Annotated in this window: 58 protein-coding genes and 1 tRNA gene (2 of these 59 only partly in view); 22 read left to right on the top strand and 37 right to left on the bottom strand. The window is 75.3% G+C overall.

All coding sequences use genetic code 11. The annotated features are described in order from the left end of the window. On the top strand, window positions 1-611 hold the 3' portion of the coding sequence (locus ACFQ8T_RS08060; RefSeq protein WP_430546031.1) for a serine hydrolase domain-containing protein. It extends 454 nt beyond the left edge of the window; only the last 611 of its 1,065 coding nucleotides appear in the window; its start codon lies off the left edge, out of view; its stop codon occupies window positions 609-611. Window positions 612-617: 6 nt separating this feature from the next. Here the strand turns inward: ACFQ8T_RS08060 and ACFQ8T_RS08055 are convergent, their stop codons facing one another. After that, on the bottom strand, window positions 618-1,163 hold the full coding sequence (locus tag ACFQ8T_RS08055) for a hypothetical protein (RefSeq protein WP_430546030.1): 546 nt from the start codon (window positions 1,161-1,163) through the stop codon (window positions 618-620). A 97-nt stretch (window positions 1,164-1,260) separates the two neighbouring features. On the opposite strand from ACFQ8T_RS08055, the gene ACFQ8T_RS08050 reads away from it, so the two are divergent. Next, complete coding sequence (locus ACFQ8T_RS08050; RefSeq protein ID WP_430546029.1) at window positions 1,261-1,797, top strand: toxin; 537 nt, start codon at window positions 1,261-1,263, stop codon at window positions 1,795-1,797. A 44-nt stretch (window positions 1,798-1,841) separates the two neighbouring features. Further along, on the top strand, window positions 1,842-2,441 hold the full coding sequence (locus ACFQ8T_RS08045) for a dihydrofolate reductase family protein (protein WP_430546028.1): 600 nt from the start codon (window positions 1,842-1,844) through the stop codon (window positions 2,439-2,441). Here the strand turns inward: ACFQ8T_RS08045 and ACFQ8T_RS08040 are convergent. Next, on the bottom strand, window positions 2,423-3,133 hold the full coding sequence (locus tag ACFQ8T_RS08040) for a hypothetical protein (protein ID WP_430546027.1): 711 nt from the start codon (window positions 3,131-3,133) through the stop codon (window positions 2,423-2,425). The genes ACFQ8T_RS08045 and ACFQ8T_RS08040 overlap by 19 nt on opposite strands. 138 nt (window positions 3,134-3,271) lie before the next feature. Here ACFQ8T_RS08040 and ACFQ8T_RS08035 point away from each other — a divergent pair, with 138 nt between their 5' ends. Then, on the top strand, window positions 3,272-3,895 hold the full coding sequence (locus tag ACFQ8T_RS08035) for a hypothetical protein (RefSeq protein WP_430546026.1): 624 nt from the start codon (window positions 3,272-3,274) through the stop codon (window positions 3,893-3,895). A gap of 9 nt (window positions 3,896-3,904) precedes the next feature. Here the strand turns inward: ACFQ8T_RS08035 and ACFQ8T_RS08030 are convergent, their stop codons facing one another. Both ACFQ8T_RS08030 and ACFQ8T_RS08025 read right to left on the bottom strand, forming a co-directional pair. Next, window positions 3,905-4,228: a hypothetical protein gene (locus ACFQ8T_RS08030; RefSeq protein WP_430546025.1), complete on the bottom strand. Its 324-nt coding sequence runs from the start codon at window positions 4,226-4,228 to the stop codon at window positions 3,905-3,907. Window positions 4,229-4,313: 85 nt separating this feature from the next. Then, a complete protein-coding gene (locus ACFQ8T_RS08025; protein ID WP_430546024.1) occupies window positions 4,314-4,982 on the bottom strand; it encodes a Type 1 glutamine amidotransferase-like domain-containing protein in 669 nt (222 codons plus the stop codon). A 127-nt stretch (window positions 4,983-5,109) separates the two neighbouring features. On the opposite strand from ACFQ8T_RS08025, the gene ACFQ8T_RS08020 reads away from it, so the two are divergent. Further along, a complete protein-coding gene (locus tag ACFQ8T_RS08020; protein WP_430546023.1) occupies window positions 5,110-5,955 on the top strand; it encodes a GNAT family N-acetyltransferase in 846 nt (281 codons plus the stop codon). 101 nt (window positions 5,956-6,056) lie between these two features. On the opposite strand, the gene ACFQ8T_RS08015 is transcribed toward ACFQ8T_RS08020, so the two are convergent. From ACFQ8T_RS08015 to ACFQ8T_RS07995, 5 genes are all read right to left on the bottom strand, one after another. Continuing rightward, a tRNA-Ser gene (locus ACFQ8T_RS08015) sits at window positions 6,057-6,146 on the bottom strand. A 149-nt stretch (window positions 6,147-6,295) separates the two neighbouring features. After that, complete coding sequence (locus ACFQ8T_RS08010; RefSeq protein ID WP_430546022.1) at window positions 6,296-8,104, bottom strand: glycosyl hydrolase family 18 protein; 1,809 nt, start codon at window positions 8,102-8,104, stop codon at window positions 6,296-6,298. A 129-nt stretch (window positions 8,105-8,233) separates the two neighbouring features. Then, window positions 8,234-8,680 carry a DUF6098 family protein gene (locus ACFQ8T_RS08005; protein WP_430546021.1) on the bottom strand — a complete coding sequence of 149 codons (447 nt, stop codon included), beginning with the start codon at window positions 8,678-8,680 and terminating at the stop codon, window positions 8,234-8,236. Window positions 8,681-8,714: 34 nt separating this feature from the next. Then, window positions 8,715-9,578, bottom strand: a complete 864-nt coding sequence (locus ACFQ8T_RS08000; RefSeq protein WP_430546020.1) for an SDR family oxidoreductase — start codon at window positions 9,576-9,578, stop codon at window positions 8,715-8,717. A 56-nt stretch (window positions 9,579-9,634) separates the two neighbouring features. Beyond that, window positions 9,635-10,345: a PAS and ANTAR domain-containing protein gene (locus ACFQ8T_RS07995; protein WP_430546019.1), complete on the bottom strand. Its 711-nt coding sequence runs from the start codon at window positions 10,343-10,345 to the stop codon at window positions 9,635-9,637. Window positions 10,346-10,523: 178 nt separating this feature from the next. On the opposite strand from ACFQ8T_RS07995, the gene ACFQ8T_RS07990 reads away from it, so the two are divergent. The 3 genes from ACFQ8T_RS07990 to ACFQ8T_RS07980 all read left to right on the top strand — a co-directional run bounded on the left by ACFQ8T_RS07990 (window position 10,524) and on the right by ACFQ8T_RS07980 (window position 13,808). Beyond that, the gene (locus tag ACFQ8T_RS07990; protein WP_430546018.1) at window positions 10,524-12,986 is read left to right on the top strand and encodes a molybdopterin oxidoreductase family protein; all 2,463 of its coding nucleotides are present in this window, start codon (window positions 10,524-10,526) and stop codon (window positions 12,984-12,986) included. After that, window positions 12,983-13,525: a hypothetical protein gene (locus ACFQ8T_RS07985; protein WP_430546017.1), complete on the top strand. Its 543-nt coding sequence runs from the start codon at window positions 12,983-12,985 to the stop codon at window positions 13,523-13,525. Before ACFQ8T_RS07990 ends, ACFQ8T_RS07985 begins: the two co-directional genes overlap by 4 nt. Before the next feature lie 100 nt (window positions 13,526-13,625). Beyond that, window positions 13,626-13,808 carry a hypothetical protein gene (locus tag ACFQ8T_RS07980; RefSeq protein WP_430546016.1) on the top strand — a complete coding sequence of 61 codons (183 nt, stop codon included), beginning with the start codon at window positions 13,626-13,628 and terminating at the stop codon, window positions 13,806-13,808. 80 nt (window positions 13,809-13,888) lie between these two features. On the opposite strand, the gene ACFQ8T_RS07975 is transcribed toward ACFQ8T_RS07980, so the two are convergent. The 3 genes from ACFQ8T_RS07975 to ACFQ8T_RS07965 all read right to left on the bottom strand — a co-directional run bounded on the left by ACFQ8T_RS07975 (window position 13,889) and on the right by ACFQ8T_RS07965 (window position 16,106). Beyond that, entirely contained in the window at window positions 13,889-14,062 is a 174-nt protein-coding gene (locus tag ACFQ8T_RS07975) for a hypothetical protein (RefSeq protein ID WP_430546015.1), read from the bottom strand. Window positions 14,063-14,086: 24 nt separating this feature from the next. Continuing rightward, window positions 14,087-14,695, bottom strand: coding sequence for a flavodoxin family protein (locus tag ACFQ8T_RS07970; protein ID WP_430546014.1), 609 nt, complete (start codon window positions 14,693-14,695; stop codon window positions 14,087-14,089). An 85-nt stretch (window positions 14,696-14,780) separates the two neighbouring features. Then, on the bottom strand, window positions 14,781-16,106 hold the full coding sequence (locus ACFQ8T_RS07965) for a cytochrome P450 (RefSeq protein WP_430546013.1): 1,326 nt from the start codon (window positions 16,104-16,106) through the stop codon (window positions 14,781-14,783). A gap of 199 nt (window positions 16,107-16,305) precedes the next feature. On the opposite strand from ACFQ8T_RS07965, the gene ACFQ8T_RS07960 reads away from it, so the two are divergent. Then, window positions 16,306-16,875 (top strand): DUF2231 domain-containing protein, encoded by a 570-nt coding sequence (locus tag ACFQ8T_RS07960; RefSeq protein WP_430546012.1) that lies wholly within the window; start codon window positions 16,306-16,308, stop codon window positions 16,873-16,875. A 6-nt stretch (window positions 16,876-16,881) separates the two neighbouring features. Here the strand turns inward: ACFQ8T_RS07960 and ACFQ8T_RS07955 are convergent, their stop codons facing one another. Further along, the gene (locus ACFQ8T_RS07955; RefSeq protein ID WP_430546011.1) at window positions 16,882-17,544 is read right to left on the bottom strand and encodes a PAS and ANTAR domain-containing protein; all 663 of its coding nucleotides are present in this window, start codon (window positions 17,542-17,544) and stop codon (window positions 16,882-16,884) included. Between the two features lie 386 nt (window positions 17,545-17,930). Here ACFQ8T_RS07955 and ACFQ8T_RS07950 point away from each other — a divergent pair, with 386 nt between their 5' ends. Then, complete coding sequence (locus ACFQ8T_RS07950; RefSeq protein WP_430546010.1) at window positions 17,931-19,130, top strand: alcohol dehydrogenase catalytic domain-containing protein; 1,200 nt, start codon at window positions 17,931-17,933, stop codon at window positions 19,128-19,130. Between the two features lie 18 nt (window positions 19,131-19,148). On the opposite strand, the gene ACFQ8T_RS07945 is transcribed toward ACFQ8T_RS07950, so the two are convergent. The 6 genes from ACFQ8T_RS07945 to ACFQ8T_RS07920 all read right to left on the bottom strand — a co-directional run bounded on the left by ACFQ8T_RS07945 (window position 19,149) and on the right by ACFQ8T_RS07920 (window position 24,427). Continuing rightward, entirely contained in the window at window positions 19,149-20,738 is a 1,590-nt protein-coding gene (locus ACFQ8T_RS07945; RefSeq protein WP_430546009.1) for an NAD-dependent epimerase/dehydratase family protein, read from the bottom strand. Between the two features lie 63 nt (window positions 20,739-20,801). Beyond that, window positions 20,802-21,854, bottom strand: coding sequence for an aromatic acid exporter family protein (locus tag ACFQ8T_RS07940; protein WP_430546008.1), 1,053 nt, complete (start codon window positions 21,852-21,854; stop codon window positions 20,802-20,804). 29 nt (window positions 21,855-21,883) lie between these two features. Then, window positions 21,884-22,318, bottom strand: coding sequence for a hypothetical protein (locus ACFQ8T_RS07935; protein ID WP_430546007.1), 435 nt, complete (start codon window positions 22,316-22,318; stop codon window positions 21,884-21,886). Continuing rightward, entirely contained in the window at window positions 22,315-22,704 is a 390-nt protein-coding gene (locus ACFQ8T_RS07930; protein WP_430546006.1) for a hypothetical protein, read from the bottom strand. The genes ACFQ8T_RS07935 and ACFQ8T_RS07930 overlap by 4 nt, the downstream gene beginning before the upstream one ends. After that, window positions 22,701-23,930, bottom strand: a complete 1,230-nt coding sequence (locus tag ACFQ8T_RS07925) for an NRAMP family divalent metal transporter (RefSeq protein ID WP_430546005.1) — start codon at window positions 23,928-23,930, stop codon at window positions 22,701-22,703. The genes ACFQ8T_RS07930 and ACFQ8T_RS07925 overlap by 4 nt, the downstream gene beginning before the upstream one ends. Then, window positions 23,927-24,427, bottom strand: coding sequence for a hypothetical protein (locus ACFQ8T_RS07920; RefSeq protein ID WP_430546004.1), 501 nt, complete (start codon window positions 24,425-24,427; stop codon window positions 23,927-23,929). The genes ACFQ8T_RS07925 and ACFQ8T_RS07920 overlap by 4 nt, the downstream gene beginning before the upstream one ends. 186 nt (window positions 24,428-24,613) lie before the next feature. Here ACFQ8T_RS07920 and ACFQ8T_RS07915 point away from each other — a divergent pair, with 186 nt between their 5' ends. The 4 genes from ACFQ8T_RS07915 (at window position 24,614) to ACFQ8T_RS07900 (ending at window position 28,843) form a co-directional block, all read left to right on the top strand. After that, window positions 24,614-25,219 (top strand): DUF4956 domain-containing protein, encoded by a 606-nt coding sequence (locus ACFQ8T_RS07915; protein WP_430546003.1) that lies wholly within the window; start codon window positions 24,614-24,616, stop codon window positions 25,217-25,219. Next, window positions 25,216-26,007, top strand: a complete 792-nt coding sequence (locus ACFQ8T_RS07910) for a polyphosphate polymerase domain-containing protein (protein WP_430546002.1) — start codon at window positions 25,216-25,218, stop codon at window positions 26,005-26,007. Before ACFQ8T_RS07915 ends, ACFQ8T_RS07910 begins: the two co-directional genes overlap by 4 nt. A 48-nt stretch (window positions 26,008-26,055) precedes the next feature. Next, window positions 26,056-27,858 carry a carbohydrate-binding domain-containing protein gene (locus ACFQ8T_RS07905; protein WP_430546001.1) on the top strand — a complete coding sequence of 601 codons (1,803 nt, stop codon included), beginning with the start codon at window positions 26,056-26,058 and terminating at the stop codon, window positions 27,856-27,858. Window positions 27,859-27,934: 76 nt separating this feature from the next. Beyond that, window positions 27,935-28,843 carry an NAD-dependent protein deacetylase gene (locus tag ACFQ8T_RS07900; RefSeq protein WP_430546000.1) on the top strand — a complete coding sequence of 303 codons (909 nt, stop codon included), beginning with the start codon at window positions 27,935-27,937 and terminating at the stop codon, window positions 28,841-28,843. A gap of 14 nt (window positions 28,844-28,857) precedes the next feature. On the opposite strand, the gene ACFQ8T_RS07895 is transcribed toward ACFQ8T_RS07900, so the two are convergent. The 4 genes from ACFQ8T_RS07895 to ACFQ8T_RS07880 are packed head-to-tail and all read right to left on the bottom strand — an operon-like array spanning window position 28,858 to window position 32,154. Continuing rightward, window positions 28,858-29,217: a hypothetical protein gene (locus ACFQ8T_RS07895; protein WP_430545999.1), complete on the bottom strand. Its 360-nt coding sequence runs from the start codon at window positions 29,215-29,217 to the stop codon at window positions 28,858-28,860. A gap of 44 nt (window positions 29,218-29,261) precedes the next feature. After that, window positions 29,262-30,131 (bottom strand): DUF4097 domain-containing protein, encoded by an 870-nt coding sequence (locus ACFQ8T_RS07890; protein WP_430545998.1) that lies wholly within the window; start codon window positions 30,129-30,131, stop codon window positions 29,262-29,264. Beyond that, window positions 30,128-30,790: a response regulator gene (locus ACFQ8T_RS07885; protein WP_430545997.1), complete on the bottom strand. Its 663-nt coding sequence runs from the start codon at window positions 30,788-30,790 to the stop codon at window positions 30,128-30,130. The genes ACFQ8T_RS07890 and ACFQ8T_RS07885 overlap by 4 nt, the downstream gene beginning before the upstream one ends. Next, entirely contained in the window at window positions 30,778-32,154 is a 1,377-nt protein-coding gene (locus ACFQ8T_RS07880) for a sensor histidine kinase (protein WP_430545996.1), read from the bottom strand. Before ACFQ8T_RS07880 ends, ACFQ8T_RS07885 begins: the two co-directional genes overlap by 13 nt. Window positions 32,155-32,263: 109 nt before the next feature. Here ACFQ8T_RS07880 and ACFQ8T_RS07875 point away from each other — a divergent pair, with 109 nt between their 5' ends. Continuing rightward, window positions 32,264-33,829: a phytoene desaturase family protein gene (locus ACFQ8T_RS07875; RefSeq protein WP_430545995.1), complete on the top strand. Its 1,566-nt coding sequence runs from the start codon at window positions 32,264-32,266 to the stop codon at window positions 33,827-33,829. 59 nt (window positions 33,830-33,888) lie between these two features. Here ACFQ8T_RS07875 and ACFQ8T_RS07870 read toward each other — a convergent pair whose 3' ends face one another. Then, window positions 33,889-34,920 (bottom strand): transglutaminase domain-containing protein, encoded by a 1,032-nt coding sequence (locus tag ACFQ8T_RS07870; RefSeq protein WP_430545994.1) that lies wholly within the window; start codon window positions 34,918-34,920, stop codon window positions 33,889-33,891. Between the two features lie 54 nt (window positions 34,921-34,974). Next, the gene (locus ACFQ8T_RS07865) at window positions 34,975-35,523 is read right to left on the bottom strand and encodes a nucleoside deaminase (protein WP_430545993.1); all 549 of its coding nucleotides are present in this window, start codon (window positions 35,521-35,523) and stop codon (window positions 34,975-34,977) included. 90 nt (window positions 35,524-35,613) lie between these two features. Here ACFQ8T_RS07865 and upp point away from each other — a divergent pair, with 90 nt between their 5' ends. After that, window positions 35,614-36,249: a uracil phosphoribosyltransferase gene (gene upp / locus ACFQ8T_RS07860; RefSeq protein ID WP_429766460.1), complete on the top strand. Its 636-nt coding sequence runs from the start codon at window positions 35,614-35,616 to the stop codon at window positions 36,247-36,249. Window positions 36,250-36,270: 21 nt separating this feature from the next. Here upp and ACFQ8T_RS07855 read toward each other — a convergent pair whose 3' ends face one another. Further along, window positions 36,271-40,197: a sigma-70 family RNA polymerase sigma factor gene (locus tag ACFQ8T_RS07855; protein WP_430545992.1), complete on the bottom strand. Its 3,927-nt coding sequence runs from the start codon at window positions 40,195-40,197 to the stop codon at window positions 36,271-36,273. A 219-nt stretch (window positions 40,198-40,416) separates the two neighbouring features. On the opposite strand from ACFQ8T_RS07855, the gene ACFQ8T_RS07850 reads away from it, so the two are divergent. Further along, window positions 40,417-41,223 (top strand): hypothetical protein, encoded by an 807-nt coding sequence (locus ACFQ8T_RS07850; RefSeq protein ID WP_430545991.1) that lies wholly within the window; start codon window positions 40,417-40,419, stop codon window positions 41,221-41,223. 28 nt (window positions 41,224-41,251) lie between these two features. Here the strand turns inward: ACFQ8T_RS07850 and ACFQ8T_RS07845 are convergent, their stop codons facing one another. The 6 genes from ACFQ8T_RS07845 to ACFQ8T_RS07820 all read right to left on the bottom strand — a co-directional run bounded on the left by ACFQ8T_RS07845 (window position 41,252) and on the right by ACFQ8T_RS07820 (window position 47,027). After that, window positions 41,252-41,560, bottom strand: coding sequence for a DUF1540 domain-containing protein (locus ACFQ8T_RS07845; RefSeq protein ID WP_430545990.1), 309 nt, complete (start codon window positions 41,558-41,560; stop codon window positions 41,252-41,254). Between the two features lie 166 nt (window positions 41,561-41,726). Next, complete coding sequence (locus ACFQ8T_RS07840) at window positions 41,727-42,155, bottom strand: heat shock protein transcriptional repressor HspR (RefSeq protein WP_430545989.1); 429 nt, start codon at window positions 42,153-42,155, stop codon at window positions 41,727-41,729. A gap of 70 nt (window positions 42,156-42,225) precedes the next feature. Then, window positions 42,226-43,233: a DnaJ C-terminal domain-containing protein gene (locus ACFQ8T_RS07835; RefSeq protein ID WP_430545988.1), complete on the bottom strand. Its 1,008-nt coding sequence runs from the start codon at window positions 43,231-43,233 to the stop codon at window positions 42,226-42,228. A gap of 104 nt (window positions 43,234-43,337) precedes the next feature. After that, window positions 43,338-43,973 carry a nucleotide exchange factor GrpE gene (grpE, locus tag ACFQ8T_RS07830; RefSeq protein WP_430545987.1) on the bottom strand — a complete coding sequence of 212 codons (636 nt, stop codon included), beginning with the start codon at window positions 43,971-43,973 and terminating at the stop codon, window positions 43,338-43,340. Beyond that, on the bottom strand, window positions 43,970-45,853 hold the full coding sequence (gene dnaK / locus ACFQ8T_RS07825) for a molecular chaperone DnaK (protein ID WP_430545986.1): 1,884 nt from the start codon (window positions 45,851-45,853) through the stop codon (window positions 43,970-43,972). The genes grpE and dnaK overlap by 4 nt, the downstream gene beginning before the upstream one ends. A 217-nt stretch (window positions 45,854-46,070) precedes the next feature. Continuing rightward, the gene (locus tag ACFQ8T_RS07820; RefSeq protein ID WP_430545985.1) at window positions 46,071-47,027 is read right to left on the bottom strand and encodes a cold-shock protein; all 957 of its coding nucleotides are present in this window, start codon (window positions 47,025-47,027) and stop codon (window positions 46,071-46,073) included. Between the two features lie 94 nt (window positions 47,028-47,121). On the opposite strand from ACFQ8T_RS07820, the gene ACFQ8T_RS07815 reads away from it, so the two are divergent. Beyond that, window positions 47,122-47,769 (top strand): hypothetical protein, encoded by a 648-nt coding sequence (locus ACFQ8T_RS07815; protein ID WP_430545984.1) that lies wholly within the window; start codon window positions 47,122-47,124, stop codon window positions 47,767-47,769. Window positions 47,770-47,784: 15 nt separating this feature from the next. Here the strand turns inward: ACFQ8T_RS07815 and ACFQ8T_RS07810 are convergent, their stop codons facing one another. After that, on the bottom strand, window positions 47,785-48,438 hold the full coding sequence (locus tag ACFQ8T_RS07810) for a flavin reductase family protein (RefSeq protein WP_430545983.1): 654 nt from the start codon (window positions 48,436-48,438) through the stop codon (window positions 47,785-47,787). Window positions 48,439-48,481: 43 nt separating this feature from the next. Beyond that, window positions 48,482-48,958, bottom strand: coding sequence for a GNAT family N-acetyltransferase (locus ACFQ8T_RS07805; protein ID WP_430545982.1), 477 nt, complete (start codon window positions 48,956-48,958; stop codon window positions 48,482-48,484). Window positions 48,959-49,066: 108 nt separating this feature from the next. On the opposite strand from ACFQ8T_RS07805, the gene ACFQ8T_RS07800 reads away from it, so the two are divergent. Further along, window positions 49,067-49,867, top strand: coding sequence for an AraC family transcriptional regulator (locus ACFQ8T_RS07800; RefSeq protein WP_430545981.1), 801 nt, complete (start codon window positions 49,067-49,069; stop codon window positions 49,865-49,867). A gap of 84 nt (window positions 49,868-49,951) precedes the next feature. After that, window positions 49,952-50,569, top strand: a complete 618-nt coding sequence (locus ACFQ8T_RS07795; protein ID WP_430545980.1) for a LysE family translocator — start codon at window positions 49,952-49,954, stop codon at window positions 50,567-50,569. Window positions 50,570-50,577: 8 nt separating this feature from the next. Here ACFQ8T_RS07795 and ACFQ8T_RS07790 read toward each other — a convergent pair whose 3' ends face one another. Both ACFQ8T_RS07790 and ACFQ8T_RS07785 read right to left on the bottom strand, forming a co-directional pair. Further along, entirely contained in the window at window positions 50,578-51,240 is a 663-nt protein-coding gene (locus ACFQ8T_RS07790; protein WP_430545979.1) for a histidine phosphatase family protein, read from the bottom strand. Window positions 51,241-51,274: 34 nt separating this feature from the next. Continuing rightward, on the bottom strand, window positions 51,275-51,685 hold the full coding sequence (locus ACFQ8T_RS07785; protein ID WP_430545978.1) for a RidA family protein: 411 nt from the start codon (window positions 51,683-51,685) through the stop codon (window positions 51,275-51,277). Window positions 51,686-51,764: 79 nt separating this feature from the next. Between ACFQ8T_RS07785 and ACFQ8T_RS07780 the strand changes: the two genes are divergently transcribed. Then, the gene (locus ACFQ8T_RS07780; RefSeq protein ID WP_430545977.1) at window positions 51,765-52,148 is read left to right on the top strand and encodes a winged helix-turn-helix transcriptional regulator; all 384 of its coding nucleotides are present in this window, start codon (window positions 51,765-51,767) and stop codon (window positions 52,146-52,148) included. On the opposite strand, the gene ACFQ8T_RS07775 is transcribed toward ACFQ8T_RS07780, so the two are convergent. After that, window positions 52,138-53,409 carry an MFS transporter gene (locus ACFQ8T_RS07775; RefSeq protein ID WP_430545976.1) on the bottom strand — a complete coding sequence of 424 codons (1,272 nt, stop codon included), beginning with the start codon at window positions 53,407-53,409 and terminating at the stop codon, window positions 52,138-52,140. The genes ACFQ8T_RS07780 and ACFQ8T_RS07775 overlap by 11 nt on opposite strands. Window positions 53,410-53,481: 72 nt before the next feature. On the opposite strand from ACFQ8T_RS07775, the gene ACFQ8T_RS07770 reads away from it, so the two are divergent. Next, a protein-coding gene (locus ACFQ8T_RS07770; protein WP_430545975.1) for a LysR family transcriptional regulator crosses the window boundary here: on the top strand, window positions 53,482-53,741 show its start. Its footprint extends 631 nt past the window's final position; 260 of the gene's 891 nt are visible here — the first part of the coding sequence; its start codon is at window positions 53,482-53,484; its stop codon lies beyond the right edge, outside the window.

The following is a 53,741-nucleotide window of genomic DNA, read 5'->3' as shown; positions in this document are numbered from 1 at the left end:
CCGTCGGGCGTCCGGGCGAGCGGTTCTGCTACGGCGACCCGGGCTTCGTCCTGCTCGGCCGGGTCGTGGAGGAGGTCACCGGGGGCCGGTTCAACGACGTCCTGCGCGAGCGGGTCCTCGCCGCCGCCGGGATGGAGCGCAGCTCCACCCCGTACACCGACGCCCGCACGCCCGACGACCTCGCCGACCTCGACGTCGCGCCGTTCTGGATCGGCGACCACGAGCTCAGCCGCGCCCTGAGCATGAGCCTCGACTGGGCCGGGGGCGGCATCGTCGCCCCGCCGTCGGACCTCGTCGCCTTCCAGCGCGCCCTGCACGGCGGCCGCCTCGTCTCCCCCGCGACCCTGGCCTGGATGAGCCGGCCGCGGCACCGCATGCGCCGCGGGATCCACTACGGGGCGGGCACCGTCACCGTCCGGTTCGGCGAGTTCACACCGCCGTTCCTGCGCGGGCTGCCCGAGCCCGTCGGCGGCCTCGGGCACTTCGCCACCCACCTGTTCTTCTACCCGCGCCAGGACGCACACGTGGTGCTCAATTTCCACGCCTACCGGCGCATGAACCAGTCGTTCATGACGCATGCCCGGATCGCCAGACTCCTCGCCCGTCGCTGAGCGCGGTCAGCCGCGCCGGGCACGCACCCACCTCACGACGCGCGGCACCTGCAGCGCGACCAGTGCCGCGAGCGCCCCACTGCTGACGGCGTACAGGACCGGTGGGACGGCGGAGTGGTCGCCGCCGGTGATCATGAAGGTGTCGGCGAGGTCCATGCCCATGCCGAAGCCGCCCCAGAAGTACGCCGGCGCGCCCAGCGCGAGCACGGCGAGCTGCCACGCCACCGCGGTGTCGGGAGCCACCCGCCGTCGGAGCGCGACGGCGCACCCCGCGACCGACAGCCCGACCCCGAGCGCGGCCCACGACACCAGGAACGGGACGCTGCCCGCCACCGTCCAGCCCGCCGCCGCCAGGGCCCCGAAGATCTCCGCCTGGGTCATGCCGGGCACCGCCGCCAGCGGCTCCAGCACCAGGATCGTCAGCACCATCACCGTCGCATAGCACGCCACCAGCACCGGGCCGAGCGGGAGCCACCACATGCCCCACCGTGTCCAGGCGGCGTCGTACGACCGCGGGGCGGGGACGAGGACCGGCGACGGTCGTGGGCTCATCGGTCTCCTTCGTCCATTCCGCGCCTCTCGCGTGTCCGCAGCCTAGATCCGCTGGAGGCGAGCCGGCCGCCGCTGCGGCCGGTGCTAGGTTTCCGCGGTGCGCAGGGTGTCGGTGATCGGGGCGGCCGGGTCGGGGAAGTCCACGGTCGGGCAGCGTCTGGCCGCGCGGCCCGGTGTACGGCACGTCGAGCTGGACGCCCTGTTCTGGGGTTCCGACTGGACGCCGCGTCCCCGCGACGACTTCGAGGCCGACGCACGTGCCGAGATCGCCGCGGACAGCTGGGTGATCGATGGGAACTACTCCCACCTGCAGGCTGAGGTCTGGGCGCGCGCCGACGCCGTCGTCTGGCTCGACCCGCCGCGACCGGTCGTCATGCAACAGGTGTATCGGCGCACGCTGTCGCGTGCCCTCGACCGGACGGAGCTGTGGCCGGGCACCGGCAATCGGCAGCGCTGGCGCGACGTCCTCGCGCCGTGGCGCCAGAGCTCCATCGTCCGCTGGTCGTGGGAGCAGCTGGACCGGTACCCCGAACGGTACGGCGCGGCGATGGCCGACCCTGCGCACTCGCACGTCGAGTTTCACCGGTTGCGGTCGCGCGACGAGGTCGACGCGTTCGTCGCCGCCGTCCGCTGACGTCGCGGGCGATGACTCCACGCCATCGTGACGGTCCACCACCTATGACCAGAGTGGTGGGCGACATCTCGATCTCGTTGGACGGGTTCGTCACCGGGCCGAACCCGGGACCCGAGAACGGCCTCGGCGACGGCGGCGAGGCCCTGCACACGTGGGCGTTCAGCGACGACCCGGTGGACCGGGAGCAGCTGCGCTCCGCCACGGCGAGCAGCGGCGCGGTCGTGCTGGGGCGGAACCTGTTCGACGTCGTCGACGGGCCGCAGGGCTGGGACGACGAGGTGGGCTACGGCGCCCGCGAGGTCGGCCGGCCGCCGTTCTTCGTCGTCACGAGCGACCCGCCCGTACGTACGCGGCTCGCGTTCTGGACGTTCGTCACCACCGGCCTGCGCGACGCCGTCGCGCAGGCCCGTGAGGCGGCGGAGTCCGGCGACGGGGACAGGGACGTCGTCCTCATGGGCGGCGGCGCGACCGTCGGTTCCGCGCTGGACGCCGGGTTGCTCGACGTGCTCGTCCTGCACCTCTCCCCCATCGTCCTCGGCGACGGGACGCCGCTGTTCGTGGGCGGCCACGGCCACACCCTGGTGCAGCGCAGCGCGACGCCGTCGACGACGGCGGTCCACGTGGTCTACGACGTCGTGCGCTGAGCGTCGCCCAGCACGAGCCCGTCGAGCGCGCGGCGCAGCGCGTCCGTGTCCGGGCCGGGCACGAAGGCGGGGATGCGCAGGAAGTCCTCGAGGTCGGCGCGGGAGAAGTCGGTGAGCAGGTCCGCCCGGCCGTCGCGGATCGACTCGAACACGGTGGGGCCGTGGACGAAGAGGGGGTCGGTGAGCCGGAGCCCGCCGTCCGCGGTCTGCAGGATGTTGCCGGGCCGGATGTCCGCGCCGCCCCACAGGCGGTAGCGGCGCGCGCCGTCGGCGAGGAGGTCCTCGATCCGGCGGCGCAGGTCGACGACGTCGGGGTGGTCGGCGAGGCCGGCCGTCGCGCCGGCGGGCGGCGTCGGGTCGGACGCGCTCACGATGCCGAGGGACGCGACCAGGTCCCGGGCGCGGCCCTCGTCCGCGGGGTGCAGGCGCTCCATGACGACGACGTAGCCGCGGTGGCGGAGCGGGACGACGTCGTCCACCCGCACCAGGAAGGGGTTCGGCGGCCCGGCGAGGCACGCGTCCGCGAACATCCGGAACGCGGGGTCGAACGGCGTGACGCGCGCGGCGAGCGCGCCGTCCGGGGACGCGAGCACCCACGCCCAGTCGCCGGTCCCGATCTCGCGCCAGCCCGCGGACTCGAAGGCGGCGCGTGCCTCGTCGGCGGTGGTGTCGGGGGCGAACGTCGGGAGCACGGTCCCAGCATCCGTGCTGCAGGGCGTGACGTCATGGTGTTTCTGCTGGCGAGGGCCACTTCGTGCCTCGAACTTCACCCGTCGTGGCACGGCCGGGCGCGGGGTCGTCGAGCTGTCCCCAGCCCTACGATCTCGCCCGTGGACGACCGAGTCGACAGGGCCCGCACGACGGCGCGCACCGGCCGCCCCTTTCCTCGCCACCGCCTGCCGATCGCCGTCGCGGTCGTCGTCGCCCTCGCCTGCGGGGTCGGAGGGTGGGCGCACTACCGGGCCGTCGGTTCCTCGCTGGTCTACGGCGACGAGCTCCGCACGACCGCCGGCATCGGCTGCATGCCGTGGGACGGGCCGCTGCAGGTGCTCGACGCGCCGGTGCTGTCGAACACGACCGGCGCCACCGTGCACGTGAGCAAGGTCGAGCCCGCGGCGACACCCGGCCTCCGCGTGCACGAGGTGCGCGTCGTGCCGCCCTCGCCGGACGTCGTCTTCGGCACCGAGTACGACCCGGAGGACCCTGGCTGGCAGGAGACCTCCGTGGTCGGGCCGGAGGGGATCACGCTGGAGCCCGGCGAGCGGGTGCAGCTCGCGTCCGTGCTGGAGGTCGACAGGGACGGCGGCTCGTTCCCGTACAGCACGGTCACCTACGAGGTCGGCCCGTACTCCTACCGCGCGACCTATCCCGGCGCGAACATGGTGCTCCCCACGACGACGACGGAGTGCTCCGAGGCGGCGATGAACCAGCTCGGCGCGGCGCCCATCCCCTGACCGGTCCGGTCAGCGGGGCGCGAGCACCTCGAGCAGCAGCACCCCGACGGTCGCCACCGCCGCGATCGCCACCACCAGGAGGGGCGACCGGCGGCCCCGCAGCAGACCCCTGACCTCCGCGACGACGACCCACACGAACAGCACCGCCGACAGCAGCCGGAACAGCACCGGCACGACCTCCGGCGACTCGACGAGCGTCTGCACGTGCCGCCACCACGTCGTCACGAACAGCCCGGCGAAGCCCGCCTGGATGAGCGCGACGCCGACCACCGCGGCAGCGCGGAGCGGGCTGGGGCCCTGCTCGTCGGGGTATCCGTCGTGGTGCGTCGTCATGCGGTGGTGGTCTCCTGGTGAGGGGCCGATCGGTGCGGGCCGGCCGGTACCCGGCCGCCGGAGGCCAAGGTACAGCGACCGCCGGTCAGGCCAGCTTCCGCCAGGCCCCCTCGGACACGACCTCGACGGCGCCGTCGTCGACCACGAACGCCGTCTCGTCGTCGACGGCGTAGGCGGGGCCGCCGAGTGCCGCCGCCCAGCGCTCGGCCGCGGCCTCCGTGTTGTCGGGCAGGTCGGGGTGGCCGAGGTGCGGGAACATCGAGAAGTCGACGACGCCGAGCGTGGCGGCGTCCTCGCCGTCCGGCGGCAACCAGCCGACGAACTCCTCCCCGAGGGCCGGCGTCATGACCATGCTCCCGCCGCTCATCCCGACCCACACGGCGTCGTCCAGCGTGGGCAGCAGGTCTGCCAGGCCCGAGCGGCGCATCCAGTAGGCGAGGTAGCCGGCGTCGCCGCCCGCGGCCAGCAGGACGTCGGTCTCCCGCACCAGGGGCACCCAGCGCTCCTCGGGGATGCTCGGCAGCGCGGTCAGCTCGAGCACGCCGACCGACTTCCAGCCGAGGCCGGTCATGTGGTCCGTGGTGCCGGTGATGAAGTTCCACGCGTTCCGCCCCGGGCCCACCCACGGGTGCCCGTACAGCGCGGTCGGGATGGCGAGGGCGGTGCAGTCCGCGACCGGTCGCGGGAGCAGGTCCTCCAGCGCGCCGCGGATCGTCGCGTTCCGCACGCCTGCGGACGTCAGCAGCAGCTTCATCGTGTGCCCCTCGGGTCGGCGGTCTCCCGTGCAGACGGCGCAGCCGCAGCGGACTCATCGGCTCGAGGCCGCACGGCGGGCGGGTATTTGCCGTGACCGCCGCACGGCGAACGCCCACGATGGGCGCATGCCGCTGCCCACCCCGACGCTGACCACCGACCGGCTGCGGCTGCGGCCGGTCGCCGACGACGATGCCGACGCCCTGTTCGCGATGCACAGCGACGCCCACGTGCTGCGCTACTGGGACTCCCCGCCGTGGACCGACCGGGCGCGCGCCGACCGTTTCGTCGCCGTGTCCCGCAGGCTCGAGGAGGAAGGGACCGGCGCGCGCGTCGCCATCGACCGCGCCTCCGACGGCGCCTTCGTCGGCTGGTGCGGCCTGTTCGAGTGGAACCCCGACTTCCGCTCCGCGACGTTGGGCTACTGCCTCGGCGAGCAGATGTGGGGCCACGGCTACGCGACCGAGGCAGCGCGCGCCCTGCTGGGATGGGCCTTCGACACGCTGCCTCTCAACCGCGTGCAGTCCGAGACCGACACCCGCAACGCGGCGTCCGCCCGCATCCTGGAAAAGCTGGGGTTCGTGCACGAAGGGACGTTGCGCGAGGACTGCGTCGTCAACGGCGACGTCTCCGACTCCTGGGTGTTCGGGCTGCTCCGGCGGGACTGGGACGCGCTCGACCAGGCGGAGGCACGGGTGAAGTCTTCTCCGGCGCCCCGTCCGAGGTCTGGCCGTCCCCTACGGTCGCCGGATGAGGACTCGCTCGTCGACCGTGATGCTGGTCGGCGGCACGTCGCTGGCCATGGTCGGAGCGGTGGTGTCCGTGATCTACTTCCTGCAGCCGTGGCGGACCTGCCCGGACGAGGACTCGTCGGCCGGCTGCGCGATGCTTCCCCTCGATGCGTCGATCATGAGCGCACCGATGGTCGTGACCCTGTTCGCGACGGCGGTCGCCATCACAGGAGCCGCGAGTAAGAAACGCATCATGCACTGAGTGCGAGTCCACTCCCGAGGCGCGGTGCGGGAACGACGAAGGACCCCACCGCCGCAGAATTTCGCGGGTGGGGCCCTTCGGGTGGCGGTAGCGGTGGGATTTGAACCCACGGTGGACTTTCACCCACACACGCTTTCGAGGCGTGCTCCTTAGGCCGCTCGGACACGCTACCTCGCCGGACGAACCGGCCCACCGAGGATACCCAATGGATCGGCAGACCCGAAATCCGGTGTCCGGGGCCGCCCGGTAGTGCCTCCCGTCCTCCGGTCGTGCGCGGCGCGCACTACCTGGCGACGGGAGGCACTACCTCGCGCGGAGACGTCAGACGCAGGGCGCCCCGGCGTCCCAGGAACCCTTGACGTCGCTGCCGGGCAGCTCGCCGCGGGTCCACCACTGGGCGGTGTGGTTCACGCCGGCCCGGGAGACGACGTCGCCGGTGGAGTACGTCTTGGCCGCGTCGAACGCCGGGCCGCAGTCCTCGGAGACGACGGGGTGGTCGCCGTGCTCGCCGACGACCTTCCACGGGTCCTTCGTGGCCGCCACCGACGTGGGCGCGACGCCGCGCGTCCACCACTTCGCGGCGTACTCGACGCCGTCGTGCGAGACGACGTCGCCGGTCCGGTAGACGCCCGTCGGGTACCAGGGGGCGGCGCCGTCGCTCTCGACGAGGGGGCCGGGCGTCGCGGCCTGGAAGGTGCGCACCAGCGCGGAGCTGAGGTCGCGGTCGGCGTCGCCGGCGATGTCCCACAGGTAGGCGCCGCCGAAGCCGTTCTCGGCGAGCCACTCGGCCTTGGCGGTCACGGAGCGCGGGGTGTCGAGCGTCCACCACTCGTCGCCGTTGTAGTAGTAGCTCTGCCCGGCCTGCTCGTCGAAGTGCTCGGTGAAGCCGCCCTCGGCGAACCGGTCCTGCAGCTGCGCGGAGTACGTGAACGGCAGCGAGCCGCCGCTGGCGGGCGCGCCGGGCGTCGGGTCGTCGACGCCCTTCCACCCGTACCCGTACGCGGCCAGGCCGAGCACGAGCTGGTCGCCGCGGTACCCGGCGTTCTTGTAGGCGTTCATGAGTCCGTCGGCGGCGAGGCCCCAGTTGGCCGACTGGCTCGGGTCCCCGTACGACGGGTACTCGTGCAGGTTGCCCTGGTGGCCGGTGCTGCCCGCCTGCCACGGCCCCACGTAGTCGTAGCCCTGGATGTTGAGGAAGTCGACGACGGCGGCGAGCCGCGGGTCGACCCACCCGCCCTCGGTGCGGCCCGCCCACGACGCCGGGGCGAAGCCGGTGATGAGGTAGTCCTCCCCGGTGGTGGCGGCGCGCGCGTCGAGCTCGGCGCGCAGCAGCTCCGCGAAGGCCAGGAAGTTCTCCTTGTCCGCGTCCGGGTGGTCGCTCGGGTGCTCCCCGCCGACGACCGGCCACTCCCAGTCGATGTCGAACCCGTCGAAGATGCCGGCCGCGGCGCCGTCGCCGCCCTTGACGCCGTGCTCCGGGTCGTCGACCACGGGCAGGTTCCCGTCGAGGTACAGGTCGATGCACGAGTCGACGAGCCGCTGCCGGCTCTCCGGGCTGCTCACCGCCTCCGAGAAGTTGTCCGACCAGGTCCAGCCGCCCAGGGAGATGAGCACCTTGAGGCCGGGGTTCTCCGCCTTGAGCTTCTTCAGCTGGTTGAAGTTGCCCGCCAGCGCCTGGTCCGCGCCGTCGGCCACGCCGTCCACGGCCTGGCCGGCACCCTTGAGCTGCACGTAGTCGTTCAGCGGGTCGCCCTCCATGTGCCCCTCGGGCAGCCCGGTCTCGGGGTCGATCGCCCCCTCGTCCGGGTCGACGCGGTCGGTGATGTCGCAGACCAGGTCCGTCGTGACGTTGCCGAAGGCGTAGTTGAGGTGGGTGAGGTCCTCGACCGCCCCGGAGCGCTGGAGGTCGGCGACCTCGAACCCGACGTCCTGCGGGCCCCAGCCCGGGAAGTACGCGGGGGTCTTGAAGCCGTTGACGCCGTCGTCGTCGTGCACGGACGCGGCGCCGGGCAGGGGCGGGGTCGACGGCGCGGGGGCGGCGGAGGCCTCGCCGGCGGTCAGCCCGACGACGGCGGCGGCCGCGGCGAGCGTGAGGGCGCCGTGGCGGCGCGGGGACGGTCGGTGTCTCATCGGGAGCCTCGTTGCTTCCTCCGGGCGCACCCGGATCAGGATTTGTTCGGGCTCCTGCACAATAGCGTGGACGGCGCGGGGTGACCAGGCCTCGCTCAGCTCGTCCCCAGGTCAGACCGGGTGGGCGGGTCAGGTGCCGTCGTTGCCCGGGTCGAAGACGCGCGCATAGAGCTCCGCCGCCTCGTCCACGACGGCGCGGTCGATCGACGCGACCGGCACGGCGGCGACCAGCAGCGGCTCGCAGTCCGGCCCGCGCCCGGCGACCTCGCCCGTGAGCGCCCACGGGAACCGCTGCGGCGTCATGAGGTGCGCGTACTGGCACAGCTGCCGCGCCACCCAGTGCTCCACGGGTCGGCCCCACCACGGCTCCGGGTCCAGCGGGTTCACGCTCAGGCCCGGCAGCAGGCACCCGCTCTCGTGGTCGCGGCTCTCGGTGCCTGCGTCGGCCACCGGCCCGGCGCTGAACCGGACGTACAGCGGCGTCGCGACGGCGAGCAGCTCGACGACGTCCCCCAGCGACCGCAGCCGGGGGACGTCATCGAGCGTGACCGGGCCGTCCGGCACGTGCAGCGCCACACCGCCACCTCTCCGTCAGCCCAGGTCAGAGCACTCAGAACACCGGCTTGCCGCCCGTGACGCCGACGACCGTCGCCGAGACGTAGCTCGCGTCCCTCGGGGAGGCGAGGAACACGAACGCCGGCGCCACCTCGGCCGGCTGCCCGGCGCGGCCGAGCGGTGTGTCCTGGCCGAACTTCTGCACCTTCTCCTCCGGCTGCGTGGCCGGCTGCAGCGGGGTCCAGATCGGGCCGGGGGCGACGGCGTTCACGCGGATCCCGCGCGCCCCGAGCTCGCCGGCGAGGTTCACCGTGAGGTTGTTGATCGCCGCCTTGGTCGACGCGTAGTCGAGCAGTGACGACGACGGTTCGTACGCCTGGATCGACGAGTTGTTGACGATGCTCGACCCCTCGCCCAGGTGCTTGAGCGCCGCCTGTGTGACCCACAGCAGCGCGTACAGGTTGGTCTTCATCACCCGGTCGATCTCGTCGGTGGTGATGTCCTCCACGGAGTCGCGCCGCGCCATCTGGAAGCCGGCGTTGTTCACGAGGACGTCGAGCCCGCCGAGCTCGGCGACCGCCCGGTCGGGCAGGCCGCGCGCCGTCGTCTCGTCGGTGAGGTCGCCCGGCAGCAGCGCGGCCTTCCGCCCCGCCTCGCGCACCCAGCGCGCGGTCTCCTGCGCGTCCTCTTCCTCCTCGGGCAGGTACCCGATCGCGACGTCGGCGCCCTCGCGCGCGAACGCGATCGCCACGGCGCGCCCGATCCCGGAGTCACCGCCGGTCACCAGGGCGCGCAGCCCGTCGAGCCGGCCGGAGCCGCGGTAGCTCTGCTCCCCGTGGTCGGGGGTCGGGGTCATCGCGCCGGTCAGTCCCGGCGGCTCCTGCTGCTGGGCGGGGAACGACTGCTGGTCGTCGGCCATGCTGTCCTCCTCGGGTCGTGGGTCGGCTGTGGGGTCCGTGGTCGCGCGGCCCGGCGTCACGCGGCACGACGGCGCGCGAGCTGCGCCTCGTGCACGTGCGGCCGCTTGGCGGGCTGCACGGCGGCGAGGGCCTCGCGGACGCCCTGCTTGGCGAGACGGCCGAAGCCCTCGCCCGCGGCGAGCTGCGCCATCATCTGGGTGGCCGCCTCGCGCAGCGTGGCGCCCGTGGCGCCCGCCGCCTCGGTGAGCATGCTCTCCGCCGCGTCCTCGTCCACGCCGTGCACGGCCATCAGCACGCCCTTGGCGCGCTCGATCGAGGCGGCGGAGACGAAGGCGCTGTCGAGGGCCCGACGCACGTCGCGCTGCACCGCCTCGCGCTGCACCGGCGTGACGTCGACGACGTAGCCCGCCACCTCGGGCGGGCCGTCGCCGCGGGAGCGCCGCGCCTGCGCCGTGACCAGCAGGGTCCGCGTGCGGCCGTGCGCGTCGACGACGCGCCGCGCCGTCACGACCGGCCCGCCGGAACCGAGCGCGCGGGCGGCGTCGTGCACCACGCGGTCACGGTCGTCCGGGTGCAGCTTGGCCTCGAGCGTCTCCGGTCCGGGCTCGAGCGCCCCGGGCTGGTGGCCGAGCATCGTGTCGACCTCGTCGGACCACCACCACCGCCCCGTCCCTGCCTCGGCCCGGTAGGAGCCGGTGAGCAGGTGGGTCCCGACCGCGAGCGCGGAGACGAGGTGGTCGGTGTCGGCGGGAGTTGTCGTCGTCATCGTGACCTCCGGTGAGGGGAGGATCGGTGCCGCTTCCTGACGCCGGGACCTTCACGCTAGCGCGGCCGATCCGGGTCGGCCACCGGGATGCCCGACCGGCGACGCTCGCCCTCCGGGGCTAGCGTCGAGAGGGCCGGTCAAAGCGCGGCCGGCCGTCCTCGACGCGAGAGGAGGCCCCGTGGTCTCCATCGACCGGGTGGCGGAGCCCTGGGGCGCGCGCACCCCGTACGGTCCTGGCGAGACGTGGCCCACGCGGGTCGACACGTTCCTCGCCGACGACCTCGACCCGCGCGACGTCGACCGCTGGGTCCCGTCTGCGACGGTGCTGCACTCCAACGGCGACGCGCTCGACATCGCCGTGAAGGACGGGCGGATGGTGGGCGTGCGGGGTCGCGCCGGCGACCGGGTCAACCATGGGCGGCTGGGCCCCAAGGACCTCTACGGCTGGCAGGCGAACGCCTCCCCCGACCGCCTCACCCGCCCGCTCGTGCGCCACGACGGGCGCCTCGTCGAGACCTCGTGGGACGACGCCATGGGGCGCGTCGTGGCGCGCACGCGCGAGCTGCTCGACGAGCAGGGGCCGAGCGCGCTCGGCTTCTACACGTCGGGCCAGCTCTTCCTCGAGGAGTACTACACGCTCGCGCTGGTGGCCCACGCCGGGCTGCGCACCAACCACGTGGACGGCAACACCCGGCTGTGCACGGCGACGGCCGCCGAGGCGCTCAAGGAGTCGTTCGGCTGCGACGGCCAGCCCGGCTCCTACGCCGACGTCGACCACGCCGACGCGATCGCGCTCTTCGGGCACAACGTGGCCGAGACGCAGACCGTGCTGTGGACGCGCATGCTCGACCGGCTCGCCGGGCCGCGGCCCCCGGCGCTGCTCTGCGTCGACCCGCGGGCGACACCGGTCGCGCGGGCCGCCACGGTGCACCTCGCCCCCCGCCCGGGCACCAACGTGGCGTTGCTGAACGGCCTGCTGCACGAGGTCCTGGCGCACGGCTGGGTGGACGACGAGTACGTCGAGGCGCACACGGTGGGGTTCGCGGAGCTGGAGAAGCGGGTGGCGGCGTACCCGCCAGACGTCGTCGCGCGGATCTGCGACGTGCCGGAGCCCGACCTGCGCGCTGCGGCCGAGCTGGTGGGCACGGCGGAACGCCTGCTCTCGACCGTGCTCCAGGGGTTCTACCAGTCGCACCAGGCGACGGCGGCGGCCGTGCAGGTGAACAACCTGCACCTGGTGCGCGGGATGCTCGGCCGGCCGGGCGCGGGGGTGCTGCAGATGAACGGGCAGCCCACCGCGGAGAACACGCGCGAGTGCGGCGCGGACGGAGACCTGGCGGGCTTCCGCAACTGGGCGAACGACGCGCACGTCGCCGACCTCGCGCGGGTGTGGAACGTGGACCCGGACGACATCCCGCACTACTCCCCGCCCACGCACCTCATGCAGATGCTGCGGTACGCCGAGCAGGGCTCGCTGCGGCTGCTGTGGGTGCAGGCGACCAACCCGGCGGTCTCGCTGCCCGAGCTGGCCCGGGTGCGCTCGGTGCTCTCCCAGGAGCGCCTCTTCCTGGTGGTGCAGGACATCTTCCTGTCCGAGACGGCGGAGCTGGCCGACGTCGTGCTGCCCGCCGCCGCCTGGGGCGAGAAGACGGGGACGTTCACCAACGCGGACCGCACCGTGCACCTGTCCGAGCGCGCGGTGGACCCGCCGGGGGAGGCGCGGTCGGACCTCGACATCTTCCTCGACCTGGCCCGCAGCCTGGACCTGCGGGACAAGGACGGCGGCCCGCTGGTCCACTGGACCGACCCCGAGGGTGCGTTCGAGGCGTGGAAGAAGTGCTCCCGCGGCCGGCTCTGCGACTACAGCGGCCTCGACTACGCGCAGCTCCGCGAGGGCGGCGTGCAGTGGCCCTGCACGGCGGACGCGCCGCACGGCACGGAGCGGCTGTACGCGGACGGCGCGTTCTGGGCCGCGCCGGACACGTGCGAGAGCTACGGGCGCGACCTCGTCACCGGCGCCCCCGTGGAGCCCACCGAGTACCGCGCGCTGAACCCCGACGGCAGGGCCGTCATCAAGGCGGCCGAGTACCTGCCGCCGCACGAGGGACCGAGCGCGGACTTCCCACTGCAGCTCATCACCGGCCACACGCTCTACCACTTCCACACCCGGACGAAGACCGGGCGGGTGCCCCAGCTGCGCGACGCCGCCCCCGACGTGTGGGTCGAGCTCAGCCCCGCCGACGCGGGGACGCTGGGCCTCGAGGAGGGCGACGTCGCCGCGCTCACGACGCCGCGCGGCGGGATCGAGGCGCGCGTGCGGGTCGGCGGCGTCAGGCGTGGCGTCGCCTTCGTCCCGTTCCACTACGGGTCCTGGGACACGGGCCCGCAGCCGGACGGGTCGACGGGCCGTGCCGCGAACGAGCTCACGCCCACGGACTGGGACCCCGCCTCCAAGCAGCCCCTCTTCAAGGCCGGGGTGGTCGCCGTGCGGAAGGTGCGCGACGGCGAGGGGCCCGCACCGGCGCCGACCACGACCGGCTCCGCGCCCGTGTCCGGGCGCGTCCCGCCCACCGTCGGCGGCGACCGGGCCCTGAGCGACGAGAGCCTCCCCGGCGGGACCGCGGACGGGAGCACACCATGAGGATCGGTAGCGCCCTGCGCGACCTGGAACGGTCGGAACGTGGTCTGACCCGCGGCCTGGAGCGCCTCGCGGAACGCCATCCCGCCGAGCACGAGGTGGTCCACGTCGGCCGCGACCTCGCGGCCTGGTCACGCGCCCACGCCCTCGACGTGGCGGCTGCGGCGCGACGGTACGAGGACGCTCAGGACGAGAGCGACGAGCCCGGCGCGGGCCTGGGCCGCGAGCTCGGCGCGGCGCTCGGCGGTGCGCTCGACGACCCGCTCGGCGACCCGCTCGGCGACGCGGCCGCCCGGGCCGACGTCGGCGAGCCCGAGAGCGCCGAGACGGACGGCCTGGAGCTCCTGCACGACCTGCGCCAGGTGGCGATGCACGCCTACGGCGTCTCCACCGAGTGGGAGATGGTGGCGCAGGCCGCGCAGGCGGTGCGCGACCAGGACCTGCTGGCGCTGTGCCAGCGCTGCCACCCGGGCACGCTGCGCCAGCTCCGGTGGGCGAACGCGACGATCAAGGTGCTCTCCACGCAGGCGCTGACCTCGTGACCGCGCACCTCGCGTGCGGGCGGCGCCCGCACGTGCCACGGTGCCCGGAGAGCCGCGCGGTCCAGCCCCGGCCGCCGTGCTCCGGCGACAGGAGACGACCATGACGGACCAGCCCGGCTACGACCCTGCCGAGGACCCGGACGCCGACCCCGACCAGCTCAACCCCCGGACCGGCGGGTCCGCGGGCGAGGACGCCGGCCACGAGGACCCCCGGCAGGACCCGGACGCCGACCCTGACCAGCTGAACCCCCGGACCGGCGGGCAGGCCGGCCCGGAGTCCTGACCGGGCCGGCGCCGCTCACCGGTGCCGCTGCCCACGGCCGGTCACCACGGCCGGTCACGACTGCCGGTCACGACTGCCGGTCACCCGGCGTCGAAGCGGTCCTCGCCGTCCTCGTCGGGGTCGTCCTTCGGCTTCTCGCCGGGGACGGCCCCGACGTCGGCGGCCTCGCCGTCGTGCGCCGCCCGCTCGCGCTCGGCCTGGTGTCGCGGGTCGTCCTCGTCGGCGCGGCGTCGCTCGGTGGGGTGTTCGCTCACGGTGTCTCCTCTTTCTCTCGGTTCTCAGCTCTCGGGGAACGGGCGCACGGGCAGCGACCGCAGGGCGGTGGCCACGGCGTGCAGGTTGTGGGCCATGAGCCGTCCGGTGCGGTGGGACCACTCGTGGCCGTGCTCGGTGTCGGGGTAGTCGGGCCCCGGTCCCGGGCCCTGGTTCCAGTACGTCCACGCCTGCCCGGGGATCGTGTAGCCGAGGTCGGCCAGGGCACCGCCGATCTCCGAGATCACGTGGTGCGCGCCGTCCTCGTTTCCGGTGACGACGACGCCGGCCACACGGTTGTAGGCCACCGGCGTGCCGTCGTCCGCGGTCTCGGACAGCATCGCGTCCATCCGCTCGAGCATGCGCTGCGCGACCGACGACGGCCGGCCCAGCCAGGTCGGGGTCACGACCACGAGGATCTCGGACTCCAGCAGCCGGTCGTGCACCGGGGGCCACTCGTCCCCGTCGCCGAGGTCGGTGACCACGCCGGGCGGGACGTCGAGGTCGACCAGGCGCACGTGCCCGACGTCGACGCCACGCTCCTCCAGGGCCTCGGCCACGACCCGGGCCAGCAGCTCGGTGTTCGAGGGCTCGGGGGACCGCTTGAGCGTGCAGCTGACGAACAAGGCCTTCATCGCGCTCCCCGTACCTCCCGTGGCGGCGGCCGCTCCTGGACCCCGCGCCAACGTAACGCGGGGCGCTCCTCCCCACCCGCCGGCCTCACCGCACCCCCGCGGCGGCGGGGACGACGAACCGCAGCCCGAGGTGGTCGACCGTGCACGGGAGAGGGTCGTGGGCGAGGTACCGCCCACGCTCGACGTCGAGGCCGAGGCCCGCGAGCCGCGCGAGCAGGTGCGACGCGACGAGGAGCACCACGTTGCGGCCCGGGCACGCCGCGGGGCCGCCGCTGAACGGCACGATGCCCCAGTCCGCGTCCGCCCTGCCGTCCCACCACGCCTCCGGCGCGAAGTCGTCGGCGAACGTCAGCCGGTCGGCGTCCCGGTGGAAGAACCCGCTCACGACGACGAGCCCCGTGCCTGCCGGCACGGCGGTCCCGCCCCAGTCGGTGTCCCGCACCGCGTCGCGCAGCACGGCGAACGTCGTCGGCCACAGCCGCACCGCCTCGAGCAGGCAGGCCCGGCCGTACGGCAGCAGCGCCGCCGGCTCGCCGTGGTCGGCCGCCAGCTCGTCCACCAGGCGGCCCCGGACGTCGTCGCGCGCGGAGGCGACGGCGAGCGCGCGCAGCGTGGTCGCGCCCGCGGCGTCGAAGGCGAAGAGCCAGTGCGGCACCTGCCCCGGCGCCTCGTCACGGTCGGCGTCGCGCGCCCGCCCCGCGAGGGACGACGACGGCGCCCGCGCCACGTGCTCGGCGACGCGCCGCTCCAGCTCGGACCGCAACCACGGCCGCCGCGGGCGGAACCACGACCAGTTGCCGTCGCGCCGCAGCGCGTTCAGGAGGTCCACGACCCGCAGGTCGTCCCGGGCCCGCGCCCCGAACGTCACCTCCAGGACGAGCCGCCACCACGTGTCGGCGAAGGTGTCCGCGTCGAGGGCGCCCGCGGCGTCGAGCTTCCGGCCGAGCTCCTCGGTCGCGCGTTCGACCGCCACGACGACGGCGGCACCGTCGTCGTGCACCGCGTGCGCGGCGTCGAGCGCCGCCTCGTTGAGAGGCCGTCGACGCCGGCGGTCCTCCCGCCCCGAGATCAGCAGCGCGCGCGGCTGGAAGTGCGCCAGCGCGCCCCGCTTCTCGTTCGACGCGGCCGTGAACGGGTCGGGCGTGCCCTCCAGCAGGCGCCGGACGTCGTCCGGCGCGGTGACCACGACGAGGCGGCGGGGCCCGAGCCGCAGCGCCAGGGGCGCACCGTCGTAGCGGTCGCGCAGGCCACCGAGCACCCGCCGGGCCTCGCGGTCGGTCTGCCGCCGTTCCGCCCAGGCGGTCAGCCGGGGTCGGCGCACGATCGCGCCCTGCGCGACCAGCGGCACGAGCACGGAGCGCAGCACGCGCGCCGTCTCGAGCGCGGAGAGCTCGACGGGGGCACGGGACACGACGGACCTCCAGCAGGTCGGCGGACGCCACGGCTCGACGCGTCGTCCCAGCCTCGGACGGTCCGGCGTGCCCCGCACCCGGACCTGCGACGGCGAGCACCCGGCGCCCGTCCTACGGTCGAGGGACGGCGTCGAGGAGGGGCGCCCGGCCGACGCACACGACCGACCCGGACCGCCGACGTCGTCCCGAGGAGGCACGATGCCCGCCCACCAGCCCGCGGACCCGCCCACCGACCGACCGCTGCCGCGCCTCGCCGCCGAGCTCGAGCGCGCGGAGCGCCTCGACCCTCTGGCGGGCCTGTACGACCGGATCTCGCGCACCGCCGTGCCCTCGCCGGGCCGGGTGCGCGACGAGCTCCGCGGCCGCTCCGTCGGCCATCCCGTGCACAGCGTGCTCACCGACCTGCCGATCGGGCTGTGGGCGAGCGCGGTCGCCCTCGACCTCACCCGCCCGAGCGGCCATGCGGACGCCGCCCGCCGTCTGGTCGGCCTGGGGCTGCTCGCCGCGCCGCCGACGGCCCTCACGGGGCTGGCGGACTACCGCGCGCTGAGCGTGTCCGCGCGCCGGGTCGCCGCCGTGCACGCGACGTGCAACGGCGTCGGCACCCTGCTGGCGCTCGCCTCGTGGTGTGCCCGGCGTCGCGGCCGCACCGGGCTCGGCACGCTGCTCAGCCTGGCCGGCATGGGCGCGGTCGGCGCGGGCGGGTACCTCGGGGGCCACGTCGCGCAGGCGATGCGGGAACCCCGGCACGTCCCCGGGACCCGCTGAGCGCGGCTACCGCGTGCGGCGCTCCGAGCGGTTCTGGAGCAGGTCGGCCATCGTCTCGGCGACCTGACGCATGTCGCCGTTGCCGTCGGCCGCGAGCTCGACGATCCGCGCCGAGATGTCGCGGAGCGGCAGGTTGGAATGGTTCGAGGCCTCCCGGAGCCACTCGAACGCGCCCTCGAGGTCCGTGCGGAGCGCGCACATGACGACGCCCTTGGCCTGCTCGATCGTCGCGCGGTTGGCTGCGGACGCCCGGATGCTCGCCGTCGCCCGCACGTCGGCGATGCGCGCGACCGCGGGGGTAACGTCGGTGAAGTAGCCGACCAGCTCGCAGACGGCGCCCGTGGCGTTCGTGCGCCCCACCCCCACGACGGCGAGAGTCCGCTCGTCACCGTGGGCGTCCATGATCCGGTGCACGCTGCTGAACGGCTCGCCGGTGGTGCAGGCACGTCGCAGCACCTGGCTCACGCGGTCCCGGTCGTCGGGGTGCTTGTGCGCCAGGATGAGCGAGGTGGTGGGGACGACGTCGCCCGGCTCGAAGCCGTGGATGCGGTACGTCTCGTCCGACCACCACCACCGCCCCGTGGCGAGGTCGTGCCTGTACCGGCCCACCGGATGGCTGGTGCCGAGGGCCAGGGTGCCCTCGATGTCCCATGAGGTGATGTCGGTCATGTAGATCCTCCCGTCGTGGCGGATCGCGCCGCTGGAGATCGAGCCGCCTCATGACTCCCCATGACCGTAGCCCGCTTCCGTGCGGGTGAACAGCGCGGGTGCCGCGGACGACGCCCCGCCGGGTGGCGACCATGTCCGCGGAACGTGCACCATCGACGGTGCGGGGACCGTCCGCGGTCACCGCGGGCCGGATGTCCAGCAGCGCGGCACCCGGTTCCCCTGATCACGAGCCCGCGGTCGGTGACGATCCTGCTGGGCCCGCGGTCTGGCGGCGGGGCCGAGATCATGCCGACGGGTGAGCAGCCGGCCCCGGTGGTTCACTGGGCGGGTCGGTGCAGCAGCTCGCCGGCCGAGGGGCCTGGGCCCCACGGCGGAAGGAAGCAGCGGTGCGCGCACTGACCTGGCAGGGCAAGGAGCACGTCAGCGTCGAGGACGTCCCGGACCCTCGCATCCAAGAGCCGACGGACGCCGTCGTCCGCGTGACCTCCACCGCGATCTGCGGCTCCGACCTGCACCTGTACGGCGTGCTCGGGATGTTCCTCGACGCCGGTGACGTGCTGGGGCACGAGGCGATGGGCGTCGTCGAGGAGGTCGGGGACGACGTCGGGCACCTCGCCGTCGGCGACCGTGTCGTCGTGCCGTTCGGCATCGCCTGCGGGCGCTGCTGGATGTGCGAGCGCGGCCTGCAGAGCCAGTGCGAGACGACGCAGGTCCGCGACCAGGGCAAGGGCGCGGCCCTCTTCGGGTACACGCGGCTCTACGGCCAGGTGCCGGGCGGGCAGGCGCAGTACCTGCGCGTGCCGCAGGCCCACTACGGCCCGGTCGTGGTGCCGGACGACGGCACGCCCGACGAGCGCTGGCTGTACCTGTCCGACGTCCTGCCCACCGCGTGGCAGGCGGTGGAGTACGCGGACGTGCCGGAGGGCGGCAGCGTCGTCGTGCTGGGGCTCGGGCCCATCGGCCAGATGGCGGCCCGCGTCGCCCTGCACCGCGGGGCCGGCACGGTGGTCGGCGTCGACCCGGTGCCCGCACGGCGCCTCATGGCGCAGCGGCACGGCGTCATCACGTTCGACCCGGGAGAGCGCGGCGTCCGCACGGCCGTGCGCGACCTGACCGACGGACGCGGGCCCGACGCGGTGATCGACGCCGTCGGGATGGAGGCGCACGGCTCACCGCTGGCCGAGACGACGCAGAAGCTCGTGGGCCTGCTGCCCGACGTCCTCGCCGCTCCGCTGACGGAGAAGGGCGGCGCCGACCGGCTCGCCGCGCTCCTCGCCGCGTGCGCGCTGGTGCGGCGCGGCGGCACGGTGTCGCTGTCGGGCGTCTACGGCGGCGCCAAGGACCCGCTGCCGCTGATGCAGATCTTCGACAAGCAGCTCACGATCCGTACGGGCCAGGCGAACGTGCGGCGCTGGACCGACGACCTGCTGCCCCTCGCCGCCGACCCCGCCGACCCGCTCGGCGTGCTCGACCTGCGCACGCACCGTCTCCCGCTCGAGGAGGCGCCGGAGGCGTACCGCGCCTTCCAGCGCAAGGAGGACGGCTGCATCAAGGTCGTGCTGGACCCCTGGGCCGACGCCGCGTAGGGAGGCGCCGCGAAGGGATCAGTCCGCCGGCACGTCGTCGCCCCGGAACGCACGCCGGCGCGCGTACTCGTGCAGGCGGTCGAGGGTGGCGAGCTGCCGCTGCGCGCGCTCGGCGAGCTCGCGGAACTGGGCGGGGTCGAGGCCGAGCTCTGCGGCGTGCTCCTCCAGCGTCTGCCAGCCGCCCAGCTTGCCCACGACGGCGGACCGCATGAGCTCGGCCTCCAGCACCACGGACATCGGCGACCGCTCCACCACCCGGCCGTTGAGCTTGAGCCGCCCGACCCGCTCGGCGACGCCCGCCAGGAGCTGGCGGTGGCGCCGCCGCGGGAGGCCGAGCTCCCGCAGGAGCCGCACGTACAGCTCCCGCTCTCCGCGGATCTGCTCCGCCACCTCCGTCAGCTCGGCGTGCAGCGGCAGGTCGCCGTAGTCGCCCACCATCCGCTCGATGCGCCCGAGGCCCGCCGTGGCGCCGGTGAGGTGGTCCGACAGGTACAGGCCGAGGAGCTCCCGGTCGACCTGCGGCGGCACCGCCGGGTGCGGGCCGCGCAGCGGCAGCGTGGACGCACCGGCGGGCCGGGTGGCCGACGGGCGCAGCGGCGCGGAGCCCAGCCCCCGCCCCTCGGCCATCCCCGCCACGACCTCCCGGAGCGCGTCGCCCGCCGACGTCCGCGCCCGCCAGCCGAGCTCCGTGAGCGCCCGCGTCGTGCCCATCACGGGAGCGCCCATGGCCATGTCCACCCAGCCCGGGTCGGCGGCGACGACACGCGCCGCGTAGCCGAGCGACACCGCCGCGCGCACCGCCGCGGGCGGCACCTCGACCAGGCGGCCGTGGTCCACGAGCCGCGCGACGTCGGCGCCGCGCAGCAGGTCGTCGGCGGCCACGTTGAACGCGCCGCGCGCGCGGCGCAGCAGCACGCGGAGGTAGGCGTCCGCGGCGTCGTCGGCGTGCACGGCCTGGAGCCGCAGCCCGGCGGGCAGCGGCAGCAGCGGCGGGCGGCCGAGGCGCAGCATGCCCACGGGCAGCACCTTGCCGACGAACAGCCGGGTCACCTCCGCGCCCGCGTCGCCCTGGAAGACGAGCGCGGTGCGCAGCCGCGCGACGGTGACCTCCGGGTGGTCGCGCTCGAGCTCGTCCAGCACGTCCTCCTGCGCGGCCTTGTCGACGCTGTAGTGGGACGTCGGGATACCGTCCGCGGGCCAGTCCTCGGCACGCGGCAGGTCGTCGTCGACCGGGGAGTACACGCCCACGGACGAGGCGACGACCAGGTGCGGCACGCCGGCCGCGACGACGGCGCGCCCCACCCGCCGGGTGCCCTCGACGTTGACGACCCGCAGCAGGTCCCGGTCGCGGTTCGGCTGGATCAGCCACGCGAGGTGCACGACCGCGTCGGCACCGCGGAACAGCTCGGCGAGCCGCTCGACGACGGCCTCCCCGTCGTCGCCCGCCAGGTCCAGGGCCGCCCACTCGGCGTGCTGGTACGGCTCGGCCGTCCGGTCCGGCAGCCGCCGCGCCACGCCCAGGACGGATGTCACCTCCACCTCGTCCGCCAGCGCGCGCAGCAGCGCGGTCCCGACGTTCCCCGTCTGTCCCACCACGACCACCCGCATGACCGACACCGTGGCACCGGAGCCCCGTGCCCGCAGACGGACGGCGTCGCCCCAGGTCGCGGATCAGCCCGCGAGCACGTCGTGGCCGCGGCCCAGCACGACGGCGAGCGCACCCGCCACGAAATGGTCGCCGCCCGTCCGTTCCCGCGACTCGCGCACCACGTCCCGGAGCCGGTCGAGCGACCTGGCGAACCCGGCGCAGGGGTCGTCAGCGGAGTCGCCGTCCGTGTCGTCCGTGTCGTCCACCGGGTCGCGCAGGGCGTCGGCGAAGGACCGCAGCGCCGTCGCGAGCTCGGGGCGCAGCCGCGGTCCGAGCGCGACGTCGTCGCGCCCCGTCCGTTCACCGTCCACGAGCAGACGCACCACCTCGTCGACCACCTCCGCCGCCGCACCCAGCACCGCCGACTCACGGGCCTGCGTGCGCACCCGCTCGCCGTACCGCCGGGCCCGCAGGTTGCCCCGGGACGCCTCCCCGGAGTGCGCGACCGCCGCCCGGGCGCCCTCGATCGTCGGGTAGAGGGCGTGCCGCCGCCGTTCCCACTCGTCCGGCTCGAGGGGGCCCTCGTCGTCGAGCCAGTCCGCGAGGTCGTCGAGCTGTTCGACGAGGCTCGCGCGCAGCGCCCGGAGCGCGAGGTCCGACGGCGTGATCGGCAACGGCGGCCACAGGAGGTTCACCACGATGCCGATGCCCGCTCCCACCACGACCAGCCCGGCGAAGGCGCCGATGTACTCCGCGTCCTGGCCCTGGCCGAGGACGAGGACGAAGAGGGCGGAGTTGGCCACCCAGACCCCCGTGCCACCGAGCACCCGCCACCCCGCGCACAGGAGCGCCACGCCGACGACGAGCGCTACGGCCAGCGCGCTCGGTTCCAGCACGGCGTCCGCGGCGAGGGCGATCCCGGCGCCGAGGAGCAGCGCGCCGACGGTCTGGAGGGACTCCCGCGCCGACCGCGCCAGGGTGCCCGCCGTCGCGACCACGGCGCCGAGAGGCGCGTAGTAGGGATACTCGGAGAGCGGCGCGGGTGCGAGCACCCCGACCACCCAGGCCAGCGCCGCCGCCACCGCGCCCCGCAGCGCGAGCGACCATCGCGGGTGCCGGACCCAGACCTCGCGCAAGGCCGCGGAGCCACGCCGCCACCCTCGGGTCATCCGAGTCCCGCCGGCAGCTCGGAGTACCCCGGCGCGAGGCGCAGGCGCAGCATCCCGTCGTCGGCGGAAGGGTCGCCCTCGACCGCCGCGACGTCCTCCCACCGCACGAGGAAGGTGCCGCGGTGACGGCGGCGCACGAGCTGCGGGATCGGCCACGGCGACCGCACGTCCGTGCGCTCGTACCCGTGGAACGACCCGGCCCCGCGCGGCCCGACCAGCACCCCGACCAGACGCGCGGCACCGACGGCGTCACGCCGCGCCTGCGCGCTCAGGGGCGGGTCGTGCTCGGCCTCCTCGCGGTCCTCCCCGGCCCCCGGCCGGTCCTCCGGCTCGTCCACGACCTCGAGCGCCAGGCGGACGTCGACGACCACGCCCAGGGCCGCGCCGTCCGGCCCCAGCACGCGCGCGTCGAGGAGGTCGCCGACGTTCATCCCTCGGCCTCCGGGTCGTGCCGACCGCCGGGGACGCGCGCGATCAGCCGGTCGCGCACCCAGCGCTCCACCCACACGGCGTCGAGCCGGTCCGAGGGCACGGTGAGCTCGATCGCCGTCCCGACGTGCCCGACGTCGTCCCACGCGATGCGGGGCAGCCGGCTGTCGGGCACGCGGCCGCCGAAGAGCCGCGTCGCCAGCACGGGGCCGACCAGGATCGCCTCCACGTGCGTCTCCCGGCCCGCCTCCACCTCGCCCCCGTCCGGGCCTGCGAGGGCCAGGTCGTCGACCGCGCCGGCCGGCTCGCCGTCCGCGTCCAGCACCTGCCGGCTCAGCAGGTGCAGGCGGGCGTCGACGAGGCGCACCTCTCCCCTCGGGTCCGTCATGAGCCCGCTCCCGTCGCGATCATCAGGGGGATCGCCGCGACCGCCGCGACGATCACGATCACCAGGTACACCGTGCCCAGCGCGTTGACCACCCGCCCGTTGACGTGCTCGCCCATGTACTCCGGGTCGTTGGCCACGACGAGGATCGGCACGTACGTGAGCGGCAGCGCGACGGCGGAGAACACCACCGACATCTCCGTCACCGCCACCGGGTCCACGCTCGTCATGAGGATCCCGACGGCGAGCAGCAGCGCCACGATCATCGTGAGGTGGAAGCGCGCCGCCCGCGCCGGCCGGCGGAACTTGCCCCACGACCAGCCGAGGTACTGCGCCAGCGTGTACCCGCTGGACAGGGCCGTCTCCAGGGCTGCGCCGAACGTGGCGGCCACGATCCCCAGGATCACGACGGCGAGCAGCAGCACCCCGCCCGCCTGCGCGACCGGCAGCACGATCTGCGACAGCGACGAGACCTCGATGCCCGCGGGCAGCAGCACGACGGCGGCGCACGCCGCGATGGCGAGCGACAGCAGGCCGCCCAGGGGGAAGCCGAGCAGCACGTTGAGCCGGTTGGTGCCGAGGTCCTTGGCGGTCCATCGCTCCTCGACGGCCCCCGACGAGAAGAAGAACACCTCGTACGGCGTCATCGCCGCGCCGAACAGCGCGACGGCGTAGTACCAGTACGACGCCGGGTGCTCCGTGCCCGGCGGCGACGGCGGCACGGCCTGGCGCAGCAGCTCGCCCCAGTCCGGGCCGAGCTGGAACAGCGCGATCGCGAACCCCACGAGCAGCAGCCCCATGAGGCCGGCGACGTTCTCCATGATCTGGAATTTCACGCGCCACAGCACGAGCCACACCGCGAGCGCCGCGACCGGGATCCACAGGCGCGGCTCCACGCTGCTCGCGAGGTGCAGGGCGAGCGCGATGCCCCCGACCTCCGCGGTGAGCGTGAGCAGGTTGATGGCGAACGACGCGAGGAGGTTCGCGCCCGCGGCCCGCGGCCCGAGCCGCTCGCGGATGATCTCGAAGGTGGCGCGGCCGCTCACCGCCGCGACCCGCCCGGACATGCTCGCGAACAGCACGATGCCGACCACGCCGAGCACCACCACCCAGGCGAGCGACATGCCGAACCGGGACCCGACGACGGCGTTGGTCACCAGGTCCCCGATGTCGACGAACCCGCCGATGGCGGTGAGGATGCCGAGCGCGGCGGCGAGCAGCTTCTTCACGGCCCGCCCGCCTCGGCCAGGGCGGCGTCGGTCGCGTCGACGGCGGTCGCGAGCTCGACGAGGAGGTCGTCGGACGACGGGGGCACGCCGTCGGCGCCGGCGAGGTCTCCCCCGGACCGTGCGGCCACCCACGAGCGCGCCGCGACGACGGCGTCCGAGACGTCGCCCACGGCGTCCAGCCCGGTGGTCCGGCGCGCCGCCGTCGCGGCGTCGGGCGGCACCAGGGTCGTGAGCGCCGACTCGGCGTCGTCGAGCACGCGTAGCTGGTCCAGCAGCACCGTGTCGGCGACGGGTCCGGTGACCCGGCCCTCGTCGAGCAGGCCGACGGCGATCCGCGCCGTCTCCCCCGCGGAACCGGCCTCCGCGAGCGCGTCCGCCACCGCCGCCGTCGCCTGGCCGGGCTGCTGCCTGCTCGCGACGCACCCCGTCCCGGCGAGCGTGACGACGAGCGCGAGGCCGGCGGCCGCGAGCCGGCGTCGTCCTGTCTCCTGCGTCACGCCCCGATGATCAGCACGACCGGCCGTTGCCCGCACGTCGGGCCTGCTCAGCGGCGTTCCCAGCGTCCGTCCACCCCTCGCAGCGGATTCCCAGGGCGCCCCCAGTGCCCACCTGAGCGCGAGGTGTCCACTGGGTGTCCTTCCCACCCACGGACCACGACCGGTCCCTGATCTCCCGGAGCCCGCATGCCTCCCGCAGCCCTGTACGCCGTCGACCTCGTCGCCGTGTCGATCCTGACGTTCGCCCTCTACTTCCCCCGGCACCGCCGCCGCGACCTCGTGGTCGCGTACCTCGGCGTCAACGTCGGTGTGCTGGCGGTGTCGGCCGTGCTGGCGTCGACCTCGGTCGCCGCGGGCCTCGGGCTCGGGCTCTTCGGCGTGCTGTCGATCATCCGGCTGCGGTCCGACGAGCTGTCGCAGCGCGAGGTCGCGTACTACTTCGCCGCGCTCGCGCTGGGCCTGCTGGGCGGGCTGGGCACGTCGGCCGGCTGGCTCGGCGTCGCCGGGTCCGCGCTGATCCTCGTCGTCATGGCCGTCGCGGACCACCCGCGGCTCCTGGCGCGGCACGGGTCGCAGACGATCGTCCTCGACCGCGCCGTCGTCGACCGCGCCGAGCTCACCGCCCACCTCGAGACCCTGCTGGGCGCCCGCGTGCGGTCCGTGTCCGTGCAGGAGATCGACCTCGCCGACGACACGACGCGCGTCGAGGTGCGGTACGACCTGCCGCGCGACGGCGGCCGGCCCGCCCGGCCGGTCGCCGTCCGGGACGACGCCCTGACGGTGACCCGGTGACCGCCGGGACCGTCGTCGCCCGCGGCCTGGCCGGCGCCGCGCCGGTCACCCTCGAGGAGCTCGACGCCACCGCCGCCCTCCAGACCCGCGTCGACCGCAAGTACGTGCTCACCCCCGCCGAGGTCGCGGCGCTGCTCTCCGCGCTGGCCGCGCACGGCCCGCGCGTGCTGGAGATCGACGGCGACCGGTCGTTCACGTACGCCTCGACGTACTACGACACGGCCGACCTGCTGACCTTCCGGCTGGCCGCGCGTCGCCGTCGCCGGCGGTTCAAGGTCCGCACCCGCACCTACGTCGACACGGGGAACGCCACGTTCCTCGAGGTCAAGACGCGCGCCGCCCGCGGCGTCACGGTGAAGGAGCGCCGCCCGTGGGAGCCCGCGACCCCGCTGGCCGGCGAGGGCCTCGAGTTCGTCGACGACCGCCTCGCCGCCGCCCGACTCGCCGCGCCCCCGTCGGCGCAGCTCGCCCCCGTGCTGCGCTCCGCCTACCGGCGCACCACCGTGCTGCTGCCCGACGCCCGCGTCACGCTCGACACCGGCCTGCGATGGCGGCTCGCCGGCCCCGACGGCGCCGCCCGCGGCGGCGGCACGGCCGACGTCGGCGACCTCGTCGTCGTCGAGACCAAGGCCGGCACCGCGCCGTCGTCCGCCGACCGCGCCCTCTGGCGCGCCGGCCACCGCCCCGACCGCATCTCCAAGTACGCGACCGGGCTCGCGACCCTGCGGCCCGACCTGCCCGACCACCCCTGGCGCCGCCTGCGGCGCGAGCGGCTCGGCGCCGCCTGACCCCGACCCCTGCCACCCCTCCCACCACCAGCGAAGAGGACCCGAACCATGCGCATCCCCCGACCCCAGACCCTCTGGACCCGTACCGTGGCGCTCGCCGCCGCGGGCAGCCTGACCGTCGGCGCGCTCGCCGCGTGCAGCGCCGGCTCGACGACCGCCGCCTCCGACGGCTCCGGCACCACCACCGCCCAGGTGTCCGCGACGGACAACTCGGGTCGTTCCGCTCAGGACGTCCTCGCGGAGAACCTGTCGTCCGAGGACACCGCCGCCCTGGCCGACGCGACGTGGGACACGGCCGACGAGGTCGCCGTCACGCTCGACGGCGACTCCGCCTCGGTGTCGGCGGCGGCCTCCGGCGACGGCGTCACCGTCGACGGGTCGACCGTCACCATCACCGAGCCGGGCACGTACCGCGTCTCCGGCACGCTCGACGACGGCCAGGTCGTGGTCGACTCGTCGGCCGACGGCGTCGTGCGGCTCGTGCTGGACGGCGCGGACGTCACCAGCTCCACCGGCGCCGCGATCGACGTGCGGGACGCCGACCAGGTGTCGGTCGTCCTCGCCGACGGCTCCACCAACCGGCTCGAGGACGCCGCGGAGTACGCCGACACGACGTCGGACAACGCCGCCAACGCCGCGCTGTACTCCACGGCGGACCTGGCGGTCTCCGGCGGCGGCGCGCTCGACGTGGTCGGGAACGCGAACGACGGCATCACCGGCAAGGACGGGCTCGTGATCGCGAGCGGCAGCATCACCGTCGACGCCGCCGACGACGCGATCCGCGGCAAGGACTACCTGGTCGTCTCCGGGGGCACAGTCGACGTCACCGCCGGCGGCGACGGGCTGAAGTCCGACGCCGACGACGACGTGACCGCCGGGTACGTCGCGCTCACCGGCGGCGACGTCACCGTCGAGGCCGGGTCGGACGGCGTGCAGGGCTTCACCGACGTCGCGATCACGGACGGCACGCTCACCGTGACCGGCTCCGAGGAGGGCGTCGAGGCCGCGACCATCGCCGTCTCCGGCGGCGACACCGACATCACCTCCACCGACGACGGTCTCAACGCGACCGTCAAGGAGGCGGAGGACGAGACGACCACCGAGGACGGCGCGACCGACGACACCACGGACGGCACGACCGACGACACGACGACGGAGGACCAGCAGGCGCAGCCCGAGCCCCCGGCGGACGGCGAGATGCCGACCGGCGAGCCGCCCGCCGACGGCGAGATGCCCCAGGGCGAGGCTCCCCAGGGCGGCGGCGGCGGGGGCGGCGGCATGGACGCGGTTCAGGAGGGCGCGTCGCTGACGATCACGGGCGGCACGCTGCACGTGGACGCGGAGGGCGACGGCCTGGACTCCAACGGCGTCACGGTGGTCAGCGGCGGCGACGTCGTCGTCGAGGGCCCGACGAACGGCGGCAACGGCGCGCTCGACTCCGCGGGCGGCAGCACGGTCTCCGGCGGCACGGTGCTGGCGGTCGGGTCGGCGGGCATGGCCGAGGCCTTCGACGAGGACTCGACGCAGGGCTGGGTGGCGCTGACCGCCGACGCCACGCTGGAGGCCGGCACCGAGGTGGCGGTCGTGGACGCCGACGGGACCGAGGTCGCGACGATCACGCTGTCGAAGACGGCCCAGTCGGTCGTCTACACCGGCCCGGAGATCACGGACGGCGACACGTACACGCTCATCGCCGACGGCGACGAGGTCGGCACGGCCACGGCCGGCGAGGAGCCCGCCGGAGGGATGGGTGGCCCCGGGGGAGCCGCTCCCGGCGGCTCGACCGACCAGGGCGCCCAGTCCGACCAGACCGACGAGGGCGGTCAGTCGTCGTCGACCACCACCAGCTGACGGCGAGGTGGTCCGGACCCTCGTCCTCCCCCGCAGGACCGGGTGGCGGCGGCCGCGGCGACGTACGCTCGAAGGCGTGCAACCCGTGCCCCGTCCGCTCGCCCCGACGTACCAGGACCGGCGGTGGGAGCTCCCGCCCGACGCCGTCGTGCACCACGGCACGATCGACGACGCGGTCCGCCTGCTCCAGGGCCGCACGGTCACCGCGCTCACGGGCGCGGGAGTGTCCACGGACTCGGGCATCCCGGACTACCGCAGCCCGGACTCTCCGAAGCGCGCGCCGATGACGTACCAGCAGTTCGTGGCCGACGAGGCGTTCCGCCGCCACTACTGGGCGCGCAACCACGTGGGCTGGCAGGTGGTGCACCGCACGGAACCGAACGCGGGGCACCGGGCGCTCGCTCGGCTGGAGGAGCGCGGGCTGGTGCGCGGCGTCATCACGCAGAACGTGGACCTGCTGCACGAGGACGCGGGCTCGCGCCACGTCATCGACCTGCACGGCCGGTACGACCGCGTCATCTGCCTGAGCTGCGGGCGGGTCATCAGCCGCGCGCACCTCGCGGAGCGGCTCGACGCGCTCAACCCGGGCTTCGTGGAGTCGGTGCTCGACGACGGCGCCACGGTCGCGGACATCGAGACCGCGCCCGACGCGGACGCCGTCATCGAGCAGACCAGCCACTTCGTGCCGGCGCCGTGCGAGTTCTGCGGCGGCGTGCTCAAGCCGGAGATCGTCTACTTCGGCGAGAACGTGCCGCGCGAGCGGGTGCAGCGCGCGTACGCCCTGGTGGACGACGCCGACGCGCTGCTCGTGGCGGGCACGTCGCTCACCGTGATGAGCGGCCTGCGGTTCGTGCGGCACGCGGCCAAGGCCGACAAGCCGGTGGTCATCGTCAACCGCGGCGAGACGCGCGGGGACCCGCTCGCCACGCTCAAGGTGGACGACGGCGTCACCGAGACCCTCGTCGCGCTGGCCGACCGGCTCTGACGGGCCGGACGCGGCTACGGCGCCGAGACGAGGCGGCAGCCCCGGACGCTCTCGGCGTCGATCAGGCTCCCGTCGCCGCCGGGGACGACGGGCAGCGCGCCGCGCCCCAGCCCACCGAGGTAGACGGCGGCCTCGGTGCCGGCCTCGGCGGCGTCGGCCTTGCGGCGCCGCACGTCGATCCGGGTGACGGTCACGGGGTGGTCACCCGTCGGCAGGTGCAGCACCGCGGGCTGACCGGTGCGCACCCGCCCGGACGCCACGGTGCCGGTGAACACGTGGCCCCGCGTCGGGACGGCGAAGACGGTGTCGACCAGCAGCTCGAACGGCTCGACGGGGCCGGGCGGAGCCGGCGTCCGGCGCGAGAAGATCCCCATGGCCGACGACGATATCCGCCGCGCGGAGGTGCCCGGGGCCCGCGTCAGCGCACGAGGTACGCGACGTCGCCGTTGGACGACCGGACGTCCACCGTGCGGTCCGCCTCGGGGTCGGTGGGCCCCTCGGTGGTCTGCTCCCCGTTCGACGTCTCGATCGTGAGCCGCACGGGCTCGCCGTCGCCGACGACGGTGACGTCGCCGTTGCTGGACTCGGCCCGGACGTCGCCGGTCACGCCGGAGACGTCGACCCGGCCGTTGCTGGTGTCCGCGTCGAGACTGCCCTCGACGCCCGTCACCTCGATCGACCCGTTCGACGAGGTCGCGACGACGTCCCCCACCGCGCGGTCGACGACGACGTCCCCGTTGCTCGAGCCGGCATGAAGCCCGCCGGCCGCGCGCGTCACCTCGACGTCGCCGTTGCTCGACCGCAACTCCGCTCCCCCGGTGACGCCGGACGCGACGACGTCGCCGTTGGAGGTGCGCACCACCAGCGTGGTGCCCGCCGGCAGCGTGACGGCCAGGTCGCCGGCGCACCGGCCGGGGACCCACCGCAGGCCCTCGCACTCGTGCCGCACGGCGAGCCGGTCGGCCCCCTCGTCGGCGCTGTAGGTGGGGCTCGTGAGGCCGGTGCGTGCGATCGCGTCGACCTCGACTTCCCCGCCCTCGACGGCACGGACGGTGACGTCGCCGTCGGCGACCAGCTCGACGGTGCCGGCCGCCGCGTACGTCTCGTGCTGCGTCGTGGTGCTCGCGACGGCGCGGTCCACGAGGAACAGCGCGCCCCAGGCCACGGCGAGCAGCCCGACGACGATGCCGGTCACGAGCAGCGCGCGCCCGACGGGGCCGCGGTGCGGCTCCTGCGGGGCCGGCGGGGCGGGCACGGTGGGTCCGACGGTGGGTCCGGTGGCGGTCATGGTCGTGCTCCGTTCTCGTCGAGCCACCGCAGCACGGCGAGCACGCGGCGGTTGTCGTCGGCGTCGGGCGGCAGCCCGAGCTTGGTGAGGATGCTGGTGACGTGCTTCTCGACGGCGGGCATCCCGACGACGAGGCGGTCCGCGATCGCGGTGTTGGAGCGGCCCTCGGCCATGAGCGCGAGCACCTCGCGCTCGCGGCGGGTGAGCTGGTCGAGGTCGGAGCGGCGGCTGCGGGCGATGACCTGCGTGACCACCTCGGGGTCGATGACGGTGCCGCCGCCGGCCACGCGGCCGACGGCGTCGAGGAACGCGTCGACGTCGGCCACCCGGTCCTTGAGCACGTACCCGAGGGCGTGCGCGCCGCGGGCCAGGAGCTCGGACGCGTACCGCTGCTCGACGTACTGCGACAGCACGAGGATCGGCAGGTCCGGGTGCAGGCTGCGCAGGTGCAGCGCGGCCCGCAGGCCCTCGTCGGTGTGCGACGGCGGCATCCGGACGTCGGTGACGAGCAGGTCGGGCAGCGCGGCACCGGGCCGCGACAGGGCGGCGACCAGCTCGTCGGCGGTGCGGTGGCCGGTCACCGTGTGGCCCTCGGCGGCCAGCAGCCGGGTCAGGCCGTCCAGGAGGAGCACGGAGTCCTCGGCGATCACGATGCGCACGGCACCTCCACGGTCAGTCGGGTGCCCGCGCCGGGCGGGCTGTCGAGCTCGAAGACGCCGTCGAGCGCGGCGACCCGCCCGCGCAGGCCCGCGAGGCCGCTGCCGGGCGACGGCTCGGCGCCGCCCCGGCCGTCGTCCTCCACGACGACGCGCAGGCGGGCGTCGTCGTCCCCACCGTCGTCCCCACCGACGTCCACGACGTCGGCACGCACCCGGACGGAGCGCGCGTCGGCGTGCTTGGCCACGTTGGTCAGCGCCTCAGCGACGACGAAGTAGGCCGCGGCCTGCGCCGCGGAGCCGGCCCGGGAGACGTCGGGGGACGCCTCGACCCGCACGGGGACCGGGCTGCGCGCCGCCAGCGCGGACAGGGCGGCGTCGAGCCCGCGGTCGGACAGGACGGCGGGGTGGATGCCGCGCACGAGGTCGCGCAGCTCGGCGAGCGTCGCCTTCACCTCGCCGTGCGCGTGCTCGAGGGCCGCGGCGGACGCGGCCGGGTCGTGCTCGGCGAGCCGGCGGGCCACGCCGAGCTCCACCCCGAGCGCGACGAGCCGCTGCTGGGCGCCGTCGTGCAGGTCCCGCTCGATGCGGCGGCGCTCGGCGTCCGCGGCCGCGACCGCCTGGGTCCGCGTCTCGGTGAGGACGGCGGCGCGCTCGGCCGCCGCGCTCGCCGCGTGCTCGGCGTCGCGCGCCCGGGCGCGGGCGAGGTCCGCCGCGGACGGGCCGAGGCACGCCCGCGCCAGCGCCAGGACGAGGGAGGTGCCCGCCTGGGCGGCGGCGGCCCCGAGCCACAGCAGCAGCACGGCGCCGACGGCGCCGCCGACCAGCGCGACCGGCCACGCCAGCCCCGGGGCGCCGCCGGCCGCGCCGACCCCGCCCCGCGCCATCACGACGACGAGCGCGACCGCGCCGGCGACCAGGGCCACCACCGCGGCGAGGAACGCCGAGGACACCAGCATCGCGGCGAGTGCGTACCCCGCGGCCGCCCACGCCCGACCGTCGCGCAGCGTCTGACCGAGGCCGGCCCACGACCGCGGCAGGCCGGGCGCGGCGAGCGGCGGGCCCGCCACGACGACGCCGGTCTGGGCGGCGAGCCGCTCCCGCTCGAGGGCGCCGAACCAGCGGGCGACCGGCAGCGTCGCGCCGAGCGCGAGCAGGCCGAGCCCCAGGGCGGGCACGAGGACCGACGACACGAGCACCAGCACCCACACGACCACGCCGGCGCTCGCCAGCCACACCGTCCCCACGGCGAGCTGCGCGACGGCGCGGCCCGTGGCCGGGTCGACGGGCGCGCGCAGCAGGGCGGCCCGCGAGCTCAGGGCCGGGGCGGCGTCCACGCCGCGGGCGGCGGCGTCCGTGCTGGTCATGACGTCGAGACTAGGCTGCGTCGTATCGGCCGGACAGTGCGCGCACCCACGTCGTGACGGTAGGGAGATCCCACCCGGAGGGCGCCCGCGGCGGCCGGAGGGAGGCAGCATGCTGGACGCCGTCGTGGTCGGCTCGGGGCCCAACGGGCTCGCGGCCGCGGTGACGCTCGCCCGCGCGGGGCTGTCGGTGACGGTCCTGGAGGCGAACGAGACCGTCGGCGGGGGCGCCCGGACGCTCGCTCCCGGCGACGACGGCGACCTGGTCGCGGGAATGCCCGCCGGCGTCGTGCACGACCTGTGCTCGGCGGTGCACCCGATGGCGTGGGCGTCGCCGTTCTTCCGCGCGTTCGACCTGCGGGCGCACGGCGTCGAGCTCCTCACCCCCGAGGTCGCCTACGCGCAGCCGCTGCCCGGCCGGCGGGCCGCCGTCGCGTACCGCGACCTGGAGCGCACGGCCGAGCGCCTCGGGCCCGACGGCGCGGCGTGGCGCTCCCTGCTCGGCCCGCTGGCCGCGCGGTGGGAGGCCGTGGTCGCGGTCGCGCTGGGCGACCACCGGTCGGTGCCGCCCGGGGTGCTCGACGGCGCCGACCCCGTGCGCGCGACGCTCGCCGCCGCCCGGTTCGGCCTGGGCCTCGCGGAGCAGGGCACGGCGGCCTGGGACGCCCGGTTCTCCGGCGAGGCGGCGCCCGCGCTGCTCACCGGCGTGGCCGCGCACACCATCACCCGGCTGCCGTCGCTGTCCGGCGCCGGCACCTCGCTGCTGCTCGGCGCCCTGGCACACGCCGCCCCCGGCCTGTCCGGTGCTCGGCCCACCGGGGTGCGCCCAGCGTCCGACGGCGGGTTCGACGGCGGCTGGCCGGTCCCGCGCGGCGGGTCCGGGGCGATCGTGGCGGCGCTCGTCGCGGACCTGGAGGCGCACGGCGGCACGGTCGTGACGGGGCACCGGGTGCGCTCGCCGGCGGACCTGCCCGCCGCACGCGCCGTCCTGTTCGACACGACGCCCCGCACGCTGCTCGACGTGCTGGGCCCCGCCGTCCCGCCGGGCCTGCGCCGCGCGCTGGGGGCGTTCCGCCACGGGAACGCGGCCGCCAAGGTGGACTACGTGCTGTCCGGCCCGGTGCCCTGGGCGGAGCCGGAGGTGGGCCGCGCCGGCACGGTGCACGTGGGCGGCACCCGGGCGGAGATGGTCGCCGCGGAGAACGAGGTCGCCGCGGGCCGGCACGCCGAGCGTCCCGTGTGCCTGGTCAGCGATCCCACGGTCACGGACCCGTCCCGCCGGGTCGGCTCCGGGACGGGCGAGCTGCGGCCCCTGTGGGCGTACACCCACGTGCCCGCGGGGTCCGACGTGGACGTCACGGAGACCGTCACCGCCCAGATCGAGCGCTTCGCGCCGGGGTTCCGCGACGTCGTCGTGGCCAGCCGGGCGATCCCCGCCGCCGCCATGGCGGAGCACAACCAGAACTACGTCGGCGGGGACATCTCCGCCGGCGCCGCGACGATGTGGCAGATGGTCTCCCGCCCGACGCTGCGTGCGAACCCCTACCGCGTGGCCGGGGGCGTCTACCTCTGCTCGGCGTCGACCCCGCCCGGCCCCGGCGTGCACGGCATGGGCGGGTGGCACGCCGCGCGACGCGCCCTGCGGGACGTCTTCGGCGTCCGCGCCGCGGCGCTCTGAGGCGCGCCGGTCCCGTCCCCTCCGCCCGCCACCTCCGCACGGCCGGCCGGCCGGGCCCGTCAGGCCGGGGCGTCCGCCCAGCGCGTGGTGCGGGCCCGCAGGTCCGTGATGCCGACCCGGCCGGTCGGCGAGAGGGTCGTGACCCGGCCGCGGGCCGCCCACCGGCCGGCGTAGCGCTCCGCGAGCGCGGCCTCCGCGGCGGCGTCCCCGGCGTCGGCCGCGACCAGCAGCGCGGCGACGTCGTCGGCCAGCGCGTCCAGCTCGTCGGACGACGGCTCGGGCGACCGCTCGCCGCCGCTGTCGGGCACCTCCTGCGCCCAGAGCTCCGCGACGCCGGGGACGTCGTCCGGCGTCCCGCCCCAGACGTCCCACAGCAGCACCTCGTCGCGCATCCGGTGCGCCAGTTCGAGCAGCACGTAGCCGCGCACGAAGTCCTGGCCACCCAGCTCGGGAAGCTCGGGCGCGACGCCGTACGACGCCGGGTCCGCCTCGCCCGCGCGGATCGCGCGCCACACCTCCGCCGCCGTGGGGAAGGGCGACGCCGGGCCGGTGGGCAGGTCGCGAGGGTCGAAGCCCCACGAGCCGTCGTCCGACAGCTCCGGGTCCCAGCGCACCCAGCGGCCGTCCTCACCCGTGCCGCCGGCGTCCCAGTGCTCCACCACCACGTGGTCGTGGAAGAACGGGGGCTCGAAGTAGCCCGCGAACCCGATCCGCGACCGCGCCGGCACGCCGTGCTCGCGCAGCACGCCGAGCGAGAACAGCGTGTGGTCGCGGCAGCAGCCGGCGACCTGCTGCGGCAGGTCGCGGGGCGCGGCGAGCGGGCCCGGCCGGCGGGCGACGGCGGTGTCGAGGATCGTCGCCAGCCACCGCTGGTCGATGTCGGCACGCTGGGCGTCGGCGAGCGCGGGGCTGCCCGCGCGGTAGTGCACGATCGTCGCGCACGCCGCCGCGGAGACGGCGGCCGCGTCCGGCGCGACGGCCCGGAGCAGGGGGGCGTGCGCGCCGGGGTCGGAGTACGCGCTGTGCCGGGCGTACTCGGCCAGGGTGGGTGCCGCCGGGGTGGGTGCCGCCGCGCGTGCCGTCGTGTCCATGCCCTGCTGACCTCCGTCGTCGTGGGGACTCATCGGCCCGCGCGGACGTCGTCGTCAGCGGCGGGACTCGAAGAAGTCTCGCAGGATTCCGCCGCACTCGTCCTCGCGCACGCCGCCGACCACCTCGACGGCGTGGTTGGCGCGCTGGTCGCGCACGAGGTCCCACACGGAACCCGTGGCGCCGGCCTTGGGGTCCCAGGCGCCGAGGACGAGCCGCCGCACGCGCGACGCGACGAGCGCGCCCGCGCACATCACGCACGGCTCGAGCGTGACGACGAGCGTGCAGCCCTCGAGCCGCCACTCGCCGCGCGTGGTGGCGGCCTGCCGCAGCGCGAGCACCTCGGCGTGCGCCGTGGGGTCCCCGGTCTCCTCGCGGCGGTTGCGGCCGAGCCCGACGAGCCGGCCGTCCGCGTCGACGACGAGCGCGCCCACGGGGACGTCGTCGCTGGCGAGCGCGTGCGACGCCTCGTGCAGCGCCAGCCCCATGAGCGCGTCCCACACCGCGCGCCGCTGGCTGACCGTGTGCGGCGGGAACTCGCCGTCGGCCCAGGGCAGCGCCAGGCCGGGCCGGGCGGGGCCGGCGGGCTCGGCGTCGGACGTCATGCCCGCCAGGCTAACGGCCCCGCGAGCTGTCAGGGCCACAGCCACGTATACCGTGCGCTGGCCCTGACAACTCGCGGGTACCGTGGGGCCATGCGCCTGCACGTCGCCGACCACCCGCTGGTGGACCACAAGCTCACCGTCCTCCGCGACGAGAACACCCCGTCGGCGACGTTCCGTCTCCTCGTCGACGAGCTCGTGACCCTGCTCGCCTACGAGGCGACGCGGCACGTGCGCACCGAGCCGAAGGAGATCCGCACCCCGGTCACCACCACCACGGGCGTGCGCCTCAGCGACCCGAGCCCCATCGTGGTGCCGATCCTGCGCGCCGGGCTGGGGATGCTCGAGGGCATGACGCGGATGATCCCGACGGCGGAGGTCGGCTTCCTCGGCCTGCAGCGCGACGAGTCCACGTACGAGGCCGTCACGTACGCGAACCGCCTGCCCGACGACCTCACGGACCGGCAGGTGTTCCTCCTCGACCCGATGCTCGCCACCGGCGGCACGCTCGTCGCGGCCATCGACTACGTGCTGGAGCGCGGCGCCCGCGACGTCACCGCCGTGTGCCTGCTCGCCACCCCCGAGGGCCTGAAGGTGCTCGACGACGCGATCGGCTCGCGCGTCGACGTGCAGATCGTCGTGGCCGCCGTCGACGAGCGGCTCAACGACCAGAAGTACATCGTCCCCGGCCTCGGCGACGCCGGGGACCGGCTGTACGGCATCGTCTGACCGGTCCGGGCCCGGGAGGGCTCAGCGGTACTCGCAGTCCCCGATGCGCTCCCAGGTCCGGCCCCAGCCGTGGCCCCGGGCGTGGTCTCCGTCCTGACGCTTCTGGGCGCTGTCCGCGCCGTCCTCCTGGGCGCCGCGGCCGACGTAGCGGTAGTTCGCGCCGTGCCACGACGCGACGTCGCCCACCTCGTACCCACCGCTCCAGCGGACCCGGTCCGCGCACCAGCCGGTCGTGCCCGTGAAGGGGTCGACGGCGAGGTCGGCGGACCAGTCGCCGGCGCGCACGGTGTACCTGGCCCCGTCGCGGCCCCGCACGGTGCCGCCGTCGGCGGTCAGGCTCTGGCGGGCGGGCACGGTCACGTCGACGGACGCGCCGTTCGAGCCACGCACCGCGAAGTCCTGCGGCACCGACGACCCGGTGTTGTCGAGCACCACCGCCACCGCCCGGGTGGACGTCGAGCGCCACCGCCCCTTCTCCACCTGCACGGCGCCCGGGTCGAGCCGCGCCTGCGGGTCGACGACGACGCACGACACCGCGCCGTGGTCGAACGTCCGCTCGACCGACCGCGTGCGCTCCTCGATCTCGCGGGAGAGCCGCACGGTGACGTGGCCGGCGTCCGCCGTCAGCCCGCCCGGGGAGGTGCGGAGCGTGACGGTGGAGCCCGGCTCGACCGACGTCCCGTCCCCGCCCCCGAGGGCCGCCTTCCACGCGCCGCCGCCGCGGTTGCGCACGTCGACCTCCACCTGCGCGCGGTCGTCGACGCACCGGGTCACGGTGGACACGTCCACCGAGCCGGGCCAGGCCACGGTGGCGCAGCTCTCGAAGCCGGGCACGTCCACCGTGGCGAGGTCGCGACCGTCGGCGGTGACCGCCAGGCTGCGGGTGCCCCACGGCACGGCCATCGTGAGGGTGCCGGTGGCGCCGGCTGCGACCGTCGCGGAATCCCCGTTCCCGGCGCGGTCCGCCGCCGCGAAGCGCACCGCGTGCGTGGAGCCGCTGTTGTCCACGGGGACGGTGACGGTGCGCCACGACGTGTCGGCGGAGGCGTCGAACCGGCACTCGGCGGCAGTGAGCGTCACCTGCCCGCCGACCGTGGGCGCGAGCGTCGCGGCGGCGTACGACGCCGTCGGGGCGACGGCGGGCACCACGCCCTGCGCGGGCTCGTCGTTGTCGCGGTCGGCCACCCAGCGGTACAGCTGGAACTCGGCGGCGCCCGCGGCGAGCGAGGTGCGGTCGGTCGCCGCGACGAACGTGGCGCTCTCCCCCGGCGCGAGCCGCTTCTGCTCCGCGGTGACGCCGGCGGCGGTCATCCCGACCCGCATCGCCTCGTCGCTGGTGTTGGTGAGCGTGCCACGCACCTGCAGGCGGCCGTCGACGTTCACGGTCTCGGCGGTCTTCGAGACGGCCCAGCTCGGGTCGTAGCACTCCGCGGAACCGTGCGTCCCGGCGGGCACGCTGGTCCGGTAGGTCTCGCCGCCGAGGGTCGTCGCGACCGTCCACGTGGCGCCGCCGGCGGGGACCCGGAGCCCGTCGGGGACCCGCACGGTGACCGACGCCCCCGGCGCGACCTCCTGCGCCGCCGCGGCGGTGTCGCCCGCCGCGTCGAGCCGCACCGCGAGGCTCTGGTCGGTGAGGTTGACGTACGTTCCCTCGACCACGGCGGAGGCCGTGGCCACGCCGCCGACGGCGGCGCACCGGGCCTCGACCGCGCGTGCTCCCGAGGCCGCGCCGGCCCAGGACTGCGCCACCGTCACCGCGGCGTTGCCGCCCACGGTGTGCGGGGAGCCCGGTAGCTGCGGTGCGGCGGAGACCGTCATCGGCCCCGGGGTGGCCGAGCCGTCCGCGACGACGCGCAGCCGGACGGACCGCTGCTCACCCGGCGCCAGCGGGGCGGCCTCGGGCTTGGCCACGCAGGTCCAGACGGCGCCCTGGTCGCCGCCCGTGCCCGGCACGCAGGCGAGGTCGCCGTCGGTCGTGACCGGCCTCAGCCCGGCGGGCACGCCCAGCTGCACCGACCAGGCGACGGCGGGCTGGTCGCCGGTGTTCCGCACCGTGACCGGCACCCAGGCCGCGCCCGGGTTCGAGACCGGGACGGCGTCGCCGCTGGAGGCCGTGAGCTCCGCGCCGTACGGCCGCACGGTGGTGGGCGGCAGGGCGATGTTCTCCCGCCCCACGCCCTCGGCCCAGACCGCGGCCCCGATCGCGTAGCTGCCGCCGGCGTGCGCGCGCACCGGCACCGAGACGTCGCGCGACGTGCCCGGCTCGAGGGTGCCGACCGTGCAGCGCGCCGTCCGCCCCGTGGTGTCCCCCGGCGTGCACGACAGGGCGTCGGCCGCGAGCACGTCGCCGACGGACGCGCCGGCCGGCGCCTGCGGCATGGCCAGGTCGACGCCGTCCGGGAGCGCGACCTCGACGACCGTCTCGCTCGCCGTCGCCTTCCCCGTGTTGGCGACGGTGAGCACCAGGGGCTGCGCGGTGCGCGGCTCGAGGGGGGCCCCGGCGGCCGTGACCGTGAGGTCCGCGACGGGGGCGAAGATCGTGGTGCCGAGCAGGTTGACCGGGCTCGTCGGGTCGGCGCTGGGCTCGGCCGGCTCGTCCTCGGCGGGCTGCACCGCGCCCTCGCCCGGCTGCTCCCCGGGCGGGTTCCACGGGGCGCCCTGGACGGTCACGGGCGCCTGCGGTGCGGTCGTGGGCGGCTCCTCGCCGCCGCCGAGCGCGTTGAGCACCGTGACGACCCCGACGGTCGCGACGGCGACCGCGCTCGCCGCGGCGGCGACGCTCGCCGTGCCGACGGCGGCGCCCGCGGCGGCCGCCGTGCCCGCCGTCGCCGCCGCCGTCGTGCCCGCGGTGGCGGCGGTCGCCGTGGCGGCTCCGGCGGCAGTCGTCCCGGCGGCCGTCGTGCCGGCCGTCGCGGCCGCCGTCGTCCCGGCGGCGGCGCTGCTCGTGACGCCTGCGCCGCCGGTGATGCTCGCGCCCCCGACCGCGCCGGCGCCGACCGAGCTCGACGCGGCGGTGCTGGTGCCCGCGACGGCGCCGACGCTCCCCGCGCTCCCGGCACCGACGGCACCCGTGGCGCTGCCGGCCCCGACGCTCCCCGCCGCGACGGACCCGCTGAAGGCACCGCCCAGCGCGCCCCCGATGGGGAGCGCGCCGACCACGGCGAGCCCCGCGAGCCCGACGACCAGCGGCGCCACGACCGCCCGCATGCCGTGCGCGATGTCCCCGAGCTCGAGCACGAGGGACCGGCACTCCCCGCAGGTCTCGAGGTGCGCGTCGACCTTCGCGACCTCGCGCCGGGCGAGCCCGCCCCGCACGTAGGCGCCGAGCAGCGGGTTCACGACGCGGCAGCCGTCGGTGGGCGCGTGCGTGAGGTGCTCCTGCAGGTAGCCGACCCGCAGCCCTTCGCGAGCCCGGTAGGCGAGCGCGGACACGCCGTTGGGCGTCAGCCCGAGGATCGGGGCCACCTCCGCCGGCGCACGCCCTTCGATCTCCGTGTACCAGAGCACGGCTTGCCAGCGCTCCGGCAGCGCCTGGTAGGCGTTCTTCACCACGGAGTGCTCGAAGCCCTCGAACGTGGCGACGTCGGTGGGGTCCACGAGGCCGAGCGCGGCCTCGAACGTGCCGTCGTCGGACGTCGGGCGGGTGCGCTTCACGCCCCGCGCGAGGTCGGCGGCGAGGCGCCGCACCACGGTGAGCAGGTAGGCGCGGAAGGTCGCGTCCGGGCCGCCGCCGTGCTGCAGCACGTCGAGCACGCGGTGGAACGCCTCGGACACGAGGTCGTCCGCGTCGGCCGACGACCGGACGTACTGCCGGGCCACGGCCCGCGCCGCCGGGACGTGCCGGGTGTAGAGGGCCCCGAACGCCTCGAGGTCGCCGCCGCGCACGTCGAGGATCAGCTCGGCGTCGCTGCGCGCCGAGTCGTCTGACCCCACGTAGACGTCCGTCATGGCCGACCTCGCTCTGGCTGCACTGCGCGCCCAACCGCGCAGACTCCCGTACTCTACGTGCTCCCCGCCTCGTCCTCCGGGGTGAAATTCCCCAGGAACAGCGCAGGATTTCCGCAGTTTTCCGTGCCTCGGGCAGCGGAGAGGGCTATCCCGGGGCACCTACCGATGAAAGTGGCGGACAACTGCGTCATGATGGCTGCCCATGGCGGTCCCATCATCATGAACCGGTCCACGAGCGGCCCCCGCGGCGCGCCCGAGAACGATGCGCCCGAGCACGACGCACCCGAGCACGTCCCGGACGTGATCGACCGCTGGCGTGCGACGAGCCTCGCCGAGGTGTGGCTGCGTCCTGACGACTGGTACCACCCCGCCGTCGACGCCCTTGTCGAGGCCTTCGACGACGGCCGCTCCCCCCACGCCGCCGCGCACCGGCTAGGCGCCGCGCGCGGGCGGGCCGGCGTCGGCCTGGGCGAGACGCTGGACGACGTCGAGTGCCTGTACCGCTCCGCCCACCACCCGCCGGACCCCGACGCGATCCGCGCGGTCGCCGTCGGGTGGGTGCGAGGCCGCGACGCGGAGCCAGCGCTCGGCGCTCTGCGCGACCCCAGCTCGGGGCTGCCCACCCGCGAGTACCTGGCCGAGCGGCTGCGGGAGACCTACGGCGCCGCCGTCGGCGCGGACCAGGGCGTGCCGGACACGCACTGCCTCGTCGTCGTGGACGTCGCCGTCGACGGCCTTGCCCCGTGGGACCGCGCCGCGCGCTCCGCGACCGTCGGGCGCGCCCTCGAGCAGGTCTTCGGGGAGGGCCATCCGATGGCCGCCCTCACGGACGGCGTGTTCACGGTGCTCGCGCGGCGCGACACGGGGGTGCCCGACCTGGCCAAGGCCACCCGCGGGGTGGTGGAGCGCAACGCCGCGCTCATGGGCCTCGGAGACGTGCTGAGGCGCCCCACCCGGGTATGGGTGGAGCGCCTCCCGACGTCGCACGCCGCCGCCGTCGAGCTCCTGACGCAGCTGGCCCGGTAGCCGCCCCGGGGACGTCCCGGGGGTCGGGTCAGTGCTGCGCGTACGTGAGGCAGTCGGCGTGGCTCTCGTCGTCGGGGCCGGGGCCGACGCGGATGGCCGACGCCGCGCACTCGAGGTCGGTGTTGTGGACGCAGTCGCCGCGCTGGCAGGCGCCCACGTGGGCGACGACCTTCTCGAGGCCGCCCTTGGAGCTCAGCGGGATGAACGTGGCGCACGCCGCGTCGCCGCTGTGCCCCGCGATCGTCACCGCCCCGGCGTGGCAGCCGTGGTCGTGGTTGTAGCCGCAGCCCTCGACCGTGCACTCGGTGACCTCGGGCATCTCCATCAGCGTGCTCATGGTGCGCTCCTCGCCGCTCGACGCCGGCTCTCGCCGCCTTCGACCACGATATTCCTCTCGCACGGAATTGCACAGTGAATGCGCGATCGAATTCACGACTGGTCAAATAAGGAATGCCTTACCCATTGCCTCGCGAATTAGCGAAGAATTGCGTTGCGGAAAGTCGTCAGCCGCGGCGGTGCGGGCGCCACAGCACCAGCGCGCCCTCCTCGGCCTCGAGGTCGGCCCGCTCCGCGCGGCGCACGCGCTGGCCGCGGCGCACGACGACGACGTCGCCCGTCGTGCCTGCCGTGAACACCCTGCCGCCGGGCGGCTGCATGGCGAGCGCCGCGAGTCGGCCCTCGAGCTGGGCGACGTGCTCCTGGAGGTCGAGGATGCGCCGGATCCCGGCGAGGTTGATGCCCTCCACCTGCGCGAGGCGCTGCACCTCGAGCAGTCGTGCGACGTCCCGCTGCGAGTAGCGGCGGCCACGGCCGGCGGTGCGGCGCGGCGTGACCAGCCCGAGGCGGTCGTACTGCCGGAGCGTCTGCGGGTGCATGCCCGCGAGCCGGGCCGCCTGCGACACGGTCAGCACCGGCGCGTCCTCGGTGACCATCGCTACCTCCTCGCTCGGTGCCGCTCCTCGGTGCCGCCCCGGGCCGGTCGCCCCGCGCGCCGCCGCGGCGTCATTCCGCCGCGCGCTGCGCGAGCCCCGCCCGCACGTCCTCGTGGTCGCTCTCGGCGGCGAACGCCTCGAGCGCCTCCTTCGCCTTCTTGCTGAGCTTCTGCGGCACGGCCACCTGGACCGTGACGAGCAGGTCACCCTGAGTCTTGGCGTTCTTGACGCCGCGGCCCTTGACCCGCAGCACCCGCCCGGTAGGCGTGCCCGCCGGCACCTTGAGCTTCACGGTGTGCCCGTCGAGCGTCGGCACCTCGACCGTCGTGCCCAGCGCGGCCTCCGCGAACGTCACGGGGACCGTCATGCGCAGGTTCGCGCCGTCGAGCGTGAACACGGGGTGCGGCGCGACGTGCACGGTGACCACCAGGTCGCCGGCGTCGCCGCCGCCCGAACCGGGGCGCCCCTTGCCGCGGATGCGCAGCTTGCGGCCGTCGTTCACCCCGGCGGGGATCTTGGTCTTGACCTTGCGGCCGTCCACCGTGAACTCGACGGTGGCGCCCTCCACCGCCGTGCGGAACGGCAGCGTGGTCTCGGCCGCGACGTCCGGGCCCTTCTGCGGCGTGGTGAAGCCGGCGCGCTGCCGGCCGCCGCGGAAGCCCCCCTGGCCGCCGAGCATGGAGCTGAGGATGTCCTCGAAGCCTCCGCCACCCGCGCCCCCCTGGGGGTACTGCTGATAGCGCACGTTCGGGCCGGCGCCGCCGCCGAACATCGAGCCGAAGACGTCCTCGAAACCGTTGCCCCCGCCCCCGCCCGGGCCCGCCGCGAAGCGGGCGCCGCCGCCGGCCATGGCGCGCACGGCGTCGTACTGCTGACGCTGCTCGGAGTCGGACAGCACGGCGTACGCCTCGCCGATCTCCTTGAACTTCGCCTCCGCCGACGCGTCGCCCGGGTTCTGGTCCGGGTGGTACTGGCGCGCGAGCTTGCGGTACGCCTTCTTGATGGCCGCGTCGTCCGCGTCCTTGGGGACGCCGAGAGCGGAGTAGAAGTCCTTCTCGATCCAGTCCTGACCTGTCACGACGCCCTCCTTCCTGTCATTGTCCGCGAGATCGACCCGCCCGTCGTGAGATCGACCCTGGGCAGGTCGGTCTCACGACGGGCAGGTCGATCTCGCGGATGGTGTCACTCGGGGCCGACGACGCCGACGCGCGCGGCGCGGACGACCCGGTCGCCGATGCGGTAGCCGGGCTCGACCACCATCGCGACGGTGGTCGCCGTCGCCTCGGGGTCCACGTTGTGCATGAGCGCCTCGTGGACGTTCGGGTCGAACTCCTCCCCGACCGCGCCGAACCGCTCGATCCCGAACCTCGCCAGCGACGCGTCGAGCTTCTCCGCGATGGCCGCCATGGGCCCGCTCAGCTCGGCGTGCTGCTTGGCGCGCTCGATGTCGTCGAGCACCGGCAGCAGCGCGGCGAGCACGTCCTGCGTGCCCTGCGTCCGCGCCGCCTCCTGGTCGCGCAGCGACCGGTTGCGGTAGTTCGTGAACGACGCCCGCTCGCGCTGCAGCGCGTCGAGGTGCTCCGCCGCCTCCGCCTTGGCCTTGAGGACCTCGGCGCTCTCGGCGGCCTCGCCCTCGGGCTCGAAGTCGAGCGCCGCGAGCGGGTCGACGCCCTCGGGCTCGCCCTGGTCGCCGGCGGCGCCGGACTCCTCCCGGGCCTCCCCGGACGTGGGGTCGACCTTCCGCTTGTCCGTGAACTGGAACGGGGTCTCCCCCGAGCCCTCGGGCTCGGGGGTCCCCTGCGTGTTCTCGTCCGTCACTTCTTGTCGTCCTCGTCGTCGACGATCTCGGCGTCGACCACGTCCTCGTCGGAGGCGGACGTCGCGCCCGCGGCAGCGGCCGCGTCGTCCTCCGCCGCCGGGGTGTCGCCCGCGGCCTGCTCCTGCTCGGCCGTGGCGTAGAGCGCCTGGCCGATCTTCTGCGAGGACGCGCCGAGCTTCTCGTACGCGGTCTTCACGGCGTCGGCGTCCTCGCCCTCCAGGGCGGTCTTGACGCCGGCGATGTCGGCCTCGACCTCGGTCACGACCTCGGCGGGGAGCTTGTCGCGGTTGTCCGCGATCTGCTTCTCCATCGAGTACGCGAAGGCCTCGGCCTGGTTGCGGGTCTCCGCCTCCTCGCGACGCTTCTTGTCCTCGGCGGCGTGCTCCTCGGCGTCCTTCACCATGCGGTCGATGTCCTCCTTGGGGAGGGCCGACCCGCCGGTGATCTTCATCGACTGCTCGGTGCCCGTACCGCGGTCCTTGGCGGACACGTGCACGATGCCGTTGGCGTCGATGTCGAAGGTGACCTCGATCTGCGGGACGCCGCGCGGCGCCGGGGCGATGCCGGTGAGCTCGAACGTGCCCAGCGGCTTGTTGTCGCGGGTGAACTCGCGCTCGCCCTGGAAGACCTGGATCGCCACGGACGGCTGGTTGTCCTCCGCCGTGGAGAAGATCTCGCTGCGCTTGGTCGGGATGGCCGTGTTGCGCTCGATGAGCTTGGTCATCACGCCGCCCTTGGTCTCGATGCCGAGGGACAGCGGGGTGACGTCGATGAGCAGCACGTCCTTGCGCTCGCCGCCGATGACGCCGGCCTGCAGGGCCGCGCCCACGGCGACGACCTCGTCCGGGTTGACGCCCTTGTTGGGCTCGCGGCCGCCGGTGAGCTCCTTGACGACCTCGGTCACGGCCGGCATGCGGGTGGACCCACCCACGAGCACGACGTGGTCGATGTCGGAGACCGAGATGCCGGCGTCGCGGATGACCGCGTGGAACGGCGCCTTGGTGCGGTCGATGAGGTCCTGCGTCATCTGCTGGAACTGCGCCCGCGTGAGCTTCTCGTCCAGGTGGACGGGGCCGTTCTCGCTCATCGACAGGTACTGCATCGAGATGGTGGTGCTCGTCGCGGACGAGAGCTCCTTCTTGGCCTGCTCGGCCGCCTCGCGCAGACGCTGCAGGGCGATCTTGTCCTTGGACAGGTCGACGCCCGCGCTGTTCTTCACCTGCTTGATGAGGTGGTCCACGATGCGCTGGTCCCAGTCGTCGCCGCCGAGGCGGTTGTCGCCGGACGTGGCGCGCACCTGGATGGTGGAGAAGTCGTCCTCGTCCTTGCCGACCTCGAGGAGCGACACGTCGAACGTGCCGCCGCCCAGGTCGAAGACCAGGATGAGCTCGTCCTCCTTGCCCTTCTCCAGGCCGTAGGCGAGGGCCGCCGCGGTGGGCTCGTTGACGATGCGCGTCACGTTGAGGCCCGCGATCTGGCCGGCGTCCTTGGTCGCCTGGCGCTCGGCGTCGTTGAAGTATGCCGGGACGGTGATGACCGCGTCGGTGACGGGCTCGCCCAGGTACTCCTCGGCGTCGCGCTTGAGCTTGCCGAGCACCCGCGCGGAGATCTCCTGCGCGGTGTACTTCTTGTCGTCGATCTCGACCGACCAGTCGGTGCCCATGTGGCGCTTGACCGACGAGATGGTGCGGTCGACGTTGGTGACCGCCTGACGCTTGGCCACCTCACCGACGAGGACCTCGCCGGTCTTGGAGAACGCGACGACGGACGGCGTCGTGCGCGACCCCTCCGCGTTCGCGATGACGGTGGGCTCGCCGCCCTCCAGGACGGCGACCACCGAGTTGGTGGTACCCAGGTCGATACCGACTGCTCGAGCCATGTGTGCTGCCTCCATGCGTACGTCCGGGCGCCTGTGCACCCGAGGTTGAGTCAACTGCACTCAACGTAAATCTCGGCTTCCCCGCCTCGCAAACCGCGGGCGCCAAAGTTGAGTCTGTATGGCTCAACCTTGCTCGGGGCGCCGATATTCCCGCAGGCAGACCCCGCTGTTCGCCGTGAGCGAACAGCGGGGTCTGATGCTCCGGCTGGCTCGGCGCTCAGATCAGCTCGACGCGGTCGGCCTGCGGCCCTCGGTCGCTCTGGCGCACCTTGAACCGGACCCGGTCGCCCTCCTCCAGGTACTCGCCGCCCTGCACGACCGACACGTGCACGAACAGGTCCGCGCCCCCGGCGTCGGGGGTGATGAAGCCGAAGCCGCGGTCCGCGTCGTAGCGCGCCACGGTGCCCTCGCCGCCGCGCACCGGCCCGCCGGACGCCGCGGGGCGGCCCGACCGGCCACGGTCCCCCCGGTCACGGTCACGGTCCCGCCCGGTGGCCCCGTGCGCGCCCCCGGAGCCGCGCACGAGCCGCACGTCGCGGGCGTTCGGCCCCTTGTCACCGTCGACGACGTCGTACGTCACGCGCGCCCCCTCGGGCAGCGAGGACAGCCCGGGGCCGAGCGCGTTGACGTGGACGAAGAGGTCCGCGCCGCCCGCGTCGGGGGCGATGAACCCGAAGCCCTTGGTGTCGTCGAACCAGGAGACGGTGCCGTCCCCGCCGTCGGAGGCGGGCCGCGCCGCCTCCGACGCGAGCGGCAGCAGGTGGTCCGCCTGCGGACCCTTCTCCCCCTCGACGACCATGAACGCGACCCGCTGGCCCTCCGCGATCACGCCGCCCCCGACGATCGCCGAGCTGTGCACGAAGATCTCGACGCCGCCGTCGTCGGGCGTGACGAAGCCGTACCCCTTGGTCGGCTCGTACCAGTTCACGGTGCCGAGCACCCCCACGGGGGCGTCGGCGGCCCGGTCGCCGGTGACCCGGACGCGCCGCGCCTGCGGGCCACGGTCGCCCTCGCCGACCTCGAACTCCACGGTCTGTCCCTCGCGGAGCTGCTTCGGCCCGTCGTCGCCGACGATCTCGGACGCGTGCACGAAGAGGTCCTCGGCCTCGTTCCCGAGGTCGATGAAGCCGAACCCGCGGTCGGCGTCGAACCATCGGACTGTTCCCTGGGGCACCTGGTACTCCTCGTCTTGGCAGATAGTGCTCCCCCCAGTGTCGCGCGGAGAACGGTCACGGCGAGAATCGCCTGGCCTGTGGTGGGATCGCCGCATGCACCCTGAGTCCGCCGAGGAGTACCACGCCCGCATCGCCGCGCACGCCGGCCCGGACGGGCGGCTGCCTGTCGCCGTCGAGGAGATGCCCGGCTGGGACATCTACCCCTACGAGGTGGACTCCCTCCGGATGAAGCCCCTGCGCCCGCTGGCCGACGCCGAGCCGCCGCGGCGCGGCGAGGACCCCGCCGACTGCTGGTGCGCCGGGACCCCCGAGGAGCGGACCGCCCGGTTCGCGGGCTGGGTCTGGCGCAACGAGCGATGGGTGCTCACGGCGGACCTCGAGCAGGGTCTGCCCGTGTTCCTCACCCTGGTGCCCGTCGCCACGCACTGCGACCTGCCCACCGTCCCGGCCGACCTCGCCGCGGAGATGGGGCAGCTCGTCGTCGCGGTGTCGGCCGCCGTCGAGGCGCTGCCGAGCGTGGGCCGCGTGCAGCTCGCCAAGTGGGGCGACGGCGGGGCGCACCTGCACCTGGCCTTCCTCGGCCGGCCGGCCCGCGTGCTGCAGCTCCGCGGGTCGCCGCTGCTGGACTGGGCGGAGAACCTGCCCGACGTGCCGGCCGACGTCCTGCGCGCCAACGCCGCCGCCGTGGCGGCGCACCTGGTGGCCGCCGTCGGCGGCGAGGCCGGCACCCGGGACGGCTGACCCGGCAGGGAACGGTCAGCGGCGCCGGGTCCGCCCGAGGCGGGCGCCGGTACCGAAGTACTCGCGGAACACGTAGAGGGCCGGCGACCACGCGCCCGTGTCGACGTGCCCGGTGAGGGTGTCCACGACTTCCCGATCCGCGTGGACCGCGCGCACGTAGACCTCGACGATGCGGAAGTCCTCGGCGTCGGGACCCGCGGGGGCGTGGATCGCCTGCACCTCCGCCTCGCACTGGATCGCGCACTCGGCGATGCGTGGCGGGTGCACCAGCGTGGACGGCTGCGCGGTGAAGCCGCCCGGGGTCCACTTGTCCCCCGCGCTGCGGAAGCGGCCCTCCTTGTGCGGCGGGAGCGGGTCGCTGCCGCTGAGCAACGCGATCGCCTCCACCTGCGACCAGCGGTCGGCGTGCGGGAAGTTGACCACGCACTCCCCCTCGCGCTCGAGGTTCGCGAGGGTCTGCGAGCCGGTGCCCCAGCCCAGCACGACCGTGCGCCCCAGCGTCCACGCCGACGACATCGGGCCGATGTTCGCCGACCCGTCGGGGCTGGTCGTGGTGACCAGCGCGATCGGGGTGCCGACGTACAGGACCGGTGGGTCGATGGTCACGTGCGACGACGGGGCGCCCTGGGGCCCCGGGTCTCGCACGGAGGAAACGGCGGTCCGGCTCATGCCCCCAGCATCGGGGCGGGACGCTTCGGCCTCCGCCGAACCGTCAGAGCGCCTTGCGCATCTGCTGCGTGACGACGGCGTACCCGGCGGAGTCGTAGAGCGCGACGGCGGCGGCGTTGCGGCCGAAGACGTTCAGCTCCAGCGCGGTGGCGCCCGCCTGCCGGGCGGCGTCCTCCGTCGCCTCCAGCAGCGCGCGCCCCAGGCCCTGGCCTCGCCGCTGCTCCACGACCTCGATGTCGTAGAGGAACGCGATCCCTGCCGTGGCGTGCGGCGGGTCCAGCGCCACCCAGGAGCGCCCGATCGGCTCGCCGTGGGCGTCGACGGCGAGGTTGACGAGCATCCGTTCGGTCGCCGGCCCCTGCGGCAGGAGCGCTGCGGTCTCGTCGCGGGCCCGCCGCACCGCTCCCTCGTACGGCCAACGGCCGGCGGCGACCTGCTCCGCCGCGTAGTCCGCCGCCAGGGCGTCCTGCCACTCGTCGAACTCGGCCGGGGTCATCGGGCGCAGCGTCACCGTCGTCATGCAGGGCATGCTGGCACGCTCGAGGAGCGGGTGGACGCCAGGAGTGCGGCGCCCGCCACGACGGCCCTCGCGCCGCTCCTGCCCGGCGATGCCGTACGGTCGGCGTCGATGAGCGAGTTCTGGCACGACGCGGCGCTGCCGCAGCTGGAGGCGCGGCGGTCCTGGCAGGACGCCGCGTGCTACCGCCCGCACTCGCACGACCGGTTCTCGATCGGGCTGATCGACGCCGGCTCGACGACGTTCACCGGCGCGGACGGCCGTCCCGTGCCGCTCGCCGCCGGCGACGTGATCCTCGTCCCCGCCGGGCACGTGCACTCGTGCAACCCGGACCAGGGCCGCTGGGAGTACGGGATGATCCACGCCGACCAGGACTGGGTCGCCGGCCTGCTGGCCGCCGGGGCGGACGCCCTCCTCGCCGGCATCACCGTCCTGCGCGCCCCCGGCGCCTACCGCCCGGTGCGCGCCGTGGAGGACCTGCTGTTCGCGCCCGGCGACGGCAGACCGGTCGACGGCGCCCTGGTCGAGGAGGCGCTCCGTCACGCTCTCGGGGCCTGCGCGACGACGCCGCCGCACCGCCGGATCGCCCCCACCACGGACGACGCGCTGCTGGAGCGCCTGCGCCCGGTGCTCGCCCGCCTGCACGAGGACGCGTCGAACCCCGCCCTCGACGAGCTGGCCGCTGTCGCCGGGATGGACCGGTACGCGCTGGTGCGGACGATGAAGCGGGCCACCGGGCTCACCCCTGTCTCATGGCGCCACAACGACCGGGTCACCTCCGCGCGGGCGATGCTGCGCGCAGGCAGGCCGCTCGCCGACACCGCGCACGCGCTCGGGTTCGCCGACCAGAGCCACTTCCACCGGGTGTTCCGCGCCCACGTGGCCGCCACCCCCGGCGCCTACCGGCGCTGACGCCGCGCCCGTTCGCGTGCCCGCGGGTGAGGGCGCGCAAGAACGTCCAAGACGGCGCCGGTGGGCCGGCCCCAGCATGCCCGCATGGAGCAGTTCCTCGCCGTCGCCGTCGCCCACTTCCTCGCCCTGCTGATCCCCGGGGTCGACTTCTTCCTGATCGCCCGCACCACGATGACCAGCGGCTGGCGCAGCGCCAGCGGCGCGTGCGTCGGGATCGCCTGTGCGAACGGCGTCTTCGTCACCGTGGCGTTCTGCGGGCTGTCCGTCGTCACGAACCCCACGGTGCTCCTGGCGGTCCAGGGCGCAGGCGGCGTGTTCCTGGTCGTCATGGGGATCGCGTTCCTGCGCGCCCGGGTCGACGTCGAGCTCGCCGCCCCGGTCAGGGTCGGGCGCACCTCGTGGACGCGGAGCCTCGGCCTCGGCTTCGCGTCCGGGCTGCTCAACCCGAAGAACGCGCTGTTCTACGCCAGCCTCGCCGCCACCCTCACCGCCGCGTCCGCCGGCGCCCGCACGCTCTACGGCGCCTGGATGGTCGCCGTCGTGCTGGCATGGGACCTGTTCGTCGCCGTCGCGCTGGGCTCCGAGCGGGCGCTCGCGCGTCTGGCCCGCCTCCTGCCGTGGCTGACCAGGGCGGCGGGCGGCGTCCTCGGGCTGCTGGGGCTCGGGATGATCGGCACCCTCGCCGCGAGCCTGGTGGGGTGAGCCGCCCGTCAGTCGTCGACGGGCTCGCCGGTCGGGTCGTTGGCGACGACGGCGTCGAGCTGCGCGCCGCCGACGGGCTCGCGGCGCCAGTCCACCAGCTGCCAGCCGGACACCGGGTCGCCCTCGACCTCGATGAGGCCGGTGTTGGCGAGCGGGGTGTACGCCAGCTCGTCGACGTCGAGGCCGCGGACGCGCGCGCCCGACCACGAGCGGATGGCGGCGCCGTGGGAGACGGCGAGGACGACGTCGTGGCCGTCCGCCGCGAGCGCCCCGACGGCGTCGTCGAACCGGGAGAGGAACGCGTCGCCGTCGGGCCCGCCGGGCATGCGGCGTGCCCGGTCGCCGCGCGACCAGGCGAACACCGTCTCGAGGTAGGTGTGATGGTCGGCGAGGTCGGACGACATCTCGAGGGCTCCGGCCTCGACCTCGCGCAGCCCGTCGAGCACCGTGGGGCGCAGGTCGCGGTCGGTGGCCAGCGGGCCGGCGGTGTGCGACGTCCGCACCAGCGACGACACCGCCAGGGCGTCGATCCGCCGCCCCCGCATCGCGGCCGGCACGGCGGCGGCCTGCTGCTCGCCCAGCGGGGTCAGCCCCGGGCCGGGTGCGCCGGTGTCGAGCAGCCCCGCCACGTTGGAGGGGGTCTGGCCGTGTCGCAGCAGAAGGAGACGCATGGCCCCAGGGTTTCATCTCTCGCGCCCGGCTTCGTCAGTCCAGCACCGCGGTGGCCTCGATCTCGACGAGCACGTCCGGCTCGAACAGGCTCTCCACGCCGACGAGCGTGGCGGGCGGCCACGGCTGCGGGATGCCGAGCTCCTCGACGACCGCCTCGATCCCCGCCACGAGGTCGGGGTACTTCTCGGGGCGCCAGCCGACCACGAGGAAGCGCAGGCGGACCACGTCACCGAACCCGGCCCCGGCGCCGGCCAGCCCCCGGGCGACGTGACGCAGCGCCCGGGCGACCTGGCCGGAGAGGTCGCCGACGGCGGCCGGGGACCCGTCGGCGTCGCGGCCGACCTGCCCGGCCACGTGCACCTGCCGGGACCCGAGGCCGATGCCGACGTGGTGGTACGGGACGGGCTGGAGCATGCCGGGCGGGGTGCGCAGGTCGACGGTCACGGGACGTCCTTCCGGTGGGGCGATCAGGTATCCCGTGTCTACCTGGTCTCCTCAGACCACTTCAACGAGACTAGGTGTCGTGCACGAGACCTCCCCCGCCGCCCTCGCCCCCGCCCACCGTGAGCTGCTCGACCAGGTGCTCGACCGGTGGTCGCTCCAGGTGCTCGAGTCGCTCTGCGAACGACCGCAGCGGTTCAACGAGCTGCGCCGGAGCATCCCCGCCGTGACCCAGAAGTCGCTCACCGCGACGCTCCGGCGGCTCGAACGCAACGGCATGGTCGAGCGGAGGCTCCTCAGCTCCCGCCCGGTGGCTGTCGAGTACCGCGTCTCGGGGCTCGGCAGCACGCTCCAGGACCTCGTGGACGCCCTGCTGTCGTGGTCCACGTCCGTCCTGCCCGACGTCGAGGCGGCACGGGCGGCCTACGACGAGCCCGAGCCCGGCGCGGCGCCCCTCAGCCGCTGACGGCGGCGGCCGGCACCTCGGCCGTCGCCCGCCCGCGGGCGCCGAGGGCCCGGGCCGCCAGCATCCCGACGCCCGCGACGAGGACCTGCACCCCGCCCACGACGACGAGCACCGACCCGGCGCCGACCCACCCGATGACCGCGCCGCCCACGAGCAGCCCCAGCGAGGCGCCACCCGAGTGCAGCACGGTCTCGGCGGTGAACGCCGCGCGCCGCTCGGGCCCGGAGGTCTGCTCGCTGATCAGCGCGTTGAGCGCGGCGATCCCGAACGGCGTCGCCAGGCCGCCGACGGCGGACACGAGCGCGACGCCCGCCACGCTCGGCACCACCGCCGGGAGCGCCGCGAACGACAGCCCGAGCACCGCCCACGTCCCGACCGCCGTCGCGAGGCGCGGCAGCCGGTCGACGACCAGAGGCGCCGCCAGCGACGCGGCGACCGACGTCGCGCCGTAACCGCTCATCCCCGCCGCGACGAGCGCGCCGGGCATCCCGTGCTCCACGCCGAGGACGGCCAGCCCGAGGCTGAAGCCGAACCAGCACAGGCCGCCGACGCCCGCCGCCACGATGCCCACCGCGACCTGCGGGTGCGCGCGCAGGACGGCGAGCACCGCCGTCGGCTCCGCCTCGCTCCGCACCGCCTCGCCCCGCGCCGCCTCGCCCCGCGCCGGGGCGCGGCCCTCCGCCCGCGGGACTCCCCGCATCACCGCGGCCGCCGCGAGCACGACGGCGGCCTGGCACCACAGCAGCGGCTCCGCGCCCCATGCCACGACCAGCCACGCGCCCAGGGGCGGCGCGAAGATCATCGACACCCGGTGCGCGAGGTCCTGCCACGCGAGCCACCGGGCGGCGGTACCGCCCGAACCGTCGCGGCGGTGGCGTCCGGCGTCCGCGAGGTCGGCGACGAGCGCACGCTCCGCGGGGCCGAGCAGCGCGCCGGCGACACCGGTCACGAGCCCGGACGCGCACAGGCTGACCGCTCCCACGTGTCCGACGAGCGCCGCGACCGGCACGATCGCGAGCCCCGCCACCTGCACCAGCATGACGACGGCGAGCGCCCGCCCGGACACGAGCCGCTCGCGCAGGCCGCGGCCCCACCAGCCGACCGTCAGCAGCGGCAGCCCCGACATGCCGCCGACGAGGCCGGTGGCCCACGCCTCGCCCGTCTCGGCGAGCGCCACGAGCGGCAGCGCGACGGCCGTGACCCGCGCACCCACCCAGGTGACGAAGGTGATGGCGGTGAGGATCTGCAGGGGACGGCGCATACCTCGATCCTCGGCCGCCGCGGACGACGCCGGTAGACGGCGTCGCGGGCCTCTCGCTCATACGCTGAGGGCATGACCTCCCGCCTGACGGTGGACGACCTGCAGCTCGCCGAGGCGGTCGCGCGGCACGGCTCGGTGGGCGCTGCCGCCCGCGAGCTGCTCGTCGCGCAGCCGTCCGCGAGCCGCCGCCTGTCCGCCCTGGAGCGCCGCGTCGGCACGCCCCTGTTCGACCGCGACACCACCGGCGCCCGGCCCACCCCGGCCGGCCGCGAGCTCGCCCGCCTGGCCGCGGGGCTGCTGGCCGACCTGGACGCCCTGCCCGACCAGGTGCT

The sequence above is a fragment of the Isoptericola sp. NPDC056618 genome (genome assembly GCF_042792715.1).
GTDB lineage: Bacteria > Actinomycetota > Actinomycetes > Actinomycetales > Cellulomonadaceae > Isoptericola > Isoptericola nanjingensis.
This window is presented reverse-complemented; position numbering and strand designations above follow the sequence as displayed.

Coding starts and splice junctions, on each gene's coding strand:
- ACFQ8T_RS08055 (WP_430546030.1), bottom strand. CDS start 1,163: ATGAGCCCACGACCGTCGCCGGTCCTCGTCCCCGCCCCGCGGTCGTAC.
- ACFQ8T_RS08045 (WP_430546028.1), top strand. CDS start 1,842: ATGACCAGAGTGGTGGGCGACATCTCGATCTCGTTGGACGGGTTCGTC.
- ACFQ8T_RS08030 (WP_430546025.1), bottom strand. CDS start 4,228: ATGACGACGCACCACGACGGATACCCCGACGAGCAGGGCCCCAGCCCG.
- ACFQ8T_RS08025 (WP_430546024.1), bottom strand. CDS start 4,982: ATGAAGCTGCTGCTGACGTCCGCAGGCGTGCGGAACGCGACGATCCGC.
- ACFQ8T_RS08020 (WP_430546023.1), top strand. CDS start 5,110: ATGCCGCTGCCCACCCCGACGCTGACCACCGACCGGCTGCGGCTGCGG.
- ACFQ8T_RS08010 (WP_430546022.1), bottom strand. CDS start 8,104: ATGAGACACCGACCGTCCCCGCGCCGCCACGGCGCCCTCACGCTCGCC.
- ACFQ8T_RS08000 (WP_430546020.1), bottom strand. CDS start 9,578: ATGGCCGACGACCAGCAGTCGTTCCCCGCCCAGCAGCAGGAGCCGCCG.
- ACFQ8T_RS07995 (WP_430546019.1), bottom strand. CDS start 10,345: ATGACGACGACAACTCCCGCCGACACCGACCACCTCGTCTCCGCGCTC.
- ACFQ8T_RS07985 (WP_430546017.1), top strand. CDS start 12,983: ATGAGGATCGGTAGCGCCCTGCGCGACCTGGAACGGTCGGAACGTGGT.
- ACFQ8T_RS07980 (WP_430546016.1), top strand. CDS start 13,626: ATGACGGACCAGCCCGGCTACGACCCTGCCGAGGACCCGGACGCCGAC.
- ACFQ8T_RS07970 (WP_430546014.1), bottom strand. CDS start 14,695: ATGAAGGCCTTGTTCGTCAGCTGCACGCTCAAGCGGTCCCCCGAGCCC.
- ACFQ8T_RS07960 (WP_430546012.1), top strand. CDS start 16,306: ATGCCCGCCCACCAGCCCGCGGACCCGCCCACCGACCGACCGCTGCCG.
- ACFQ8T_RS07955 (WP_430546011.1), bottom strand. CDS start 17,544: ATGACCGACATCACCTCATGGGACATCGAGGGCACCCTGGCCCTCGGC.
- ACFQ8T_RS07945 (WP_430546009.1), bottom strand. CDS start 20,738: ATGCGGGTGGTCGTGGTGGGACAGACGGGGAACGTCGGGACCGCGCTG.
- ACFQ8T_RS07935 (WP_430546007.1), bottom strand. CDS start 22,318: ATGAACGTCGGCGACCTCCTCGACGCGCGCGTGCTGGGGCCGGACGGC.
- ACFQ8T_RS07930 (WP_430546006.1), bottom strand. CDS start 22,704: ATGACGGACCCGAGGGGAGAGGTGCGCCTCGTCGACGCCCGCCTGCAC.
- ACFQ8T_RS07915 (WP_430546003.1), top strand. CDS start 24,614: ATGCCTCCCGCAGCCCTGTACGCCGTCGACCTCGTCGCCGTGTCGATC.
- ACFQ8T_RS07905 (WP_430546001.1), top strand. CDS start 26,056: ATGCGCATCCCCCGACCCCAGACCCTCTGGACCCGTACCGTGGCGCTC.
- ACFQ8T_RS07895 (WP_430545999.1), bottom strand. CDS start 29,217: ATGGGGATCTTCTCGCGCCGGACGCCGGCTCCGCCCGGCCCCGTCGAG.
- ACFQ8T_RS07890 (WP_430545998.1), bottom strand. CDS start 30,131: ATGACCGCCACCGGACCCACCGTCGGACCCACCGTGCCCGCCCCGCCG.
- ACFQ8T_RS07880 (WP_430545996.1), bottom strand. CDS start 32,154: ATGACCAGCACGGACGCCGCCGCCCGCGGCGTGGACGCCGCCCCGGCC.
- ACFQ8T_RS07875 (WP_430545995.1), top strand. CDS start 32,264: ATGCTGGACGCCGTCGTGGTCGGCTCGGGGCCCAACGGGCTCGCGGCC.
- ACFQ8T_RS07870 (WP_430545994.1), bottom strand. CDS start 34,920: ATGGACACGACGGCACGCGCGGCGGCACCCACCCCGGCGGCACCCACC.
- ACFQ8T_RS07865 (WP_430545993.1), bottom strand. CDS start 35,523: ATGACGTCCGACGCCGAGCCCGCCGGCCCCGCCCGGCCCGGCCTGGCG.
- upp (WP_429766460.1), top strand. CDS start 35,614: ATGCGCCTGCACGTCGCCGACCACCCGCTGGTGGACCACAAGCTCACC.
- ACFQ8T_RS07855 (WP_430545992.1), bottom strand. CDS start 40,197: ATGACGGACGTCTACGTGGGGTCAGACGACTCGGCGCGCAGCGACGCC.
- ACFQ8T_RS07850 (WP_430545991.1), top strand. CDS start 40,417: ATGAACCGGTCCACGAGCGGCCCCCGCGGCGCGCCCGAGAACGATGCG.
- ACFQ8T_RS07845 (WP_430545990.1), bottom strand. CDS start 41,560: ATGAGCACGCTGATGGAGATGCCCGAGGTCACCGAGTGCACGGTCGAG.
- ACFQ8T_RS07840 (WP_430545989.1), bottom strand. CDS start 42,155: ATGGTCACCGAGGACGCGCCGGTGCTGACCGTGTCGCAGGCGGCCCGG.
- dnaK (WP_430545986.1), bottom strand. CDS start 45,853: ATGGCTCGAGCAGTCGGTATCGACCTGGGTACCACCAACTCGGTGGTC.
- ACFQ8T_RS07815 (WP_430545984.1), top strand. CDS start 47,122: ATGCACCCTGAGTCCGCCGAGGAGTACCACGCCCGCATCGCCGCGCAC.
- ACFQ8T_RS07810 (WP_430545983.1), bottom strand. CDS start 48,438: ATGAGCCGGACCGCCGTTTCCTCCGTGCGAGACCCGGGGCCCCAGGGC.
- ACFQ8T_RS07805 (WP_430545982.1), bottom strand. CDS start 48,958: ATGACGACGGTGACGCTGCGCCCGATGACCCCGGCCGAGTTCGACGAG.
- ACFQ8T_RS07800 (WP_430545981.1), top strand. CDS start 49,067: ATGAGCGAGTTCTGGCACGACGCGGCGCTGCCGCAGCTGGAGGCGCGG.
- ACFQ8T_RS07795 (WP_430545980.1), top strand. CDS start 49,952: ATGGAGCAGTTCCTCGCCGTCGCCGTCGCCCACTTCCTCGCCCTGCTG.
- ACFQ8T_RS07790 (WP_430545979.1), bottom strand. CDS start 51,240: ATGCGTCTCCTTCTGCTGCGACACGGCCAGACCCCCTCCAACGTGGCG.
- ACFQ8T_RS07775 (WP_430545976.1), bottom strand. CDS start 53,409: ATGCGCCGTCCCCTGCAGATCCTCACCGCCATCACCTTCGTCACCTGG.